The organism is Pseudomonas grandcourensis (assembly GCF_039909015.1).
GTDB classification, from domain to species: Bacteria; Pseudomonadota; Gammaproteobacteria; order Pseudomonadales; family Pseudomonadaceae; genus Aquipseudomonas; species Aquipseudomonas grandcourensis.
Window position 1 is genome coordinate 969,902 of sequence record NZ_CP150919.1, and the last position, 55,302, is coordinate 1,025,203.

Consider the following 55,302-nt stretch of genomic DNA (forward strand, 5'->3'; position numbering starts at 1 on the left):
CATGGAATTCATGTTGAAACGCTCGCCGTTGGCGGTGCGTTTGCCTTGGTGTTTGGCGCCGTAGTACGAAGCCACGCCGGTTTTATCGTAGCCGTGCGGATCGACGGTGTCGGTGCTGGCGCAACCGGCCAGGAGCGAGAGGAGGGAGCAAAGTCCAAGTAGACGCTTCATTTGAAAGCTTCCGAAAACAAATGTGGGAGCGACGGTGCGGTGGTCCGACTTGGTCGCGATTGGCATTCTGACAGTCAACTTTGTGTTGAGTGCCGGACCGCTATCGCGAGCAAGTCGAATCGTCGCACCGTCGCTCCCACAGGAGATGGAGCCAGATTTTAGAGCTGGCTCCATCCTCATCAGCCTTCGAGCTTGCTTTTGAGCAGTTCGTTGACCTGTTGCGGGTTGGCCTTGCCTTTGGAGGCTTTCATGGCCTGACCGACGAAGAAACCGAACATCTTGCCGCGCTTGGCTTCGTCTGCCGCGCGGTATTGTTCGACCTGCTCGGCGTTGGCCGCGAGCATTTCGTCCAGCACCGCCGAGATGGCGCCGGTATCCGTCACTTGCTTGAGGCCGCGCTTGTCGATGATCTCGTCCGCGCTGCCTTCGCCGTTGGCCATCGCTTCAAACACCACCTTGGCGATCTTGCCGGAGATGGTGTTGTCCTTGATGCGCAGCAGCATGCCGCCCAGAAGCTCGGCGGAAACCGGCGACTCTTCGATGTCCAGGCCTTGCTTGTTGAGCAGGCTGCCCAACTCGACCATCACCCAGTTCGCCGCCAGTTTCGCGTCGCCGCCGATGCTCGCGACTTTTTCGAAGTAGTCGGCTTGCTCACGGCTGGTGGCCAGGACGCTGGCGTCGTAGACCGACAGACCGAATTGTTCCTGGAAGCGCTCGCGCTTCTGCGGTGGCAACTCGGGCAGGGTGGCGCGCACGTCGTCGAGGAACGAGTTCTCGATGACCACCGGCAGCAGGTCCGGGTCGGGGAAGTAACGGTAGTCGTTGGCTTCCTCTTTGCTGCGCATCGGACGGGTTTCGTCTTTGTTCGGATCGTACAGGCGGGTCTGCTGGATCACTTTTCCGCCGTCTTCGATCAATTCGATCTGACGCTGGATTTCGCTGTTGATCGCCTTCTCGATGAAGCGGAACGAGTTGACGTTCTTGATCTCGCAGCGGGTGCCGAATTCGACCTGGCCTTTCGGACGGATCGATACGTTGCAGTCGCAACGCAGCGAGCCTTCGGCCATGTTGCCGTCGCAAATCCCCAGGTAACGCACCAGCGCGTGGATCGCCTTGACGTAGGCCACGGCTTCCTTGGCGCTGCGCATGTCCGGTTCGGAGACGATTTCCAGCAGCGGTGTGCCGGCACGGTTCAGGTCGATGCCGCTGGCGCCGCTGAATTCTTCGTGCAGGCTCTTGCCGGCGTCTTCTTCCAGGTGCGCGCGGGTGATGCCGACACGTTTGACCGTGCCGTCTTCGAGGGCGATGTCCAGGTGGCCCTTGCCGACGATCGGCAACTCCATCTGGCTGATCTGGTAGCCCTTCGGCAGGTCCGGATAGAAGTAGTTTTTACGGGCGAACACGTTGTGCTGGCCGATCTCGGCGTCAATCGCCAGACCGAACATCACCGCCATGCGCACCGCTTCCTGGTTCAGCACCGGCAGCACGCCGGGCATGCCCAGGTCTACCAGGCTGGCCTGGGTGTTCGGCTCGGAGCCGAAGGTGGTGGAACTACCGGAAAAGATTTTCGACCGGGTGGTGAGCTGGGTGTGAATCTCCAGCCCGATCACGACTTCCCATTGCATGTGTGTCTCCTCAGAAGCCGGTTGGGGTGCGGGTGTGCCAGTCAGTGTTGAGCTGATACTGGTGGGCAACGTTCAACAGGCGACCTTCCTGGAAATACGGAGCGAGCAGCTGCACGCCAACCGGCAGACCGTCGACAAAACCGGCCGGCATCGACAGGCCTGGCAGGCCCGCGAGGTTGGCCGTGATGGTGTAGACGTCTTCCAGGTACGCAGCGACCGGGTCGCTGTTCTTGGCGCCGAGCTTCCAGGCCGGGTTCGGCGTGGTTGGGCCGAGGATGATGTCGACTTCATTGAAGGCCGCCATGAAGTCGTTCTTGATCAAGCGACGGATCTTCTGCGCCTTCAGGTAGTAGGCATCGTAGTAACCGGCGGACAGCGCGTAGGCGCCGACCATGATCCGGCGCTGTACTTCCGGGCCGAAGCCTTCTCCACGGGAACGCTTGTACAGGTCTTCGAGGTTTTTCGGATCTTCGCAGCGGTACCCGAAACGCACGCCGTCGAAACGCGACAGGTTGGACGAGGCTTCCGCCGGGGCGATCACGTAGTACGCAGGAATCGCGTGCTGCATGTTCGGCAGGCTGATTTCCTTGATCACGGCGCCGAGCTTTTCCAGCTCCTTGACGCTGTTGTGGATCAGCTCGGCGATGCGCGGGTCGAGACCGGCGCTGAAGTATTCCTTCGGCACGCCGATGCGCAGGCCTTGCAGCGAACCGTTGAGACTGGCGCTGTAGTCCGGAACGGGTTCATCGATGCTGGTGGAGTCGTTCGGATCGAAGCCTGCCATACCTTGCAACAAAATCGCGCAGTCTTCGGCGGTGCGTGCCATCGGGCCGCCCTGGTCGAGGCTGGAGGCATAAGCGATCATGCCCCAGCGCGAAACGCGACCGTACGTCGGTTTCAGGCCGGTGAGGTTGGTCAGGGCTGCTGGCTGACGAATGGAGCCGCCAGTGTCGGTACCGGTCGCCGCCGGCAACAGACGAGCAGCAACTGCCGCTGCCGAACCACCCGACGAGCCGCCCGGCACGTGTTCCAGGTTCCACGGGTTTTTCACCGCGCCGTAGTAGCTCGACTCGTTGGCCGAACCCATGGCGAATTCGTCCATGTTGGTCTTACCCAGGGTCACGGCCCCGGCTGCGGCCAGCTTGGCGACGACGGTGGCGTCGTACGGTGCCTTGAAGTTGTCGAGCATCTTCGAGCCGCAGCTGGTGCGAATGCCCTGGGTGCAGAACAGGTCTTTGTGGGCGATCGGCGCGCCGAGCAGGGCGCCGCTCTCACCATTGGCCCGGCGGGCGTCAGCGGCTTTCGCCTGCGTCAGCGCCAGGTCTTCGGTGAGGCTGATGAAACTGTTGAGCTGCGGATCGAGCAGGGCGATGCGCGCCAGCAGGACCTTGGTCAGCTCTTCGGAGGAAAACTTTTTATCGGCGAGTCCGCGGGCGATCTCGGCCAGAGTCAATTGATGCATTGCAGGCTCTTTCCCTATTAGTCGATGACTTTCGGAACCAGGTACAGGCCGTTTTCGACCGCTGGTGCGATGGACTGGTAGGCCTCGCGGTGATTGGTCTCGGTCACGACGTCTGCGCGCAGGCGCTGGTTGGCCTCCAGTGGGTGGGCCAGCGGTTCGATACCGTCGGTATTGACCGCCTGCATTTCGTCGACCAGCCCGAGAATGCTGTTGAGGGCCGAAGTGATGTGTGGAAGATCGGCATCATTGAGGCCAAGGCAGGCCAGATGAGCGATTTTTTCCACGTCGGAGCGTTCAAGCGCCATTGGGATTCTCCAGTGGAAAACAAAACGGACGGCGTCCGTGTGTTAGATTGTCGGAACACTACCGCACTTCTACGGTCATAAGGCCGCGATTGTGGGGCTTGGTGCACAGAAAAGCGGCCAATTTAACATATTGGCGCCTTGCCCAAAATCCCTGTCGTTGTTAGAGTTTGCCGCACTTTTTTACCCACGCGTTGCCTAGGGTCCCTTTCCCATGTTCAAGAAACTGCGTGGCATGTTTTCCAGCGATCTTTCCATTGACCTGGGCACTGCCAACACCCTTATTTACGTGCGCGAGCGCGGTATCGTCCTGAATGAGCCATCGGTTGTGGCCATTCGGACACACGGTAACCAGAAAAGTGTCGTTGCTGTCGGCACCGAAGCCAAGCGCATGCTCGGCCGAACGCCGGGCAACATTGCTGCCATTCGTCCGATGAAGGACGGCGTGATTGCCGACTTCAGCGTTTGCGAAAAAATGCTGCAGTACTTCATCAACAAGGTTCACGAAAACAGCTTCCTGCAGCCTAGCCCTCGCGTGTTGATCTGCGTTCCGTGCAAATCCACCCAGGTTGAGCGTCGTGCCATCCGTGAATCGGCCCTTGGCGCCGGTGCCCGTGAAGTGTTCCTGATCGAAGAGCCAATGGCTGCTGCGATCGGTGCCGGCCTGCCGGTAGAAGAAGCTCGCGGTTCGATGGTCGTGGATATCGGTGGCGGTACCACTGAAATCGCGCTGATCTCCCTGAACGGTGTGGTTTACGCCGAATCCGTCCGCGTTGGCGGCGACCGCTTCGACGAAGCGATCATCACCTACGTGCGTCGCAACTACGGCAGCCTTATCGGTGAATCCACCGCCGAGCGCATCAAGCAGGAAATCGGTACGGCCTACCCGGGCGGCGAAGTTCGCGAAGTCGACGTTCGTGGCCGTAACCTGGCCGAAGGCGTTCCACGGGCATTCACCCTGAACTCCAACGAAGTGCTGGAAGCTCTGCAAGAGTCCCTGGCTACCATCGTTCAGGCCGTGAAAAGCGCCCTGGAGCAATCGCCACCGGAGCTGGCTTCCGACATCGCCGAGCGTGGCCTGGTACTGACCGGTGGTGGCGCCTTGCTGCGTGACCTGGACAAATTGCTGGCCCAGGAGACTGGTCTGCCGGTGATCGTTGCCGAAGACCCGCTGACCTGCGTTGCTCGCGGCGGTGGCCGTGCATTGGAAATGATGGATAAACACACCATGGACCTGCTTTCCAGCGAGTAAGTCGCCGGATTGCCTCTATGCTGTTGAGCGCGCAGGCGGCACTTTGCAGTGCTGCCTGTTCGCGTTTATCTTCTGTCAGTCTGCATCCAGGCCGGATTGCTGCCGTATGAATAAACAGAACATTTGCCTGGGAGGAGCGGCTTATTAAACCGCTTTTCACCAAGGGCCCTTCACTGGGCGTGCGCCTGTTGGTGCTGGTCGTGCTATCGGTCGCGCTGATGGTGGTCGATGCCCGTTTCAGTCTGCTCAAGCCTGCACGCAGCCAGATGTCGCTGGTGCTGATGGACGCCTACTGGATCACCGACCTGCCCGGACGATTGTGGGAAGGCGTAGCCAGTCAGTTTGGCAGCCGGACCGAACTCGTCGCCGAAAACGAAAAACTCAAAAGTGAAAACCTGCTGTTGCAGGGGCGCATGCAGAAGCTTGCCTCCCTGACCGAGCAGAACGTTCGGCTGCGCGAGTTGCTCAACTCTTCGGCACTGGTCAACGAGAAGGTCGAAGTGGCCGAGTTGATCGGCATGGACCCCAATCCGTTCACCCATCGCATCATCATCAATAAAGGTGAGCGCGACGGCGTGGTACTCGGTCAGCCGGTACTCGATGCCCGTGGCCTGATGGGCCAGGTGGTCGAGTTGATGCCCTACACCTCCCGCGTCCTGCTGCTGACCGATACCACCCACAGCATTCCGGTGCAGGTGAATCGTAACGGTTTGCGGGCGATTGCCAGCGGCACCGGCAACCCGGAGCGTCTCGAGTTGCGGCATGTGGCCGATACCGCCGACATCAAGGAGGGCGACTTGCTGGTCAGCTCAGGCCTCGGTCAGCGTTTCCCGGCCGGTTATCCGGTGGCGACGGTCAAGGAAGTGATTCACGATTCCGGCCAGCCGTTTGCCATTGTCCGCGCCGTTCCGACCGCTGCTTTGAACCGTAGCCGCTACCTGCTGCTGGTGTTCAGCGATAACCGGACTGCCGAAGAACGCGTCAACGCTGCCGCCCAAGCCCAGGAAAGCCTTGATGCACAGGGCGGTGGGCCGATCATTCCGCCGACGGTTCCGAAACTGGTCAATCCCGTGGTCCCGACTGCACCGACTGCACCGGCTGCTGCACCGGCGATTCCTGCCACGTCGGCGCCTGCGGCCTCCGCTCCAGCCAAGCCAGCCAAGCCAGTCACCACGCCAGCCAAGCCTGCGGCAGCTAAACCGCCAGCGGCGCAACCCGCTGCCGCGAAGCCTTCCGCCAAACCGCCAGTCTCCGCGCCGGCCACTCCAGTGGGGAGAGAATAATGGGCGGTGTGAAAGCATCTCGAAACGGCTGGATAGTCTGGCTGACGTTCGTCGTCGGTCTGCTGTTGAGCGTTTCGCCTCTGCCGCAATTCATGGAAATCCTGCGCCCGCTCTGGCTGGCCTTGTTGCTGGCATTCTGGGCGTTGAACCTGCCGCAGACCGTCGGGATGGTGACGGCGTTTTGCCTGGGGCTGGCTGAAGACGTGCTCTACGGTACCTTGCTGGGTCAGAATGCCTTGATCCTGACGCTCATCACCTATCTGGTGCTGGCGCTGCAACAACGCCTGCGGATGTTCCCGATGTGGCAGCAGAGCCTGGTGATCCTGGTGATCTTCGGCCTCGCCCAGCTTGTACAACTGTGGCTCAGTGCCTTGACTGGCAATCGTCAGCCGACGCTGGCGCTGGTGCTGCCGGCATTGGTCAGCGCATTGCTCTGGCCCTGGATCAGTTTCGGTTTGCGCGGACTGCGTCGCCGCTACAAAATCAATTAATTCGCTCAGGCATTGGACAGGGAGAGGTCTTGATGAAACGGTTGTACCTCGCCTCTGGTTCACCGCGTCGACGTGAACTGCTCACGCAGATCGGCGTACCGTTCTCCGCCATCAGTGCGGATATCGATGAAACTCCTTTAGCTCAAGAATCCCCATCGGCCTACGTCGAGCGCCTTGCGCGCGGCAAGGCCGAGGCCGGGCGCGGCAGCGTCGTGTCTGACGGACCGTTCTGTGTGCTCGGCGCCGATACCGCCGTGGTGCTCGACGGAAAAATTCTCGGCAAACCGGTTGATCAAGCGGATGCGTGCGCCATGCTGATGATGTTGTCAGGGTGTGAGCATGAAGTCCTGACCGCGATTGCCGTGCTCGATGGCGAACGTTGCGAATCCCGGGTTGTCACCAGTCGCGTGCGTTTTCGGGATATCAGTCGTGAAGAAGCCGTGGCCTACTGGGCCAGCGGTGAACCACGGGACAAGGCGGGCGGTTATGGTATTCAAGGACTGGGTGCGGTGTTTGTCGCCGGGCTCGATGGAAGTTATTCAGCGGTGGTCGGACTGCCGCTTTGCGAAACCGCGGAACTGCTCGGCCATTTCGGCATACCCTGTTGGCAACCCCGGAACGCGCTTTAAGCGTCTTCCTGAACAGATGCAGCCATTATCGTGAACATGCCTGAACGAGACCCTGCCATGAGTGAAGAGATCCTGATCAACATCACGCCGATGGAGTCGCGCGTGGCGGTGGTCGAAAACGGTGTCCTGCAAGAGGTCCATGTCGAGCGTACGCAAAAGCGCGGGATCGTCGGCAACATCTATAAAGGCAAGGTCGTGCGGGTATTGCCGGGAATGCAGGCGGCATTCGTCGATATCGGCCTGGATCGCGCCGCATTCATTCATGCGTCGGAAATTTCCCTGCGCGAAGGCCCGGCGGTCGAGAGCATCAGTGCGCTGGTGCACGAGGGCCAGAGCCTGGTTGTGCAAGTAACCAAGGACCCGATCGGTTCCAAAGGTGCACGCCTGACCACCCAGCTTTCGATTCCTTCGCGTTACCTGGTGTACATGCCGCGCACCGCTCACGTTGGCATTTCCCTGAAGATCGAAGACGAAGCCGAGCGCGAACGCCTCAAGCAAGTGGTCACCGACTGCGTGGCCAAGGAAGGGATCAAGGAGGCCGGCGGTTTCATCCTGCGCACGGCAGCCGAAGGTGCCGGCGCGGATGAAATCCTCATGGACATCCGCTACCTGCGCCGGCTCTGGGATCAGATCAACGCCCAGATCAAAACCATCAGTGCGCCGAGCGTGATCTACGAAGACCTCGGTCTGGCGCTGCGCACCCTGCGTGACCTGGTGAGCCCGAAAATCGAGAAGATCCGCATCGACTCCCGGGAAACCTTCCAGAAAACCACGCAATTCGTCGCCGAACTGATGCCCGAGATTGCCGACCGCCTGGAGCATTACCCGGGTGAGCGGCCGATTTTCGACCTGTATGGCGTCGAAGACGAAATCCAGAAGGCCCTCGAGCGCAAGGTCCCGCTCAAGTCCGGCGGTTATCTGGTGGTTGATCCGGCGGAAGCCATGAGCACCATCGACGTCAACACCGGGGCGTTCGTCGGCCATCGCAACCTCGAAGAGACCATCTTCAAGACCAACCTCGAAGCCGCGACGGCCATCGCCCGTCAATTGCGCCTGCGTAACCTGGGCGGAATCATCATTATCGACTTCATCGACATGGAAGATGAAGAACACCAGCGCCAGGTGTTGCGCACGCTCGAAAAGCAACTGGAACGCGATCACGCCAAGACCAACATCATCGGTATCACCGAGCTGGGCCTGGTGCAGATGACCCGCAAGCGCACCCGCGAAAGCCTTGAACAAGTGCTGTGCGAGCCGTGCAATGCCTGTCAGGGACGGGGCAAGCTCAAGACCCCGGAAACCGTTTGCTACGAAATCTTCCGCGAAATCCTGCGCGAGGCTCGCGCCTATCAGGCGGAAGGCTATCGTGTATTGGCGAACCAGAAAGTGGTGGACCGCCTGCTCGACGAAGAGTCGGGCAACGTCGCCGAGCTCGAAGGGTTTATCGGGCGCACCATCCGTTTTCAGGTCGAAACCATGTATTCCCAGGAACAATACGACGTGGTGCTGCTCTGAAGCATTTTGTTTTGATTGTTCGAGAAGGGCTGGCCTCAGCTTTTTGCAAAACTTTTGCCATGGGAGCCACCTGACATGGACCGTCTGACACGCATTTTGGCCGCACTGACCCGCTGGGGTCTGGGCCTGTGCGCGTTGGTTTTGGTATTGATGGCCCTCTACGTCAGCCTTGGCCGAGAGCTGACGCCGTTAGTCGCCGAGTACCGTGCAGATATCGAAACCAAAGCCAGCGATGCCTTGGGCATGCCGTTGCAGATTGGCGAGCTCGAAGGCAACTGGAGTGGATTCGCCCCCATATTGATGGCCCGCGACGTGACGGTCGGCGAGGGCGCCAATGCCTTGCGCCTGGATCAGGTGCGCGCGGTGCCGGACCTTTGGGCCAGCCTGCTGGCCCGCCAGGTACGCATCGCTCATCTGGAGTTCAGCGGCCTGAAGATCAACCTCAAGCAAGCTGAGGACGGTCAATGGGTGCTGGAAGGTTTGCCGGTGCGGCAGGACCAGCCCGCCGATCCGGAACAACTGCTCAATCGCATGCAGATGCTCCAGCAACTGTCGGTGCTCGACAGCCAGGTGACCTTGCAGCCGTTTGGCCAGTCGCCGCTGACCCTGACGTACGTCGGTCTGAATCTGAAAACCGGGGCGTCACGGCAGCGACTTGACGCACGACTGACCCTGCCTGACGGGCAACCGGTGGCCATGAGCCTGCGTACCCGTATTCGAGCCAGCGAATGGAAGGACGGTGAAGCCGAGGTCTACCTGAGCCTGCCGCAAAGCGACTGGTCGAAGTGGTTGCCCGAGCGAGCGACCCAAGAGTGGACTTTTTCCGAGATCAAGGCCGGCGGCGAGCTGTGGGCGACCTGGGGCAAAGGTACCTTGCAAAGCGCTGCAGTGCGCCTGAACGCGCCACAACTCAAGGGCGCTTACGGCGAGCGCAAGCCGATCCAGATCGATAACCTGGCGCTCAATGGCTACTTCCAGCGCAGTGCTAAAGGCGCGTCGGTGACTCTGGACTCCCTGGCAATGAACCTCGGCGAGACCCGCTGGGAGACGCATTTGCAGCTCACGCAAAGCGCCGCCACTGATAAAACCGAAGAGCTCTGGCACCTGCAAGCCGACCGGGTTGATCTCACTCCGCTGACCCCGCTGCTCAATGCGCTGGCGCCGTTGCCCGAAGGATTTGCCACGGTCGTTGAGCGGCTCAAGGTCACGGGTGGCCTGCGTAACGTGCTGGTCGATTTCCGCCCCAATGCCATCGACGACAGCAAGTTCGGGTTTGCCGCCAACCTCGACCAGGTAGGCTTCGACGCCTATCACGGCGCGCCGGCGGCGCGGAATGTCAGCGGCAGCATCAGCGGTGACCTGGGGCAAGGCGAACTGCGCATGGACAGCAAGGATTTCATGCTGCACCTGGACCCGATTTTCGCCAAGCCGTGGCAGTACATTCAGGCCAATGCGCGGCTGACCTGGAAACTCGATAAAGAAAGTTTCACCCTGATTGCGCCGTATCTGAAAGTGCTGGGCGAGGAAGGCAAGATCGCCGGCGACTTCCTGATTCGCCTGCATTTCGATCACACCCAGGAAGACTACATGGACCTGCGGGTCGGCATGGTGGACGGCGACGGTCGCTACACTGCCAAGTACTTGCCGACGGTCCTCAGCCCGGCGCTGGACGAATGGCTGCGCACGGCGATTCTCAAAGGCGCGGTGGATCAAGGCTTCTTCCAGTATCAAGGTTCGCTCAGCCATGGTGCTGCGGACGTCGATCGCAGCATCAGCCTGTTCTTCAAGGTTCACGATGCCGAACTGGCCTTCCAGCCGGGCTGGCCCCATGTCAGCAAGGTCAGCGGTGATGTGTTTGTCGAAGACAGCGGCGTGCGGATTCTGGCCAGCGCGGGCCAGTTGCTCGATACGCAGGTCAACGATATCTACGTCAACATTCCCCATGTGCCGGCCGGACAGAACGTTCATTTGTTCCTCGATGGCGGATTTGCCGGCGGTTTGGGCGATGGCCTGAAAATCCTCCAGGAAGCGCCGATCGGCACCGGGCCAACCTTTGCCGGTTGGGAAGGCGAGGGTGACCTGCAAGGCAAGTTGAAGCTGGATATTCCTCTGGCAAAAGGCGAGGAACCGAAGATCCTCGTCGATTTCAAGACCGCCAAGGCACGTTTGAAACTGGCCGAACCTGCGCTGGAACTGACCCAGCTCAAAGGTGATTTCCGTTTCGACAGCGGCAAAGGCCTGAGCGGGCAAAACATCAGCGCACGGGCGTTCGACAAACCGGTCACCGCACAGATTTTTGCCGATGGCAGCCCGGGCAAGCTCAATACCCGGGTGGCCGCGTCAGGGCAGGTCGAGGTCAAGAAGCTGACTGACTGGCTGAAGGTGACCCAGCCTCTGCCGGTGAGCGGCGTGATCCCGTATCAACTGCAACTGACCCTGGACGGCGCCGACAGCCAGTTGAGGGTCAATTCCAGCCTCAAGGGCGTGGCCGTCGATTTGCCTGCACCGTTCGGCATGACTTCCGAAGAAGGGCGCGACACGACGTTCCGCATGACCTTGCAGGGCGACGAGCGGCGCTATTGGGCCAGCTACGGGGACCTGGCGAGTTTCACGTTCGCGGCCCCGGCCAGCAATTTCGCCGACGGTCGCGGGGACTTGTTCCTCGGTGGCGGCGAGGCCGTGTTGCCGGGCACCAAAGGCCTGCGGATACGGGGCGTGCTGTCGGAGCTGGACGTTGGCCCGTGGAAGGATCTGGTGGACAGATACGCCGGACAGGACCCCGGAGGCAGCGCCAAGCAATTGCTCAGCGGCGCGGATTTCAAGGTGGGCAAGCTCAGCGGTATCGGCACCACCCTCGATCAGGCTTCGATCCAGGTAGCGCGCAAGCCTTCCGCCTGGGCGCTGCAACTGGACAGCCAGCAGATCAAGGGCAGTGCCAGTCTTCCCGATTCGAAGGCCACGCCAATCGCGATCAATCTGCAAACCGTGCGCCTGCCCGCACCGGACCCGACCGTGCTGGCCGATGAAAACTCGCCGGATCCGCTGGTGTCGGTGGACCCGACGAAAATCCCCGCGATGGATATCACCATCAATCAGCTATTCCAGGGGCAGGATCTGGTGGGGGGCTGGTCGCTGAAAATTCGTCCGACGCCCAAGGGCATCGTGTTCAACTCCCTGGATTTGGGCCTCAAGGGCATGCTGTTGGTGGGCAGCGGCGGCTGGGAAGGCGTGCCGGGTGCCAGCAACAGCTGGTACAAGGGCCGTATCAGCGGCAAGAACCTCGCTGATGTGCTCAAGGGCTGGGGTTTTGCACCGAGCGTCACCAGCCAGGACTTCTATATGGATGTCGATGGCCGCTGGCCCGGCTCACCGGCCTGGGTGGCGACCAAGCGTTTCTCCGGCTCGCTCGATGCGACGCTCAATCAGGGCCAGTTCGTCGAGGTTGAGGGCAGTGCCCAGGCGCTGCGGGTATTTGGCTTGCTCAACTTCAACTCCATCGGCCGACGCCTGCGCCTGGACTTCTCCGACCTGTTCGGTAAAGGCTTGAGCTATGACCGGGTCAAGGGACTGCTGGTTGGGACCAATGGCGTGTATGTCACCCGTGAGCCCATTCGGCTGACAGGCCCGTCGAGCACCATTGAACTCGACGGCACCCTGAACATGGTGGCCGATCAGATCGATGCGAAACTGATGGTGACCTTGCCGGTGACCAATAACCTGCCAATTGCCGCACTGATCGTCGGTGCACCGGCGGTCGGCGGGGCGCTGTTCCTGATCGACAAGCTGATCGGTGACCGCGTCTCCCGTTTCGCCAGTGTGAAGTACACCGTCCAGGGGCCGTGGAAAGAACCGAAAATCACCTTCGACAAGGCTTTTTGAGATCCTTTTGAAAAGGCACTCGGCAAGCCTATGGAGTAGCATGGCCGCATACGATTCCAGGAGTGCGCCATGTCTGTAGCGGTGATTCAAATGGTCAGCCAGAGCGATGTGCCGGCCAATCTGGCCCAGGCCCGTCGGCTGCTCGAGCAAGCGGCCGCCGGTGGCGCGAAGCTCGCGGTATTGCCGGAAAACTTCGCCGCCATGGGCCGGCGCGACATTGCCGACATCGGGCGCGCCGAAGCACTGGGCGAAGGCCCGATCCTGCCCTGGTTGAAACAGACCGCACGCGACCTCAAGTTATGGATTGTGGCCGGCACGTTGCCGTTGCCGCCGGTGGATCAGCCGACGGCGAAAGTGCATGCCTGTTCGTTGCTGGTCGATGACCAGGGCGAAACGGTGGCGCGCTACGACAAGCTGCACCTGTTCGACGTCGACGTGGCCGACAATCGTGGCCGTTATCGTGAATCCGATGACTATGCTTATGGCAGCGGGGTGGTCGTGGCGGACACGCCTGTCGGCCGGGTTGGCCTGACGGTCTGCTATGACCTGCGCTTTCCCGAGCTGTACAGCGAATTGCGTGCGGCCGGCGCCGAACTGATTACCGCCCCTTCGGCCTTTACAGCGGTAACCGGCGCGGCGCATTGGGATGTGCTGATTCGTGCGCGAGCCATAGAGACGCAATGTTACGTGCTCGCGGCTGCCCAGGGTGGTACGCATCCGGGGCCGCGGGAAACTTTCGGTCATGCTGCCATCGTCGACCCGTGGGGGCGTGTGCTGGCACAACAGGATCAAGGCGAGGCCGTGCTGCTGGCCGAACGCGACAGCAGTGAACAGGCGTCCATCCGGGCGCGGATGCCGGTGTCCAGTCACCGGCGCTTTTTCTCGCAGGGCGCCCAGCGACCTGCATCAGAACGACGAATTTAAGGCGTAAAGCATATGAGCGAGTTGTTGTCCTCAGTCAGTGAACACCTGCTGGCGCCCGGTGGCGTCACGATCGAGAGCCTGCAAGGCGTGCTCGGCGATCTGGCCGGGCCGGGCATCGATGCGGCCGACCTGTATTTCCAGGGGCAGATCTCCGAGTCCTGGGCGCTGGAAGACGGCATCGTCAAGGAAGGCAGCTTCAACCTTGACCAAGGCGTGGGCGTGCGTGCGCAATCGGGCGAAAAAACCGGTTTTGCCTACAGCAATGCCATCACCCTGGAAGCGTTGGGTGCCGCCGCCCGTGCTGCCCGTTCGATTTCCCGCGCCGGGCAGAACGGCAAGGTGCAGGCGTTCACTACGCAAGATGTCGCGCAGTTGTACGGGCCGGACAATCCGCTGGAAGTGCTGACCCGCGCCGAGAAAGTCGATTTGCTCAAGCGAGTCGATGCTGCGACCCGTGCCCTCGACCCGCGCATCCAGCAAGTCACCGTGAGCATGGCCGGTGTCTGGGAACGGATTCTGGTGGCTTCCACCGACGGCGGTCTGGCGGCGGATGTGCGGCCGCTGGTGCGTTTCAACGTCAGCGTGATCGTCGAGCAGAACGGCCGCCGCGAGCGCGGCGGTCATGGCGGTGGCGGTCGCACCGATTACCGTTATTTCCTCGGCGAAGACCGCGCCATGGGCTATGCCCGTGAAGCGTTGCGCCAGGCGCTGGTCAACCTCGAAGCCATTCCTGCACCGGCCGGTACCTTGCCGGTAGTGCTCGGTTCCGGCTGGTCGGGCGTGCTGTTGCACGAAGCCGTCGGTCATGGTCTGGAAGGCGACTTCAACCGCAAGGGCAGTTCGGCTTATAGCGGGCGCATGGGCGAGATGGTTGCGTCGAAGCTGTGCACCATTGTCGATGACGGCACCTTGGCCGGTCGTCGTGGCTCGTTGAGCGTCGACGACGAAGGTACGCCGACCGAGTGCACCACGCTGATCGAAAACGGCGTACTCAAAGGCTACATGCAGGACAAGCTCAACGCTCGCCTGATGGGCGTGGCACGCACTGGTAATGGCCGTCGCGAATCCTACGCGCACCTGCCGATGCCGCGCATGACCAACACTTACATGCTCGCCGGCGAAAGCGATCCGGCGGAGATCATCGCCTCGGTGAAACGCGGCATCTATTGCGCCAACCTCGGTGGCGGTCAGGTGGACATCACCAGCGGCAAGTTCGTGTTCTCCACCAGCGAGGCCTACTTGATCGAGGACGGCAAGATCACCGCTCCAGTCAAGGGCGCGACCCTGATCGGCAACGGGCCGGAAGCCATGAGCAAGGTGTCGATGGTCGGTAATGATCTGTCGCTGGACAGCGGCGTGGGCACGTGTGGCAAGGATGGGCAGTCGGTGCCGGTGGGTGTCGGCCAGCCAACGCTGAAGATTGATGCGATCACCGTGGGTGGCACGGGCTCGTAAGAGGTGAGGCTGCGGGTGAGCTGCGAGGCAGCTCACCCGATTCGAGAATTAACGCAGACCGCGTTGAGTCTCGTCCAGCTCACGGATGTACTTGAAGATTTTACGGCTGGAAGCAGGAGGCTTGTTTTGCGCAAGCTCATGCTGGGCCTGACGGATCAGGGAACGCAATTGCTGGCGGTCCGCGTCCGGGTAGTCGACGACGAATTTTTCCAGAACGGCATCGTCGCCGGCGATCAGACGATCGCGCCAGCGCTCCAGGTTATGGAAGCGTTCGTTGTATTGGCGGGTGGAGGCATCGAGTTGATCGAGCAGAACCAGAATGGCGGCAGTGTCCTGATCGCGCATCAGTTTGCCGATGAACTGAAGATGCCGTTTACGCGCGATGTTCGCGGTGTGCTTGGGCGCATCGGCCAGAGCCCGACGCATTCCGTCGGTCAAGGGCAGTTTTGCCAGCAAGTCAGGCTTGAGTGTTGTAAGGCGCTCGCCAAGGTCAACCAGAGCATGCAGCTCGCGTTTGACCTGGGATTTGCTTTTTTCTCCCGTATCGAGGGAGTCGTCGTAAGAATCAACCATGGTGGCCGTCCGCAAAGAAACGCCGCCATGATAACCAGTCGGGGGCCGCTTGTCCGGCCCGGTCGCTCGATGACCGTTACCGAAAGCAGAATTTGAGTGGAGAACAGCATGAGTGCAGTTGAAAGCGTCGGCCCACAAGCGTTGCCGGCACTGCAGGAACAAGTCGAGCAGATCATCGCTGAAGCCAAACGCCAGGGGGCCAGTGCCTGTGAAGTGGCGGTGTCGCTGGAGCAGGGTTTGTCGACTTCGGTGCGCCAGCGTGAGGTCGAAACCGTTGAATTCAACCGCGACCAGGGTTTTGGCATCACCTTGTACGTCGGTCAGCGCAAAGGCTCGGCCAGCACTTCGGCCAGCGGTCCTGATGCGATTCGCGAAACCGTCGCCGCTGCACTGGCCATCGCCAAACACACTTCGGAAGATGAAGCCTCGGGCCTGGCGGATGCCGCGCTGATGGCCAGGGACCTGCAGGATTTCGATCTTTTCCACGAATGGGACATCACCCCGGAACAGGCCATCGAAAAAGCCTTGCTCTGTGAAGCGGCGGCCTTCGATGCCGATACGCGGATCAAAAACGCCGACGGCACGACCCTCAGCACCCACCAAGGCTGCCGCGTTTATGGCAATAGCCACGGGTTCATCGGCGGTTACGCATCGACTCGCCACAGCCTGAGCTGCGTGATGATCGCCGAGGCCGATGGTCAGATGCAGCGCGATTACTGGTACGACGTGAACCGCCAGGGCAACTTGCTGGCCGACCCGGTGAGCATCGGTCAGCGGGCTGCGCAACGGGCGGCGAGCCGTCTGGGCGCGCGTCCGGTGCCGACTTGTGAGGTGCCGGTGTTGTTTTCCGCAGAATTGGCTGGGGGGCTGTTCGGCAGTTTCCTGTCGGCGATTTCCGGCGGCAGCCTGTATCGCAAGTCTTCGTTCCTTGAGGGCACACTCGGGCAGAAGCTGTTTCCGGAGTGGCTGACCATCGACGAGCGTCCGCATCTGATGCGCGCCATGGGCAGCGCAGCGTTCGACGGTGACGGTTTGGCAACCTACGCCAAACCGTTCGTCGAAAAGGGCGAGTTGGTGTCGTACATCCTCGGTACCTATTCCGGGCGCAAGCTCGGCATGCCGAGCACGGCCAACGCCGGCGGCGTGCACAACCTGTTCGTTACCCATGGCGACGAAGACCAGGCTGCCTTGCTGCGGCGCATGGGACGCGGGCTGTTGGTCACCGAGTTGATGGGCCAGGGCCTGAACATGGTGACCGGCGATTACTCCCGTGGCGCAGCGGGTTATTGGGTCGAGAACGGCGAAATCCAGTTTGCAGTCCAGGAAGTGACCATCGCCGGCAACATGCGCGACATGTTCAAACAGATCGTTGCAGTGGGTAATGACCTTGAGCTGCGCAGCAACATTCGCACAGGTTCCGTGCTGATCGAGCGGATGACGGTGGCAGGCAGCTAAGCCTCGGCCGTTGTACAAAAAGGCGCGCCACCCATTGGGTGGCGCGCCTTTTTTTATTGGCTGCACCGCCAATCCCTGTAGGAGCGAGCCTGCTCGCGAAGCGGAGTGTCAGGCAACATTGATGCTGAGAGTGATGATGCGATCGCGAGCAGGCTCACTCCTACAATGGGCTCGGTGTATCTTTCCACGCTTGTTTTGTTTCTCATTATCATTTAATAATAAATCTCATTATCGAATGAGCCCCGGATCATGAGTTCTGCCTTGCACGAGCAGCCTTACCTCGAAAGCTGGCGCTGGATGAGTCGCCAGATCCGTTGCGCGATGTGCCCCGACGAACCGCGTCTGATCGACCACTACCTGGCTGAAGGCCGGTACCTGGCGGCTTGCACGACCATCTCACCCTGGACCGTCGCCGAAACTTCCTTCCGTTTGTTGCTCGACACCGCTGCCGATGTCGCGCTGCCGTGGCACTGGCGCACTTACTGTCTCGACCAGGCCTGGCGCCCGCTGCGCGAACTGGAACGTCTTTCGTTATGCAAATGCCGCCTCAAGCGCTGGCAGAGCTACACCTGGCAACTCGCGACCTGTGAGTTGCAGCCGTCGATTCCTTTAAATGAACTGGTGCAAGGATTTACAGATGACCAAGACACGTATTGAGCGCGACAGCATGGGCGAGCTTCAGGTCCCGGAAGACGCCCTCTACGGCGCACAGACCCAGCGTGCAGTGGATAACTTCCCGATCAGCGGTAAACCGATGCCGGTTCAGTTCATCCGCGCGCTGATCCTGGCCAAGGCAGCGGCCGCCCGCGCCAACGTCGAGCTCAAGCAGATCAGCGAAGCTCAGGGCAAAGCTATCGTCGACGCGGCCCAAGGCTTGCTCGAAGGCGATTTCATGCAGCATTTCCCGGTGGATATCTTTCAGACCGGTTCCGGTACCAGCTCCAACATGAACGCCAACGAAGTGATTGCCACGCTGGCCAGCCGCTTGCTCGGCGAGGTGGTGAACCCCAACGATCACGTCAACTGCGGGCAGAGCAGCAACGACATCATCCCGACCACCATTCACGTCAGCGCAGCACTGGCGCTCCATGAACAACTGCTGCCGGCACTGAAGCATCTGGTGCAGGTCATCGAGCGCAAGGCCGAGCAGGTCCATCATCACGTCAAGACCGGGCGCACGCACCTGATGGACGCCATGCCGGTGCGCATGAGCCAGGTGCTCAACGGTTGGGCGCAGCAACTCAAGGCCAATATCGGCCATTTGCAAAACTTGCAGCCAAGCCTGCGATCCCTGGCCCAGGGCGGTACGGCGGTGGGCACGGGTGTCAACGCCCACCCCGAGTTCGCGGCGCGTTTCAGCCGGCAGCTCAGCAAACTGACCCGGATTGAGTTCCAGCCAGGCAAGGACCTGTTCGCGCTGATCGGCTCCCAGGACACTGCCGTTGCAGTCTCCGGACAGCTAAAGGCCACCGCCGTGTCGCTGATGAAAATCGCCAACGACCTGCGCTGGATGAACTCCGGCCCGCTGGCCGGTCTTGGCGAGATCGAACTGGAAGCCTTGCAGCCGGGTTCTTCGATCATGCCGGGCAAGGTCAATCCGGTCATTCCCGAGGCCACGGCGATGGTCGCGGCTCAGGTCATCGGCAACGACAGCGTGATCACCATCGCCGGTCAGTCGGGCAACTTTGAACTGAACGTGATGCTGCCGATCATCGCCCAGAACCTGCTGAGCAGCATCGAGTTGCTGGCCAATTCCAGCCGTCTGCTGGCAGACAAGGCCATCGCCAGCTTCAAGGTCAACGAAGGCCGGATCAAGGAAGCGCTGTCACGCAATCCGATTCTGGTCACCGCGCTCAACCCGATCATCGGTTACCAGAAAGCTGCCGAGATTGCCAAAAAGGCCTATCAGCAAGGCCTGCCAGTGATTGACGTCGCGTTGGAACACACCGACCTGTCGCGCAGCCAGCTGGAAGAATTGCTCAACCCGGAAAAACTCACTGCGGGCGGCGTGTAAGCCCCGTTACCGCTTTGGAGGCGCACCATGGAGTCCATTGAACATGGCTTTTACCTTGCCTGCCTTGCCGTACGCCTACGACGCCCTGGAACCGCACATCGATGCGCAGACCATGGAGATCCACTACACCCGGCATCACCAGACTTACATCAACAACCTCAACGCGGCCGTTGAGGGCACTGAGTATGCCGACTGGCCCGTGGAGAAGCTGGTGTCTGCAGTACAGCAACTGCCGGAAAAACTGCGGGCGGCGGTGATCAACCAGGGGGGCGGCCACGCCAACCATTCGTTGTTCTGGGAAGTCATGGCGCCCGGTGGTGGTGGCGAGCCCGACGGCGCGCTGGCCAAGGCTATTAAGGAGCAATTGGGCGGTCTCGACAGCTTCAAGGAGGCCTTTACCAAGGCCGCGCTTACCCGTTTCGGCAGTGGCTGGGCCTGGCTGAGCGTGACCCCGCAACAGGCTCTGGTGGTGGAAAGTAGCGGTAACCAGGACAGCCCGTTGATGAACGGGAATACGCCGATTTTGGGCCTCGACGTCTGGGAGCACGCCTATTACCTGCGTTATCAGAACCGCCGTCCGGAATACATCAGCGCGTTCTACAACGTGATCAATTGGCCGCAAGTCGCTGCGCGCTATCAGGTCGCACTGGTTTAAGTCCTCCATAAAAACAATCCAAGGCTGGGCTATGGGCACTGAAACACTGGCGATCGGAAGTGGACGGATGTTTCGTTACGCGTTTGGATCGCTGTTACTGCTGGCGGGGATGAGCCTATTGGTTGCCCACGGACTGGCATGGCTCGACCTTGAGCCGAAGTTGCTACGTGCACTGCAGGGTGGTGCGATCTGCGCCTTGGCTACTGCGCTGGGCGCGGTGCCGGTGTTGGTGATTCGGCGGATGCCGCAGGTGCTCAGCGACACTTTGCTTGGCTTTGGCGCTGGCGTGATGCTCGCGGCGACGGCATTTTCGCTGATCGTCCCGGGCATCTCTGCCGCCGAAGGGCTTGGCCTGTCACCCTGGGCGTCCAGCGGGCTGATCAGCTTCGGCATTCTGCTCGGCGCGTTCGGGTTGTTCCTGGTGGATCGGAAGGTCTCTGGCGTCAGCCCGGACATGCTGGTCGGCACGTTGGAGCGACCGGTCATTCCTCCGCGGATCTGGTTGTTCGTGTTTGCGATCATTGCCCACAACATTCCCGAAGGCATGGCGGTGGGTGTTTCGGCCGGTGGTGGTATGCCTGACGCCGACAGCCTCGCCATGGGCATTGCCTTGCAGGATGTGCCGGAAGGGTTGGTCATCGCTTTGGTACTGGCCGGGGCAGGGATGTCCAGGATCAAGGCGTTCCTGATCGGTGCCGCATCAGGCTTGGTAGAACCGGTGTTCGCACTGCTATGCGCGTGGCTGGTGAGTCTGGCTGAACTGCTGCTGCCCTTGGGATTGGCGCTGGCGGCGGGGGCGATGTTGCTGGTGGTGACCCATGAGGTCATTCCCGAGTCACGCCGCAATGGTCACGACAAGCTTGCCAGCCTGGGGCTGCTGATGGGGTTTTGTTTGATGATGGTGATGGATACAGCCCTCGCTTGATTTGTGGCGAGGGGCTTTTTGGTTTGTATTACTCGCCTTCGTCGAAGAAGTTGTTGATCAACGCTACCAGCGCATCCAGCGCTTCCTGTTCCTGCTCGCCTTCGGTGCTCAAGTGGATCGTGGTGCCTTTGCCGGCGGCCAGCATCATCATCGCCATGATGCTTTTGCCATCGACCATGGACTCTGGTGTACGACCGGCCCGGATCTGGCACGGGAACTGACCCGCGACCCCAACGAATTTTGCAGAAGCGCGAGCGTGCAGGCCCAGTTTATTGATGATTTCGATTTCCAGAGCAGGCATCGCGATGTGAATCCTTTAGCTGAGGTCGCGGTGGCGGACCTGGACGTTCTTCAGGGATTGTTGCAGCGTCTGCCCCAGACGCTCGGTCAGGTAGACGGAGCGGTGATGTCCACCAGTGCAGCCTATGGCAATGGTGACGTAGGCGCGGTTGCTGGCGGCAAAACGAGGCAGCCACTTTAGCAGGTATGTGGAAATGTCCTGGAACATCTCTTCGACATCCGGCTGTGCCGCCAGGTATTCGGCAACCGGTTGGTCGAGCCCGGACTGCTCGCGCAATTCCGGTTTCCAGTAAGGGTTGGGCAGGCAGCGCACATCGAACACCAGGTCGGCGTCCACCGGCATGCCGCGCTTGAAGCCAAAAGACTCCACCAGGAACGCAGTCCCAGGCTCGGGCTGATTCAACAGACGCAGTTTGATGGCGTCGCGCAGTTGGTACAGGTTCAGGTTGGTGGTGTTGATCTTGAGATCGGCAAGGTCGGCAATCGGCCCGAGCAGGACGCTCTCAACGTTGATGGCTTCGGCCAGCGAGCGGTTGGCGTTGCTCAGGGGGTGACGTCGGCGGGTTTCCGAGAAACGCTTGAGCAGGGTTTCTTCGTCGGCGTCCAGGTACAGCACGTCGCACTGGATGTGGCGCGCACGGACTTCTTCGAGCAGGTCGGGGAAGCGTGACAGGTGGCTGGGCAGGTTGCGCGCATCAATGGAAACGGCGACCAGCGGTTGCAACATCTCGGTATGAACCAGGGCGCGTTCGGCCAGCTCCGGCAGCAGGCCGGCAGGCAGATTGTCGATGCAGTAGTAGCCGTTGTCCTCAAGAACGTTGAGGGCGGTACTTTTACCTGAGCCGGAACGGCCACTGACGATGATCAAGCGCATGATTACTGACCGTTTTGCTCGTCCAGGACAACCTGATACAGGGCTTCGTTGCTTGCAGCACTACGCAGCTTTTCGCGCACTTCCTTGCGGTCGAGCATGCTGGCGATCTGTCGCAGCAGCTCAAGGTGCGCATCGGTGGCGGCTTCCGGGACCAGCAGCACGAACAGCAGGTCAACCGGCGCGCCATCGATGGCGTCGAAATCGATAGGGGCGTCCAGGTGCATCAATGCACTGATGGGCGAAACACAGCCCTTGAGGCGGCAATGTGGAATGGCGATGCCATTGCCAAACCCGGTGGAGCCGAGTTTTTCACGGGCAATCAGTGCCTCGAAGACATCTTGCATCTCCAGGGCCGGCACTTCGCGGGCGATCAGATTGGCAATTTGTTCGAGGGCTTTCTTTTTACTGCCTCCCGGCACGTTCACCAGGGAACGGCCGGGGGTCAGGATACTTTCAAGTCGGATCATGGGTAGGGAGTGTTAACGACCGGTTGCGCCCTGAAGGAGGCTCTGGGTCTTTTCCTTATGCTTTTTGAGTTGTTTATCCAGCTTGTCGGTGAGTGCGTCGATCGCGGCATACATATCGGTATGTTCCGCGTTGGCGACCACTTCATTCCCGGGAATATGTAGCGTGGCTTCGATTTTCTGCTTCAGTTTTTCGACGGTCATCGTGACCTGCACATTAGTGATCTTGTCGAAATGTCGCTCCAATCGCTCGAGTTTTTCGCCGATGTAGGTGCGAAGAGGTTCGGTCACTTCCAGTTGGTGTCCACTGATGTTGACTTGCATACAGCTTCTCCTTCGTTGCCAGTGCATAAAGCGGTAGATCAGATGATCTACCACTGGAACGCTGTGGCGTGGCCCTACATCAACCGCTTGCGTTCGCTCGAAGGCGCGATCCCGAGGGATTCGCGGTACTTGGCGACGGTGCGGCGAGCCACCTGAATGCCTTGTGCCTCCAGTAAACCAGCGATCTTGCTGTCACTCAACGGCTTTTTCTGATTTTCCGCTGCAACCAGTTTTTTGATGATCGCCCGGATCGCCGTGGACGAGCATTCGCCGCCTTCGGAGGTGCTTACGTGACTGGAAAAAAAGTACTTCAGTTCATAAATGCCCCGGGGGGTGTGCATGAACTTCTGGGTGGTCACCCGTGAAATCGTCGACTCATGCATGCCCACCGCTTCGGCGATGTCATGCAGGACCAGCGGCTTCATAGCTTCGTCGCCGTACTCCAGAAAGCCGCGCTGATGCTCGACGATCTGGGTGGCAACCTTCATCAGGGTTTCATTGCGGCTTTGCAGGCTCTTGATGAACCAGCGGGCCTCCTGCAACTGATTGCGCATGAAGGTATTGTCGGCGCTGGTGTCGGCGCGGCGCACGAAACCAGCGTACTGGGCGTTGACCCGCAGCCGTGGCACTGACTCCTGATTGAGCTCCACCAGCCAGCGCTCGTTGTCCTTGCGCACGATGACGTCAGGAACGACGTACTCGGCTTCGGTGGACTCGATCTGCGAGCCCGGACGAGGGTTGAGGCTCTGGACCAGCTCGATGACCTGGCGCAGTTCGTCTTCCTTGAGCTTCATGCGACGCATCAACTGGCTGTAGTCGCGGCTGCCAAGCAGGTCGATGTAATCGGTGACCAGGCGCTTGGCCTCGGCCAGCCAAGGGGTCTTGGCAGGCAGCTGGCGCAATTGCAGCAGCAGGCATTCGCCCAGGTTGCGGGCGCCGATGCCGGCGGGCTCGAATTGCTGGATGCGGTGCAGGACGGCTTCGATTTCGTCCAGTTCGATGTCCAGTTCCGGGTCGAAGGCTTCGAGGATTTCCTCGAGGGTTTCGTCCAGGTAGCCCTGATTGTTGATGCAGTCGATCAGGGTCACGGCGATCAGGCGATCGGTGTCGGACATCGGGGCCAGGTTCAGTTGCCACAGCAAGTGGCTCTGCAGGCTTTCGCCGGCCGAGGTGCGGGTGGTGAAGTCCCACTCGTCATCGTCGTTGCTTGGCAGGCTGCTGGCGCTGGTCTGGTATACGTCTTCCCAGGCAGTATCGACGGGAAGTTCGTTGGGAATGCGTTCGTTCCAGTCGCCTTCCTCAAGGTTATCAACCGTAGGGGCGCTTTCCTGGTAGGAGGGCTCCTGGATGTCAGTGTTGGGCTTTTGTTCGGCGTTGTCGGCCAAGGGGTCGGAATTGTCGAAGTCGTCGCCTTCTTCCTGGCGTTCGAGCATCGGATTGGACTCCAGGGCCTCCTGGATTTCCTGTTGCAGGTCCAGGGTCGACAATTGGAGCAGGCGGATGGCCTGTTGCAGCTGCGGTGTCATCGTCAGCTGCTGGCCCATTCTCAAGACTAGCGATGGTTTCATGGCAGGGGCTTAACACCTTATTCGCCGGCGCACATGCGCCATCCACTACAGGGCGCCGGGGCGCCAAACTTAAGCAAATTATATGCCTGAAACTAAAGGGTTTGCCTAGAGCGCTGTAACAATAAAAACTATAAAGCTGTGTTGCTGCGCTGCCCTTGTTGAGGGCTGACCACGCTTGTCGGCACGAGGCGCTGGTGAGTGGGCCGGTCAGGTGCCCGGGCAACTGCCTGGGCACGGCTCAGCGCTTACAGGCGGAACTCATGGCCCAGGTACACTTCCTTGACCAGGTCGTTGGCCAGGATGGTCTCTGCGTCGCCTTCGGCGATCAGTTGGCCGTCATTGACGATATAGGCGGTTTCACAGATATCCAGGGTTTCACGAACGTTGTGGTCCGTGATCAGCACGCCAATGCCTTTGGCCTTGAGGTGGTGAATGATCTGCTTGATGTCGCCGACCGAAATCGGGTCCACGCCGGCGAAGGGTTCGTCGAGGAGGATGAATTTCGGGTTGGTGGCCAGGGCGCGGGCGATTTCCACGCGGCGGCGCTCACCACCGGACAGGCTCATGCCCAGGTTGTCGCGGATGTGGCTGATGTGGAACTCCTGCAGCAGGCTTTCCAGCTCCTTGCGACGGCCGGCCTTGTCGAGTTCCTTGCGGGTCTCGAGGATGGCCATGATGTTGTCGGCCACCGACAGTTTGCGGAAGATCGATGCTTCTTGCGGCAGGTAGCCGATACCGGCCTTTGCGCGGCCGTGCATCGGCTGGTGGCTGACGTCCAGATCATCGATCAGGACGCGGCCCTGGTCGGCCTGCACCAGGCCGACGATCATGTAGAAGCAGGTGGTCTTGCCGGCGCCGTTCGGGCCAAGCAGGCCGACGATCTGGCCGCTGTCGATGGACAGGCTGACGTCACGCACGACCTGGCGGCTCTTGTAGCTCTTGGCCAGATGCTGAGCTTTCAGAGTTGCCATTACTGGGCCTTTTTCTCGTCGGTTTTCTTCTTCGGCTGGATCACCATGTCGATACGCGGGCGCGACTCGGTGACCTTGCTGCCTGTGGCGCGACCGGCGCTGGCGAGTTTCTTGTCCGTGTCGTAGACAATTTTCTCGCCTTGGGTGACGTTGTTGTCCTTGTCGACAACTTTGGCCTTGTCGATCAGTACGACGCGATTTTGCGTGGCGTGATACTGGATCGTCACGCCCCAGCCCTGAACAGGCTTGGTATCGCCGGCCGTTTGCAATTGCTCGAAGTACGCAAGGTTGCCCACCGAGGTCACTACGTCAATGTCGCCAGTCGGGGTGCGGGTGATGGTAACGGTGTTGCCTGTCACCTTCATCGAGCCTTGGGTGATGATCACGTCACCCTTATAGGTAGCAATACCTTGCTTGTCGTCCAGTTGGGCATCGTCGGCCTGAATGCGGATAGGCTGCTGTTGATCTTCCGGCAGAGCCCAGGCGCTCACGCTTCCCAGTGCTGCGCCCAGACTGAGCAAAATCGGGAGGGTTTTAACGAGCCTCATACTGTCCTCTTACGTTCGATAGCAGGTGTATCCTGCTTTCTTTCAAATACGCTTTCATTCCCTTGCCAGTCGATACACCGCCAGCGCCGTCGATTCTAACGTCTTGCTCGGTCTGCGCATATTGCTGCTGCGGGAACACGGTCATGCGGGTGCTGGTGATCAGGGTCTTGCGGTTTTTCTCGTCGAAGCGCGTGATTCGCACGTCATCGATCAGTTCGACCTGTGTGCCATCTGGGTTGACCTCGCCGCGCAGGCTCTGGACGTGCCACGGGAATTCAGTGCCGCGGAACACATTCAGGTCGGGGTTGGTCAGCAATGTCACCTCGGTCGCCTTCAGGTGCTCGACCTTGTCGGACACCAGATCATATTGCAGCTTGCCGTCCGGCAGGTACTGCACGCTGTGGGCGTTGATGGCGTAATAGTCGATCGCGCTTTCATCGACCGGCGTTACCGGCTTGTCGAGGAAGCGTTCCGGGCTGATGTTCCAGTAGCCAACCGCGGCGAATATCGCCGCGATGCAAGTGAACATCAGCATGTTGCGAAACTTTTTGCTCAGCATAATGGGCTCACAGGTACGCCGCATTGGCCGCATCGAGGCGGTCCTGGGCGCGCAGGATCAATTCGCAGAATTCGCGAGCGGCACCTTCGCCGCCACGGGCGAGGGTGATGCCGTGAGCGTGTTCACGCACGAAACCGGCGGCATTGGCCACGGCCATGCCCAGGCCGACGCGACGAATCACCGGCAGGTCAGGCAGGTCATCGCCGAGGTAGGCCACCTGTTCATAGCTCAGGTTGAGTTGGGCCAGCAGTTCGTCGAGCACCACCAGTTTATCTTCGCGACCCTGATAGAGATGCGGGATGCCGAGGTTTTTGGCTCGTCGCTCGACCACCGGGGTCTTGCGGCCACTGATGATGGCGGTCTGTACGCCAGCGGCCATCAGCATCTTGATGCCCTGGCCGTCGAGGGTGTTGAACGTCTTGAATTCGCTGCCGTCTTCGAGGAAGTACAGGCGCCCGTCGGTCAGCACGCCATCGACATCGAACACCGCCAGCTTGATCTGTTTGCCGCGTTGCAGCAGGTCTGCACTCATTACATTACTCCTGCACGCAGCAAGTCGTGCATGTTCAAGGCGCCGACCGGGCGGTCTTCACGGTCGACCACGACCAGCGCGTTGATTTTATGGTCTTCCATGATTTTCAGCGCTTCGGCGGCGAGCATCTCGGCGCGGGCAGTCTTGCCGTGTGCAGTCATGACCTGGTCGATTGTAGCGCTATGGATGTCGATGCTGCGGTCCAGCGTGCGACGCAAGTCACCGTCGGTGAAGATCCCGGCCAGTTTTCCATCGGCTTCCAGGATCACGGTCATTCCCAGGCCTTTGCGGGTCATTTCCATCAGCGCGTCCTTCAACAGAGTGCCGCGCTGTACTTGCGGCAACTCTTGCCCGGCATGCATGACATTTTCCACTTTAAGCAGCAAGCGTCGGCCCAGGGCGCCGCCGGGATGGGAAAAGGCGAAGTCTTCGGCGGTAAAACCACGGGCTTCCAGCAGCGCGACGGCCAGGGCATCGCCCATGACCAGGGCGGCGGTGGTCGACGAGGTGGGGGCCAGGTTCAACGGACAGGCTTCGTGCTCGACGTGAACATTCAGGTTGACCTCGGCGGCCTTGGACAGCGGCGAGTCAGGGTTGCCGGTCATGCTGATCAACTGGATGCCCAGGCGCTTGATCAGTGGCAGCAGGGTCACGATTTCATTGGTGGAGCCGGAATTCGAGAGCGCCAGAATGATGTCGTCGCGGGTAATCATGCCCATGTCGCCGTGGCTGGCCTCAGCCGGGTGCACAAAAAACGCCGTGGTGCCGGTACTGGCCAGGGTCGCGGCAATCTTGTTGCCGATGTGCCCTGACTTGCCCATGCCGACCACGACCACGCGGCCTTTGCTGGCCAGAATCATCTCGCAAGCGCGTACGAAATCTGCGTCGATGTGGGGTAGCAGGCCTTGCACGGCTTCTACCTCGAGGCGGATGGTGCGTTGTGCTGATTGAATCAGGTCGCTGGATTGGCTCATGTCAGAAATCGTATAGCCTGATGAAAAGGCGGCGATTATAGCGGTTATGAACGAATCCCTCACGCTAGTTCGTCGCGCATTGTCATCCTTGCTGCCGGAAACCTTCTAAACGGGGCTTTCAACCGGTCATGCAGTTGAACATGTCCTGGCTTTGGCCTTGGGCGCACAGCCTTTGCAGTGATATAGTTCGCCGCCAGTTCGGCCTGCCCGGGAGGTATGTGCTTTCGTGAGAAAGTCAGGCGTCCGAGTGAGAGGCTGCATCGCAAGGAGTTTAGATGAGTGCCGATAACGCCTACGCGGTCGAGCTGAAGGGACTGTCCTTCAAGCGCGGTGCGCGCAGCATTTTCAATAATGTCGATATCCGTATCCCGCGTGGCAAGGTCACCGGCATCATGGGGCCTTCCGGGTGTGGCAAGACCACGCTCTTGCGTCTGATGGGCGCCCAGCTGCGGCCCACCAAGGGCGAAGTCTGGGTCAACGGTCAGAACCTGCCGAAACTGTCGCGCAGCGACCTGTTCGATGCACGCAAGCATATGGGCGTGCTGTTTCAGAGCGGCGCGCTGTTTACCGACCTCGATGTCTTCGAGAACGTCGCTTTTCCGCTGCGGGTTCACACGCAACTGCCGGAAGAAATGATCCGCGACATCGTCCTGCTCAAGCTGCAGGCCGTGGGCTTGCGCGGTGCCATCGAACTGATGCCCGACGAGCTTTCCGGCGGCATGAAGCGCCGTGTTGCGCTGGCCCGGGCGATTGCGCTCGACCCGCAGATCCTCATGTATGACGAGCCGTTTGTCGGCCAGGACCCCATCGCAATGGGCGTTCTGGTGCGCCTGATTCGTTTGCTCAACGATGCGCTGGGCATCACCAGCATCGTGGTATCCCACGACCTGGCCGAGACTGCGAGCATTGCCGATTACATTTATGTGGTGGGCGATGGTCAGGTGTTGGGGCAGGGTACGCCGGACGAGCTGATGAACTCGGATGAACCGCGCATTCGCCAGTTCATGACCGGCGAACCCGATGGCCCGGTTCCGTACCACTTTCCAGCGACGGATTACCGCGCAGATCTTCTGGGGAAGCGCTGATGCGCAGAATTTCATTGATAGAACGCGTTCGCCGCTTCGGCCAGGCCGGCATCGATGTGCTGGCGGTGTTCGGGCGTTCGAGCTTGTTCCTGTTCCATGCCTTGCTGGGCCGGGGCGGTATCGGTGGCGGCTTCGGGCTGCTGGTCAAGCAGTTGCATTCGGTGGGCGTGATGTCCCTGGTGATCATCGTGGTCTCCGGGGTGTTCATCGGCATGGTGCTGGCGCTGCAGGGCTTCAACATTCTTTCCAGCTATGGTTCAGAGCAGGCTGTCGGGCAGATGGTTGCCCTGACGTTGCTGCGTGAACTGGGGCCGGTGGTGACCGCCTTGCTGTTCGCCGGGCGCGCAGGTTCGGCGTTGACCGCCGAAATCGGCAACATGAAGTCCACCGAGCAGTTGTCCAGCCTGGAAATGATCGGGGTGGACCCGCTCAAGTACATCATCGCGCCACGCTTGTGGGCCGGTTTCATTTCCCTGCCGGTGCTGGCGATGATTTTCAGCGTGGTGGGTATCTGGGGCGGTTCGTGGGTGGCGGTCGACTGGCTGGGAGTCTATGAAGGTTCCTACTGGTCGAACATGCAGAACAGCGTGACGTTCACCGACGACGTGCTCAACGGGATCGTCAAAAGCATCGTCTTTGCCTTTGTGGTGACCTGGATCGCCGTATTCCAAGGCTATGACTGCGAACCCACTTCCGAGGGGATCAGTCGTGCCACTACCAAGACCGTTGTGTATGCCTCGTTGGCAGTACTCGGCCTGGACTTTATTCTGACCGCCTTGATGTTTGGAGATTTCTGATGCAAAACCGCACCCTGGAAATCGGTGTCGGCCTTTTCTTGCTGGCTGGCATCCTGGCTTTGCTCTTGTTGGCGTTGCGGGTCAGTGGCCTGTCCCCGACTCCGAGCACCGACACATATAAACTTTACGCCTACTTCGACAATATCGCCGGTTTGACGGTCAGAGCTAAGGTGACCATGGCCGGTGTGACCATCGGCAAGGTCACGGCCATCGATCTGGATCGCGACAGTTTTACCGGTCGGGTGACTATGCAGCTGGAAAAACGCATCGATAATCTGCCGGCGGACTCCACTGCATCTATCCTGACCGCTGGCCTGTTGGGCGAGAAGTACATCGGTATCAGCGTGGGCGGGGAAGACACCCTGCTCAAGGATGGTGGAACCATCCATGACACGCAGTCATCGCTGGTGCTCGAAGACCTGATCGGTAAATTCCTGCTCAATACCGTTAGCAAAGAAGCTAAATGAGGAACAGTTAAATGATCTCTACCTTGCGACGTGGCCTGTTGGTAATGCTCGCGGTGTTTCCGTTGGTGTCCCATGCCGTAGCGGCGCCTTCGGCGCACGAACTGGTGCAGGACACAACCAACCGTATGCTCGCGGACCTGGCGGCAAACAAAGAGAAGTACAAGCAGGACCCGCAGGACTTCTATACGGCGCTGGACAATATCGTCGGGCCGGTTGTGGATGCCGAGGGTATTTCCAAGAGCATCATGACGGTCAAGTACTCGCGTAAAGCTACGCCTGCGCAGATGAAGACCTTCGAAGAAAACTTCAAGAAGGGCCTGTTCCAGTTCTATGGCAATGCCTTGCTGGAGTACAACAACCAGGGCATCACCGTTGATCCGGCCAAAGACGAGTCGGGCGACCGTACCAGCGTCGGCATGACCGTCAAGGGCAGCAGTGGCGCGATCTATCCGGTGTCCTACACGCTGGAAAAGATCAACGGCGAGTGGAAACTGCGTAACGTCATCATCAACGGCATCAACATCGGCAAGCTGTTCCGCGATCAGTTCGCCGATGCGATGCAGCGCAATGGCAACGACCTGGACAAGACCATCAACGGTTGGGCCGGGGAAGTCGCCAAGGCCAAGGAAGCCACCGACAAGAAACCGGAGCAGTCAGCCCAATGAGTGAGTCGGCAGTCCAGATGGACGAAGCGGGCGAGCTGCGACTCAGTGGCGTGCTGGATTACCGCACTGGCCCTGGCCTGCGCGAGCAGGGCAAGGCGCTGATCAAGGCCAGCAAGGCTGCGGCGCTGGTGGTCGATTGCTCGGCGGTGACCAAGTCCAGCAGCGTCGGTTTGTCGTTGCTGTTGTGCTTTATCCGCGATGCGCAGGCGGCCGGCAAGGCCCTGAGTATCCACGGGATGCCGGAAGACATGCGTGAAATCGCTCAGGTCAGTGAGCTGACCGAGCTGTTGGCGCATCCCTAACCCGCATCTATGAACAAGCCCCCCGTCCGAGTCCTGCTTGGCGGGGTTCGCAGGCGCGGGGCTTTTTTGTATGATGTCCGACCCGCGCGCACAGGGCGCCGATTGAGGTTGAGCATGCAGGCCAACGAAGTTAAGAGCTTTCTTGAAGGAAAGCTGCCCGGAACGAAAGTAGAAGTCGAGGGCGAAGGCTGCAATTTCCAGCTGAACGTGATTAGCGATGAACTGGCGGCATTGAGCCCGGTCAAGCGTCAGCAGCAGGTCTATGCCCATTTGAACCCGTGGATCGTCGATGGCAGCATCCATGCGGTCACTATGAAATTTTTCAGCAGCGCGGCCTGGGCCGAGCGCACCTGAGCCCAAGGGCGTCGAGATTCTTATGGATAAATTAATTATTACCGGTGGCGCTCGTCTTGATGGCGAGATCCGCATCTCCGGGGCAAAGAACTCTGCCCTGCCGATCCTGGCTGCCACTTTGCTGTGCGATGGCCCGGTGACCGTGGCCAACCTGCCGCACCTGCACGACATCACCACCATGATCGAGCTGTTCGGGCGCATGGGCATTGAGCCTGTGATCGACGAGAAACTCTCCGTCGAAATCGACCCGCGCACCATCAAAACCCTGATCGCACCGTACGAGCTGGTTAAAACCATGCGTGCGTCGATTCTGGTACTGGGCCCGATGGTTGCCCGTTTCGGTGAAGCCGAAGTCGCCTTGCCTGGCGGTTGCGCCATCGGTTCGCGTCCGGTTGACCTGCACATCCGTGGCCTGGAAGCCATGGGCGCAGTCATCGACGTCGAAGGCGGCTACATCAAGGCCAAGGCGCCTGAAGGCGGCCTGCGCGGTGCGCACTTCTTCTTCGATACCGTCAGCGTAACCGGTACCGAAAACATCATGATGGCTGCCGCTCTGGCCAAGGGCCGCAGCGTCCTGGCTAACGCCGCGCGCGAGCCGGAAGTGGTCGACCTGGCGAACTTCCTGAACGCCATGGGCGCCAAGGTTTCCGGCGCCGGCACCGACACCATCACCATCGATGGCGTCGAGCGTCTGCACACCACCACGTATAAAGTGATGCCAGACCGTATCGAAACCGGTACCTACCTGGTTGCCGCTGCCGTAACCGGCGGTCGCGTGAAGGTCAAGGACACCGATCCGACCATCCTCGAAGCCGTTCTGGAAAAACTCCGCGAGTCCGGTGCCGAAATCACCTGCGGCGAAGACTGGATCGAGCTGAACATGCACGGCAAGCGTCCGAAAGCCGTCAATGTGCGGACCGCTCCGTACCCGGCGTTCCCGACCGACATGCAGGCGCAGTTCATCTCCCTCAACGCCATTGCCGAAGGCACTGGTGCCGTGATCGAGACGATCTTCGAAAACCGCTTCATGCACGTTTACGAACTGCACCGCATGGGCGCTCACATCCAGGTCGAAGGCAACACCGCGATCGTTACCGGGATCGAAAAGCTCAAGGGCGCGCCAGTGATGGCGACTGACCTGCGTGCTTCGGCCAGCCTGGTGATCTCGGCGCTGATCGCCGAAGGCGATACCCTGATCGATCGCATCTACCACATAGACCGTGGTTACGAGTGCATCGAAGAGAAACTGCAGATGCTCGGCGCCAAGATCCGCCGCGTACCGGGCTAGTTTCTGCTACATGGGCACAAGGATGTGCCCGTTGAATTGTTGTAAAGTCGAGCCGGTTTCCGGCTCGATGTGTGTCCGGCGCCATTTGCGACCGGGCATGAGTACCTTGATAAGGACTGACGTTTCCCATGTTGACCATCGCACTGTCCAAGGGCCGCATCCTTGACGACACCCTGCCGCTTCTGGCTGAAGCGGGCATCGTGCCGACCGAGAATCCGGACAAGAGCCGCAAGCTGATCATTCCCACGACCCAGGAAGACGTACGCCTGCTGATCGTGCGAGCCACCGACGTGCCGACTTACGTCGAGCATGGTGCTGCCGACCTCGGTGTCGCCGGTAAAGATGTGCTGATGGAATATGGCGGCCAGGGCCTGTACGAGCCACTGGACCTGCAAATTGCCCAGTGCAAGTTGATGACGGCCGGCAAGGTCGGCGCGGTCGAGCCCAAAGGGCGCCTGCGCATCGCCACCAAGTTCGTCAACGTTGCCAAGCGTTATTACGCTGAGCAGGGTCGTCAGGTCGACATCATCAAGCTGTACGGCTCGATGGAGCTGGCACCGCTGATCGGCCTTGCCGACAAGATCATCGACGTGGTCGACACCGGTAACACGCTGCGGGCCAACGGCCTGGAGCCACAGGATTTCATTGCCGCCATCAGCTCCCGGCTGATCGTCAACAAAGCCTCGATGAAGATGCAGCACGCCCGTATCCAGGCGTTGATCGACACCCTGCGCAAGGCAGTGGAGTCTCGACACCGCGGCTGATTCACCTGCGCGACGTTAAGTCGCGCCCGTCTATCCGCCTCATAGCCAGAATTCTCAGGTGCCCAAGCGGATGGAGTGCTAGCTTCGGGTGCCTGAGTTTTTGCCATTCCTATGAGGCTCTCGCTATGACCGCACCGACTGCAATTCGCCGACTCAACGCTGCTGACCCGGATTTCGCGCATCATCTGGATCATCTGCTGAGCTGGGAAAGTGTGTCTGACGACTCGGTCAATCAGCGGGTGCTGGACATCATCAAAGCCGTGCGTGAGCGTGGCGACGCGGCACTGGTGGACTTTACCCGCCAGTTCGACGGCCTGGACGTGAAGTCCATGGCCGACCTGATCCTGCCGCGCGAGCGTCTGGAACTGGCGCTCACCCGCATCTCCGTGCCTCAGCGTGAAGCCCTGGAAGTCGCTGCGGCTCGTGTGCGCAGCTACCACGAAAAACAGAAGCAGGACTCCTGGAGCTACACCGAGGCCGATGGCACCGTGCTGGGCCAGAAAGTCACGCCGCTGGACCGTGCCGGCCTGTATGTACCGGGCGGCAAGGCGTCGTACCCGTCGTCGGTGTTGATGAACGCGATTCCGGCCAAGGTTGCCGGGGTGACCGAAGTGGTCATGGTCGTGCCGACCCCGCGCGGTGAAATCAATGAACTGGTATTGGCCGCGGCCTGCATAGCCGGTGTCGACCGGGTGTTCACCATCGGCGGCGCCCAAGCGGTAGCGGCGTTGGCTTACGGTACTGAAAGCGTGCCGAAGGTCGACAAGGTGGTCGGCCCGGGCAACATCTATGTCGCCACCGCCAAGCGCCACGTGTTTGGCCAGGTCGGTATCGACATGATTGCCGGTCCCTCCGAGATCCTTGTGGTGTGCGACGGTCAGACCGATCCGGACTGGATCGCCATGGACCTGTTCTCCCAGGCCGAGCACGACGAAGACGCCCAGGCGATTCTGGTCAGCCCCGACGCCGAGTTCCTCGACAAGGTCGCCGCCAGCATCGCCAAGCTGATGCCGACCATGGAGCGCGCCGCGATCATCGAAACCTCGATCAATGGCCGTGGTGCACTGATCAAGGTTCGCGACATGGAGCAAGCCATCGAAGTGGCTAACCGCATCGCGCCGGAGCACCTGGAATTGTCGGTTGCCGATCCACAGGCCTGGCTGCCGCAAATCCGCCACGCCGGTGCGATCTTCATGGGGCGTCACACCTCTGAAGCACTGGGCGATTACTGCGCAGGTCCGAACCATGTGTTGCCGACCTCGGGCACCGCGCGCTTCTCGTCGCCGCTGGGTGTGTATGACTTCCAGAAACGCTCGTCGATCATCTTCTGCTCCGAGCAGGGTGCCTCCGAACTGGGCAAGACCGCTTCCGTGCTGGCCCGTGGCGAGTCGCTGACCGCCCACGCTCGCAGTGCCGAATACCGCATCGTTGACGATAAGAAGGTTGACTGATCATGAGTAAATTCTGGAGCCCCTTCGTCAAGAGTCTGGTGCCTTACGTGCCGGGCGAGCAGCCGAAACTGGCGAAACTGGTGAAGCTCAACACCAATGAAAACCCCTATGGCCCATCGCCTAAAGCCTTGGCGGCGATGCAGACCGAGCTGAACGACAACCTGCGCCTGTACCCGGACCCGAACAGCGATCTGCTGAAGAATGCGGTGGCCAAGTACTACGGCGTGCAGAGCAATCAAGTTTTCCTCGGCAATGGTTCCGACGAAGTCCTGGCGCACATCTTTCACGGCTTGCTGCAGCATGACAATCCAGTGCTGTTCCCGGACATCAGCTACAGCTTCTACCCGGTCTACTGCGGGTTGTACGGCATCAAGTTCGACGCGGTGCCGCTGGACGAGCAGTTCCAGATCAACCCGGCGGACTACGCCAGGCCGAACGGCGGGATCATCTTCCCCAACCCGAACGCACCGACCGGTTGCCTGTTGGCGCTGGAGGCGGTGGAGCGGATTCTCAAGGCCAGCCCGGATTCGGTGGTGGTGGTCGACGAGGCTTACATCGACTTCGGCGGCGAGACGGCAATCACCCTGGTGGACCGTTATCCAAACCTGCTGGTGACCCAGACCCTGTCCAAGTCCCGTTCCCTGGCCGGCCTGCGGGTGGGGCTGGCGGTGGGGCATCCAGACCTGATCGAGGCGCTGGAGCGGATCAAGAACAGCTTCAACTCCTATCCGCTGGATCGCATGGCGAATGTCGGCGCTGCCGCCGCGTTCGACGATCGCGAGTATTTCGACAAGACTTGCCGGTTGGTGATCGAGAATCGCGAGAAGGTCGTTGCACAGCTAGAGGAGAAGGGTTTTGAAGTGCTGCCATCGGCGGCGAACTTCATATTCGCCCGTCACCCTCGGCACGATGCGGCGGGGCTTGCGGCGAAGCTGCGCGAGCAAGGCGTGATCGTGCGGCACTTCAAGCAGGAGCGGATTGCCCAGTTCCTGCGGATTTCCATCGGCACGCCAGAGCAGAATCAGGCGTTGATCGACGGCCTCGGCGACCTCTAAACCACCGCTGCCCCTTGTAGGAGCGAGCTTGCTCGCTCCTACAAGGGTTTGTATTAGCCGCTTACTCTTCTTCTTTATCCTTGGCCGGAGCCGGCGGTGGACGCAGGCCGACTTCCGCCGTCAGCTTGAGCTCCTTGCCGTTGCGCATCACCTCGATCGCGACCTTGTCGGTCGGCTTGATCCGCGCCACCTGATTCATCGAGCGACGGCCATCACCGGCCGGTTCGCCATCGATGGCAAGAATCACATCACCCAGTTGCAGGCCGGCCTTCTGTGCCGGACCGTCGCGGAAAATCCCCGCAACGACAATGCCTGGACGCCCGGACAAACCGAACGACTCGGCCAGTTCCTGGGTCAGCGGCTGTACTTCGATACCCAGCCAGCCACGAATCACCTGGCCGTGCTCGATGATCGACTTCATCACTTCCATGGCCAGCTTCACCGGGATCGCGAAACCAATGCCCTGGGAGCCCCCGGACTTGGAAAAGATCGCCGTGTTGATGCCGGTCAGGTTGCCGATGGCATCCACCAGCGCACCGCCCGAGTTGCCCGGGTTGATCGCCGCATCGGTCTGGATGAAGTCTTCGTAGTTGTTCAGGCCCAGTTGGTTGCGCCCGGTGGCGCTGATGATGCCCATGGTCACGGTCTGGCCGACGCCGAACGGGTTGCCGATTGCCAGCGCGACGTCGCCGATGCGGATGTTGTCGGAACGCCCCACGGTGATCGACGGCAGGTTTTTCAGGTCGATTTTCAGAACCGCGAGGTCAGTCTCCGGGTCGCTGCCGATCACCCGCGCCAGGGTTTCCCGGCCGTCCTTGAGCGCCACCACGATCTGGTCGGCGCCGCTGGTCACGTGGTTGTTGGTCAGGATGTAGCCTTCCGGGCTCATGATCACGCCAGAACCGAGGCTCGACTCCATGCGCTTCTGCTTGGGCGAGTTGTCGCCGAAGAAACGACGGAACTGCGGGTCTTCGAACAACGGATGGTTGGGTTTGTTGATGACTTTGGTGGTGTACAGGTTCACCACCGACGGCGCCGCGGTGGATACCGCTTCGGCATAAGACACTGGGCCCTGCTGCATGCTGGTGGTTTGCGGCGCTTGTTGCAGGTTGACGTCGAGGCTCGGGAGCCCCACCCACTGCGGGTAACGCTGGATTATCAAGAGAGCGACAAGCACGCCGGCCAACAGCGGCCAGCCGGAAAAACGCAGCGCCTTGAGCATTAAGCAGTTCCTGAGAGAGTTGCAGGCGGTATGAGACCGCTCATAATGACGCGCATTATACGAGGCCGCACGCGCCTCTGAACGGGATATTTAGGAGTCTTTTATGGCCGTCGCCCTGAGCACCCTGGTCGAAGAAGCCGACCGCTACCTCAACAGCGCCAAAATCGCCGATTACTGCCCCAACGGTCTGCAGGTCGAGGGACGGCCGCAAGTGATGCGCATTGTCAGTGGCGTCACCGCCAGCCAGGCCTTGCTCGATGCGGCCGTGGAAGCCAACGCCGACCTGGTGCTGGTGCATCACGGCTACTTCTGGAAAGGCGAGAACCCGTGCATCACCGGCATGAAACAGCGCCGCCTGAAGACCCTGCTCAAGCACGACATCAGCCTGTTGTCCTATCACCTGCCGCTGGACCTGCACCCGGACGTCGGCAATAACGTGCAGCTTGCGCGGCAGCTCGACATCACCGTCGAAGGTCCGCTGGACCCGGACAACCTGAAGATTGTCGGCCTGGTAGGCTCCTTGAATGAGCCGATGATGCCCCGGGATTTCGCCCGCCGCGTCCAGGAAGTGATGGGGCGTGAGCCGCTGTTGATCGAAGGCAGCGCCATGATCCGCCGCGTCGGCTGGTGCACCGGTGGTGGCCAGGGTTACATCGATCAGGCCATTCTGGCCGGTGTCGATCTGTACCTCAGCGGCGAGGCTTCCGAGCAAACCTTCCACAGCGCCCGGGAAAACGACATCAGCTTCATTGCCGCCGGTCACCATGCGACTGAGCGCTACGGCGTTCAGGCGCTGGGGGATTATCTGGCCCGCCGGTTTGCGCTGGAGCACATCTTCATCGATTGCCCGAATCCGATCTGAGGTACACCATCGATCAAAAAAGGGCTGCAGTGCCCAAACGGGCAGGCATATTCATATGCTCTTTCGATCTAGTTGGCGTCCTGATTAGAAGTGGTCGCTGTGCTAGGATCCCCGCTCGAACACGGCCCGCTGGCCGTTCATAAGAAAGTTTTCGTGAGTAGCCATGGTCGACAAACTGACGCATCTGAAACAGCTGGAGGCGGAAAGCATCCACATCATCCGCGAGGTGGCCGCCGAGTTCGATAACCCGGTGATGCTGTACTCCATCGGTAAAGACTCCGCCGTGATGCTGCATCTGGCACGCAAGGCGTTCTTCCCGGGCAAGCTGCCGTTTCCGGTGATGCACGTCGACACTCGCTGGAAGTTCAAGGAGATGTACAGCTTCCGCGACAAGATGGTCGCCGAGCTGGGCCTCGACCTGATCACCCACGTCAACCCGGACGGCGTGGCGCAGGACATCAACCCGTTCACCCACGGCAGCGCCAAGCACACCGACATCATGAAGACCGAGGGCCTCAAGCAGGCACTCGACAAGTATGGTTTCGACGCAGCATTCGGCGGCGCCCGTCGCGATGAAGAAAAGTCCCGCGCCAAAGAGCGTGTGTACTCGTTCCGCGACAGCAAGCACCGCTGGGACCCGAAGAACCAGCGTCCCGAGCTGTGGAACGTCTACAACGGCAAGGTCAACAAGGGCGAGTCGATCCGCGTCTTCCCGCTGTCGAACTGGACCGAGCTGGACATCTGGCAGTACATCTACCTTGAAGGCATCCCGATCGTTCCGCTGTACTTCGCCGCCGAGCGTGAAGTCATCGAGAAGAACGGCACGCTGATCATGATCGACGACGAGCGCATCCTCGAGCACCTGAGCGATGAAGACAAAGCGCGCATCGTCAAAAAGAAAGTGCGTTTCCGTACCCTTGGTTGCTACCCGTTGACGGGCGCGGTGGAGTCCGAGGCCGAAAGCCTCACGGACATCATTCAGGAAATGCTCCTGACGCGAACTTCCGAGCGCCAGGGCCGTGTCATCGACCACGATGGCGCAGGCTCGATGGAAGACAAAAAACGTCAGGGTTATTTCTAAGGGGTTGTCATGTCGCACGTATCTGATTTGATCAGCGAGGACATCCTCGCCTACCTGGGCCAGCACGAACGTAAAGAGCTGCTGCGCTTTCTGACCTGCGGTAACGTCGACGACGGCAAGAGCACCCTGATCGGGCGCCTGCTGCACGACTCCAAGATGATCTACGAAGATCACCTGGAAGCCATTACCCGCGACTCGAAAAAAGTCGGCACCACCGGCGAAGACATCGACCTGGCGCTGCTGGTTGACGGCCTGCAGGCCGAGCGCGAACAAGGCATCACCATCGATGTCGCGTACCGCTATTTCTCCACCGCCAAGCGCAAATTCATCATCGCCGACACCCCGGGCCATGAGCAGTACACCCGCAACATGGCCACCGGTGCGTCCACCTGTGACCTGGCGATCATCCTGGTCGACGCCCGTTACGGCGTGCAGACCCAGACCCGTCGCCACAGCTTCATCGCCTCGTTGCTGGGCATCAAGCACATAGTCGTGGCCATCAACAAGATGGACCTCAAGGACTTCGACCAAGGCGTGTTCGAGTCGATCAAGGCCGACTACCTGCAGTTCGCCGAGGGCTTGAAGCTCAAGCCGACCAGCATGCACTTCGTGCCGATGTCGGCACTGAAGGGCGACAACGTGGTGAACAAGTCCGAGCGTTCGCCGTGGTACACCGGCCAGTCGCTGATGGAAATCCTCGAGACCGTGGAAGTGGCGGGCGATCGCAACTTCACCGACCTGCGTTTCCCGGTGCAGTACGTCAACCGTCCAAACCTGAACTTCCGTGGCTTCGCCGGTACGCTGGCCAGCGGCATCGTCAAGAAAGGCGACGAAGTCGTGGTGCTGCCGTCGGGCAAGAGCAGCCGCGTGAAGTCTATCGTTACCTTCGAAGGTGAGCTGGAGCACGCAGGTCCTGGTCAGGCAGTCACGCTGACCATGGAAGACGAAATCGACATCTCCCGTGGCGACCTGTTGGTTCACGCCGACAACGTGCCACCGGTGACCGACAGCTTCGAAGCCATGCTGGTGTGGATGGCTGAAGAGCCGATGCTGCCGGGCAAGAAATACGACATCAAACGCGCCACCAGTTACGTGCCGGGCTCCATCGCCAGCATCGTCAACAAGGTCGACGTGAACACCCTGGAAGAAGGCCCGGCCAGCGCATTGCAACTGAACGAAATCGGCAAGGTCAGGATTGCGCTCGATGCGCCGATTGCCCTCGACGGTTACGACAGCAACCGCACCACCGGCGCCTTCATCATCATCGACCGCTTGACCAACGGCACCGTTGGCGCAGGCATGATCGTCGCCCAGCCTTTGGCCCATGGCACCAGCACGCACCACGGCAAACTGGCTCACGTCGCCACCGAAGAGCGCGCACAGCGCTTCGGCCAGCAACCGGCCACCGTGTTGTTCAGCGGCTTGTCGGGCGCGGGCAAAAGCACCCTGGCGTATGCGGTTGAACGCAAGTTGTTCGACCTGGGTCGCGCGGTGTTCGTACTCGATGGCCAGAACCTGCGTCACGACCTGAACAAAGGTCTGCCACAGGATCGCGCCGGGCGTACCGAGAACTGGCGTCGTGCCGCGCACGTTGCGCGTCAGTTCAACGAGGCTGGCCTGCTGACCCTCGCTGCGTTCGTTGCCCCGAGTGCCGAAGGTCGTGAACAGGCCCGGGAATTGATCGGCAAGGAGCGTCTGCTGACGGTCTACGTCCAGGCTTCGCCGACGGTCTGCGCCGAGCGTGATCCGCAAGGTTTGTACGCAGCGGCCGGGGATAACATCCCAGGCGATTCTTTCCCGTACGACGTGCCGCTGGATGCCGATCTGGTGATCGACACCCAGTCCGTGTCGCTGGAAGAAGGCGTCAAGCAAGTGCTGGGTCTGCTGCGTGAGCGTGGTGCGATCTAAGCCTTAGCTGCAAAATGAAAAACCCGCAGACAAGTGATTGTCTGCGGGTTTTTTTGTGTCCTGGAAATGGCTATCGCGGGCAAGCCCGCTCCCACAGTTTTGAGGGCGTTCGCAAAATTTGTGAACGACACGGTCCCTGTGGGAGCGGGCTTGCCCGCGAAGAGGCCGGTACAGGCACCTCAAGACTTCGCTGGATACTCGCGGTGCATCTGTTCCAGCAACGCATCCTTGTCCTGCCACAACTGGTTGATCCAGCCCTGGAACTGCAGGCGGTATTCGCCGTCCTGGTCATAGTTCTTGCCAATGAATTGCGGCGGAATCTTCAGCTCTTCAAAGTGCACCACCACATCCGCAACGTTCCCGCACAGCAAGTCCCAGAAACCCGGGCGCCCGGCGGGGTAGTGGATGGTCACATTGACCAGGGATTCAAGCTGCTCGCCCATCGCATCCAGCACAAAGGCAATGCCGCCGGCCTTGGCCTTGAGCAGGTACTTGAAGGGGGACTGCTGTTGCTTGTGCTTGCCTTCGGTGAAGCGCGTGCCTTCGACGAAGTTGAAAATGCCCACCGGGTTGTTGCGGAATTTCGCACAGGTCTTGCGGGTGGTTTCCAGGTCCTTGCCTTTCTTCTCCGGGTGCTTCTCCAGATAGGCCTTGGAGTAGCGCTTCATGAACGGAAAGCCCAGCGCCCACCAGGCCAGCCCGATCACCGGGACCCAGATCAGCTCCTGCTTGAGAAAGAACTTGAGCGGCTGAATGCGCCGGTTGAGCACGTATTGCAGCACCAGGATGTCGACCCAGCTCTGGTGGTTGCTGGTGATCAGGTACGAGTGCTGATAGTCGAGGCCTTGCAGGCCGCTGATGTGCCAGCGCGTGCGGCGCACCAGGTTCATCCAGCCTTTGTTGAGGCTGATCCAGGCTTCGTGGGTATGGCTCATCAGCCAGCCCGCGAGGCGCTGGGTGAGGGCGAACGGCAATACCTTGACGAGCGCCACGCAGAACAGGAACGAGCAGAGCAGAATCGTGTTCAGTGCCAGCAGCAGCGAGGCGATCACGCCCCGCAGCGGAGCAGGTAGGAAGTCCAGCATTTACACATCCATAGGTCGGTTGGCGGCTTGAATCGCGGTCAGGGCGATGGTGTAGACGATGTCATCGACCTGCGCGCCGCGTGGCAAATCGTTCACCGGTTTGCGCAGGCCTTGGAGCATTGGCCCAAGGCTGACGCAGTCGGCGCTGCGCTGTACGGCCTTGTGCGTGGTGTTGCCGGTGTTGAGGTCGGGGAACACGTACACCGTGGCACGACCGGCCACCTGACTGTTCGGCGCCAGTTGCCGGGCCACGCTTTCGTTGGCGGCGGTGTCGTACTGCAAGGGGCCGTCGATCAGCAGCGAGTGCTGTTGTTCGTGGGCGAGCAGGGTTGCTTCGCGTACCTTCTCGACTTCTTCGCCGCTGGCGGATTCACCACTGGAGTAGCTGATCATCGCCACCCGTGGCGTGATGCCGAAGGCGGCGGCAGAGTCAGCGCTTTGCAGGGCGATCTCGGCCAGTTCGCTGGCACTCGGGTGCGGGTTCATCACGCAGTCGCCGTAGACCAGCACCTCTTCCGGGAACAGCATGAAGAACACCGACGACACCAGGGTGCAGCCCGGCGCGGTTTTGATCAGCTGCAGGGCCGGGCGGATGGTGTTGGCGGTGGTGTTGATCACGCCCGACACGAGGCCGTCGACTTCATCCAGGGCCAGCATCATGGTGCCGATCACCACGGTGTCTTCCAGTTGTTGCTCGGCCATCGGCGCGTTGAGGCTTTTGCTTTTGCGCAGCGCGACCATCGGCTCGACATAGCGCTCGCGGATCGAGTCCGGATCGATGATTTCCAGTCCTGGCGGCAGTTCGATGCCCTGGGCGCGGGCGACGGCCTGCACGTCCTCGGGCTTGGCCAGCAACACACAGCGAGCGATTCCGCGGGCCTGGCAGATCGCGGCGGCCTGCACGGTCAGTGGCTCGCTGCCTTCGGGCAGCACGATGCGCTTGTTGGCCGCCTGGGCGCGCTGGATCAATTGATAGCGGAAAACCGCTGGCGACAGGCGCATTTCCCGGGGCGTACCGCAGCGCTGGTGCAGCCAGTTGGCATCGAGATGGCCGGCGATGAAATCGGTGATGATTTCGGCGCGCTCGCGGTCATCGATGGGGATTTCCTTGTTCAGGCCATTGAGCAGGTTGGCGGTGTCATAGGAGCCGGTGCTCACCGACAGCACCGGCAATCCGGCCTGCAGGGCGCCGCGGCACAGGTCCATGATGCGCGGGTCGGGCAGGGTGTCGCTGGTCAGCAGCAGGCCGGCCAGCGGCACGCCGTTCAAGGCCGCGAGGCTGACGGCGAGGATGATGTCGTCGCGGTCGCCGGGGGTCACCACCAGCACGCCGGGCTTGAGCAACTCCACGGTGTTGCGCATGGTGCGGGCGCAAATGATGATCTTGGTCATGCGCCGGGTTTCGTAATCACCGGCGTTGAGCACTTGCGCGCCCATCAGGTCGGCGACGTCGCGGGTGCGCGGGGCGTTCAGTTCCGGCTGGAACGGAATGCAGCCGAGCAAGCGGAAATCACCACTGCGCAGCAATGGCGAATGCTCCTTCAGGCGCGTGGCGAAGGCCTCCATGCTTTCCTCGGTCTTGACCTTGTTGAGGATCACACCGAGGACTTTCGGGTCTTTCGGCCCGCCGAACAATTGCGCCTGCAACTCGACGCGACCGGAGAGCTCGGTCAGCACTTCGTTTTCCGGTGCCGAGACCAGGATCACCTCGGCGTCGAGGCTCTTGGCCAGGTGCAGGTTGACCCGCGCGGCGTAACTGGCGCTGCGGGTCGGCACCATGCCTTCGACGATCAGCACGTCCTTGCCGATGGCAGCCTGCTGATAAAGGGCGATGATTTCTTCGAGCAACTCATCAAGCTGACCATCGCCGAGCATACGCTCGACATGGGCCAGGCCCAGGGGCTTGGGCGGTTTCAAACCGTGGGTACGCGCCACCAGTTCGGTGGAACGTTCCGGGCCCGTGTCGCCCGGATGCGGCTGGGCAATCGGCTTGAAAAAACCGACCTTGAGCCCGGCACGCTCAAGGGTACGCACCAGCCCGAGGCTGATGGAGGTCAGACCCACACCAAAATCGGTGGGCGCGATAAAAAAAGTTTGCATGCGGATTCTCTGGAGGTGCATGGCAAAGGTGAACGCCTATAGCTGGCGAACTACCGAAATTCAGTCGCCAAGGTTATCGCTAACCGAGCCTTGTGCGCACCAACCACAATCAAAGGGTTGGCCTATTTTTTCCTGGCGCAGCGCTGGGTCTATGACCCAGGCGCGCGATTGCCAGGGCGGCTGGTGCCGCAGGTGCTGGGTGTGGCCGCAGGAAAGCTCGGCCACCCAGTGTCCGTCCTCGTCCTGATGGAAGCCTGTGATCGTCGAATCCCGTCTGTCCGGGTTGTGTTCGCTTTCGGACGATTGCTTCGCTAAACTTGGCCTTTCAATTTTCCTATGCAAAAGGTCTCGCCCCATGCTGATCGCCGCCAATAAGGCTGTCTCCATCGACTATACCCTGACCAACGACGCTGGTGAGGTCATCGACAGCTCCGCCGGCGGCGCGCCGCTGGTCTACCTGCAAGGCGCAGGCAACATCATCCCGGGCCTGGAAAAGGCTCTGGAAGGCAAGGCTGTCGGCGACGAGCTGACCGTAGCCGTTGAACCGGAAGACGCTTACGGCGAATACGCTGCCGAACTGGTCAGCACCCTGAGCCGCAGCATGTTCGAAGGCGTCGACGAGCTGGAAGTGGGCATGCAGTTCCACGCCTCCGCTCCGGACGGCCAGATGCAGATCGTGACCATCCGTGATCTGGACGGCGACGACGTCACCGTTGACGGCAACCACCCGTTGGCCGGTCAGCGCCTGAATTTCCAGGTCAAGATCATCGACATCCGTGACGCCAGCCAGGAAGAAATCGCGCATGGCCACGTCCATGGCGAAGGTGGCCATCACCACTGATTTCTGCGCTAAGCTCAGATAACTGGAGAGGCGCCCTGTGGGCGCCTTTTTAGTCTGCGGCCGTCCCTGACGACACCGCCAAGTGGCTGTTTCGAGAAGAACACGGGAATCTGGAGTACGCCATGAGTGCTTTTCACGACCTTAAATTGACAGCCCTGGATGGACAGGAGCTACCTCTGGCGCCTTTCAAAGGCCAAGTCGTACTGGTGGTCAACGTCGCCTCCAAATGCGGCTTGACCCCGCAGTACGCGGCGCTGGAAAACCTCTACCAGCAATACAAGGGCAAAGGCTTCAGCGTGCTGGGCTTGCCGTGCAACCAGTTTGCCGGGCAGGAACCGGGTACCGAACAAGAGATCAAGGATTTCTGCAGCCTCAACTATGGCGTGACCTTTCCGTTGTCCAGCAAGCTGGAAGTCAACGGGCATGAACGTCATCAGTTGTACCGCTTGCTGGCGGGCGAGGGCGCGGAATTTCCCGGCGACATCACCTGGAACTTCGAGAAGTTCCTGCTGGGCAAGGACGGCCGTGTGCTGGCTCGGTTCTCGCCGCGTACGGCGCCGGATGATCCGACCATCGTTCACGCGATTGAAAAAGCGCTGAGTTAAGCCATAGATCAAGATCAAAAGATCGCAGCCTTCGGCAGCTCCTACGATCCTGTGTAGGAGCTGCCGAAGGCTGCGATCTTTTGCTTTCTGTCTTTTGACTCTTAATCACCGAAATCAATAATGCTGTTCAAGACTTTGGACTCTCCATATTATCGTCGTCATAAAGTCATTCTTCCGTGGAGCGTCCCATGCCCGTCAAAGCCCTGTTCAAACCGTTCCACCTCGGCACCCTCGAACTACCGACCCGCGTCGTCATGGCGCCGATGACCCGCTCCTTTTCCCCGGGCGGCGTGCCAAATTCCAAAGTGATCGAATACTACCGTCGTCGCGCCGCTGCGGGAGTCGGCCTGATCATCACCGAAGGCACCACCGTCGGTCACAAGGCTTCCAACGGCTACCCGAACGTTCCGCATTTCTACGGTGAAGCGGCCCTGGCCGGCTGGAAGAAAGTCGTCGACGCCGTTCACGCCGAAGGCGGCAAGATCGTTCCGCAGCTGTGGCATGTGGGCAGCGTGCGCCGGATCGGCACCGAGCCGGACGCCAGCGTGCCGGGTTATGGCCCGTCGGAAAAAGTGAAGGAAGGTCAGGTCGTGGTGCACGGCATGACCAGACAAGACATCCAGGACGTGATCGCCGCGTTCGCCCAGGCCGCCAAGGATGCCCAGAGCATCGGCATGGATGGCGTGGAAATCCACGGTGCCCACGGTTATCTGGTGGACCAGTTCTTCTGGGAAGGCAGCAACCAGCGTACCGACGAGTACGGCGGCAGCCTGGCCAACCGTTCGCGCTTCGCCATTGAATTGATTCAGGCCGTGCGTGCCGCGGTCGGTGAAGGTTTCCCGATCATCTTCCGTTTCTCCCAGTGGAAGCAGCAGGACTACACCGCACGTCTGGTGCAAACCCCGGAAGCCTTGGGCGAGTTCCTCAAGCCGTTGGCCGACGCGGGCGTGGATATTTTCCACTGTTCGACCCGCCGCTTCTGGGAGCCGGAGTTCGACGGTTCCGAGCTGAACCTGGCCGGCTGGACCCGCCAACTCACCGGCAAGCCAACCATCACCGTGGGCAGTGTCGGCCTGGACGGCGAGTTCCTGCAGTTCATGGTCAATACCGACAAGGTCGCGCAGCCGGCCAGTCTGGAGAAACTGCTGGAGCGTTTGAACAACGATGAGTTCGACCTGGTGGCGGTCGGTCGTGCGTTGCTGGTGGACCCGGACTGGGCGCAGAAAGTGCGCGACGGTCGTGAGGAAGACATTCTGCCGTTCAGCCGTGAGGCGTTGATGACGCTGGTTTAAGCTGCAATCGGGAAGGCCTCATCGCGAGCAAGCTCGCTCCCACCGGGGATTTGTGTACGACACAGAACCAAAGTGGGAGCGAGCCTGCTCGCGAAGACTGACTCAAGAACACTGCAAAATCAGGGAACAGTCGGTGCATTCGGCACCACCATCTCCCCGGCACACGCCCCGCGCAACTGTCCCTCGAACTGCTCGATGATCGTCGCCCAACCCTGGCGACTGGCGTGCTGGCGCGCATTGAGGCGCACATTGCGCAAGGCTTCCCTTTCCTCCAGCAGCCATGCCGCTGCATCGCAGAACGCTTCTTCATCTCCCGGCATCGCCAGCACGCCGTTGTAGCCATGACGAATATGCTGGGCGGCCGCCGCCTGGTCGTAGGCCACCACGCCAAGCCCCGAGGCAAGTGCTTCAAGTACCACGTTACCGAAGGTTTCGGTCAGGCTCGGAAACAGAAACACGTCGCCCGACGCGTAGTGACACGCCAGGGCTTCACCCCGTTGCGTGCCGCAAAAAATCGCCTCGGGTATTTCGTTTTCCAGTTCCTGGCGCTGCGGGCCATCGCCGACCACGATCAGTTTCAGCGTGCGCTGGGGATAACTCGCCTTGAGGGTATTGAAGGTGCGCTTGAGCAGGCCAAGGTTTTTTTCCTGGGCCAGGCGTCCGACGTGAATCACGGCGATGTCTGCCTCGGCCAGCCCCCATTGCTCGCGCAGGGCATTCAAGCGTTTGACCGGGTGAAACAATTCGCTGTCGACCCCACGGGACAGCAACGCCAGTCGCTCGAACTGACGTCGCTCCAGTTCCAGGCGCTGGCTGACGCTGGGCACCAGGGTCATGGTCGAGCGATTGTGGAACCAGCGCAGGTAGTGAGTCAGCAGGCGCGTGAGCAAACCAAGCCCGTACTGGTTGGAGTACTGCTGGAAATTGGTGTGGAAACCGCTGACCACTGAAATCCCCAGTCGCCTTGCCGCACGCAACGCTGACAAACCTAGCGGACCCTCGGTGGCGATGTAGAGCACATCCGGGCGGTGACGCGTCCAGCGTCGCAGCAGTTTGTGCATCGACGATTGGCCCCATTGCAAACCGGGGTAACCCGGAAGCGGCCAGCCCCGGCACAACAGCAACTCATCATCGCTGCTCAATTGCTGGTCGCAGCCCTGACGCGGCCGCACCAGCTCCACTTGATGCCCGCGCGCGCGCAAACCGTCGCACAAGCGACCCAGGGTATTGGCCACGCCGTTGATTTCCGGTGGGAAGGTTTCGGTGATCAGGGTGATATGCAGAGCTGTCGTCATGACCCCAGTGTCGACCGGGGCCATGTCGTCAGTGTGACGTCGGGATGATGGATTTGTGACTGCGCTACCGGCGCTGATGGCTCAGCGCTGCGTCACCAGGTTTTCCGCGCCGCGTTCACGCACCCAAAACAACGTCGCCCCGGCCACGGCCGCCGGCATCATCAGGATGTTGACCACCGGAATCAGCAGCACCAGGTACACGCTGCCGCCAAAACTCATGCTCTGCCAGCGCTTCTGCCGCAGCCAGGCGAGCATTTCGTTCCAGCCCAGCTTGTGGTTGTCCGCCGGGTAGTCGATGTACTGGATCGCCATCATCCACACCCCGAACAACAGCCACAGCGGTGCGGCGATGATGTTCACCACCGGGATGAACGAGAGGATGAACAGCCCGATGGCCCGGGGCAGAAAGTAGCCGAGCTTGCGCATCTCCCGGGCCAGGGTGCGCGGGATCATGGCGATCAGCTCGCCCCAGCTGAAGGCCGGGAAGTCATCGGTGCCGCGCACCACCACTTCGACTTTCTCCGCGAGGAAGCCATTGAACGGCGCGGCAATCACGTTGGCGAGCATGGTGAAGGTGAAGAACACCATAAACACCACCAGCATCACGAACAATGGCCAGAGGATGTAGCTGAGAAAACTCAGCCAGTCGGGCAGGGACGGCATCAAGGTGTCGACCCACAGGCTGAATTGATGACTGGCCAGGTAGATCAATCCGACGAACAGTACCAGGTTGATTGCAAGCGGCAACAACACAAACAAACGCAGGCTGGGGCTCAGCACCAGCTTGAGGCCTTCGCGCAGGTATTGCGGGCCGGACAGAACAGGGGCGGGCATAAGAGGCTCCAGACAGAGGGAAAACGCGCCGACCTTACCGGCTTTGCTTCACAGGCGAAAGCGCGATGGTGGTATCGACATTCACTGTAACAAAGACGTCGATATAGTCGTGCCGATGGCATAGAGACCACCTATGAGCTGGATTGTTAAACCGTATTTCCTTAATCTTCGCCCACTCGATACGCTGCACCCAATCTTTTACAGGACGGTCGGGTTCAAGCCTTCCCCAAGTGCTTTCAACCGTTCTTTTTTATTCCAGCCGGCAATCCGGCGTTCCGCGCCAGGTATTCCGGGCCGGTCAACAGGAGCAGGTCATGTCTGAAGTCCGTCATTCGCGAGTGATTATTCTCGGTTCCGGCCCTGCCGGTTACAGCGCTGCGGTCTATGCCGCCCGTGCCAACCTCAAGCCACTGCTGATCACCGGCATGCAGGCCGGCGGTCAACTGACCACCACCACCGAAGTCGACAACTGGCCGGGCGACGTCCACGGCCTGACCGGCCCGGCGCTGATGGAGCGGATGCGCGAGCACGCCGAGCGCTTTGAAACCGAGATCGTGTTCGATCACATCAATGCCGTCGACTTCGCTGCCAAGCCGTACACCCTGACCGGCGACAGCGCGACTTACACCTGCGATGCCCTGATCATTGCCACCGGTGCCAGCGCTCGCTACCTGGGCCTGCCGTCCGAAGAAACCTTCATGGGCAAAGGCGTTTCGGCCTGCGCGACCTGCGACGGTTTCTTCTACCGCAACAAGCCTGTGGCTGTGGTCGGCGGCGGCAACACCGCTGTCGAAGAAGCCCTGTACCTGGCCAACATCGCCAGCAAGGTGACCCTGATCCACCGTCGCGAGACCTTCCGCGCCGAGAAGATCCTGATCGACAAGCTGAACGCCCGTGTTGCCGAAGGCAAGATCGAGCTGAAGCTGAACGCGACCCTGGACGAAGTGCTGGGCGACAACATGGGCGTGACCGGTGCCCGCCTGAAGAACAACGACGGCAGCTTCGACGAAGTGAAAGTCGACGGCGTGTTCATCGCCATCGGCCACACACCGAACACTTCGCTGTTCGAAGGCCAGTTGACCCTGAAAGACGGCTACCTGGTTGTGCAGGGCGGCCGCGACGGCAACGCCACTGCCACCAACCTCGAAGGTATCTTCGCCGCCGGTGACGTGGCTGACCACGTGTACCGTCAGGCCATCACCTCCGCTGGCGCCGGTTGCATGGCGGCACTGGATGCCGAGCGTTACCTGGACGATCTGCAGAACGCTTGATTCTGCTTTCGTTGAAATGAAAGAACCGGCTTCGGCCGGTTTTTTTGTGCCCGCGATTTACAACCCGATCACATTCCAATGTGGGAGTGGGCTTGCTCCGGGCGGCGATCCGACGAAGTCGGTGTGTCAGTCAATATTGATGTCGGCTGACACTCCCTCTTCGCGAGCAAGCCCGCTCCCACAGGGATGGTGTTCAGGTCAGTTTTGCCAGGCACGCTTCAAGGATATCCAGCCCTTCCTCCAATACCGTCGCCTCGACGGTCAACGGCACCAGCAAGCGAATGATGTGCCGCGACTTGCCGCTGGGCATCAGCAGCAAACCTGCATCCCGCGCCAGCGCCAGCAGTTGGGTCAATTGTGCCGGGGCGGGCGAGCCATCGGCGTTGATCAACTCGATACCACGCATGGCGCCGACACCGGTCAGGCGTCCCAGGTACGGCGTCAGGTTGTTCGCGCGCCAGGTTGCATGGCGGCCGACAATCGCTTCTTCCTGTTGGGCGCCCCAGGCATGCAGGTTGGCATCGGTCATTTCGTCCAGGGTTGCCAGGGCAGCTGCGCAGGCGATGGGATTGCCGGAGTAAGTGCCACCGAGTCCGCCCTTGGGCAAGTTGTCGAGCAGTGACTTGCGCCCGACCACCGCACCCAGCGGCACACCGCCGGCGATACTTTTGCCGAGCAGGATCAGGTCCGGCTCGATCCCGAGTCGCGAGAACGCAAAGCGCTGGCCGGTTCGGCCGAAACCGGACTGGATTTCATCGGCGATCAACACGATGCCCTTGTCGTCGCAGAACTTGCGCAGCACCTGGGCGAACTCGACGTCCAAGGCCAGGAAACCCGCTTCGCCCTGCACCGGCTCGACGATAAAGCAGGCGACGTCTTCGACATCAATCTCGACGCTGAACAGGCGCTCCATGGCTTTGAGGGCCTCGGCACAGGTGACGCCGTTGTCATGGCTGGGGAAGGGCAGGTGAAACACCGGCCCCGGCAGCACGCCGACCTTCTGTTTGTACGGCGCGACTTTGCCATTGAGGTTGAGGGTGGCCAGTGTGCGGCCGTGGAAAGCGCCGTCGAAGGCGATGACCGCGCTGCGGCCGGTGGCGCCACGGACGATCTTCAGGGCGTTTTCCGCCGCTTCCGCGCCGCTGTTGGTGAGCATGCCGCTGACCGGGTAACCCACTGGCATGAACGCACTGAGACGATCCATCAGTTCGAGGTAAGGCACATGGGGGGCTGCGTTGAACGCGTAGTGGGTCAGCCGGGTGGCCTGTTCGCGAATGGCCTCGACGATGCGCGGATGGCAATGGCCGAGGTTCAGCACGCCGATGCCGCCGACAAAGTCGATGTAGCGTTTGCCATCGGTGTCCCAGACCTCGGCGTTTTTGCCGTGGCTGAGCGTGACGGGGTGAACGATGTTGATCGACTGGCTGATGGTTTCGCTGCGCATGAATGACCGGCTCGGAAGAAGGAGGGCTTCTTTTTATCTAAGCCGTGAGCGGTGGTGCGGGGCAAACGAAATAAAGTTGCCGGGTCAATCTTAAAAGTCGGGTTGTACTGTCGATCATCTGTAGGAGCGAGCCTGCTCGCGATGGTGGTGAACGATTACCCGTAAACCAGAGGCCCGGCAGTGCTCTTGGGTTTTTCGCGAGCAGGCTCGCTCCTACAATTTGAATCAGCGGCGGGTCAGCGGCTGCTGAGTGAATTTCACACCAGCCAGTCCATGGGCAATCAACGCGCGGATGTTGCCGTGATCGCTGCCTTCAGGTGTGGCAACAACCGAACGGTAATGCTCGCCGAAAGCCAGCAGTGCTTCTTCATCGCTCAAGCCTTCGAGCAGCGCCAGACCCAGGGTCTTGCACGAGCCTTCGTTCTGCCCGGCCGCGTTTTCCACGCCACCGTTGTTGAAGGCCTGAGGCTGGTAGTCGTAACCGGCGGCAATGAACGCCAGGGTGTCGGCGAAGGCGTGTTCGCCGGTCTTGAGGCTGGCGCGCAGGGTGTTCAAATCACTCATTGGGTTTTCCTTTGGCGAACGCCGCTTGCTGGTCGGCGCTGGCTTCTTGCTGATATTGGGCTTTCCATTCGGCGTACGGCATGCCGTAAACCACTTCGCGGGCTTCATCGAGGCTGACCTCGATCTGACGGTCGTCGGCCGCCGCCTTGTACCACTTGGACAGGCAGTTGCGGCAAAAACCCGAGAGGTTCATCAGGTCGATGTTCTGTACATCCTTGCGGCTGTCCAGATGGGCCACCAGCCGGCGAAAGGCGGCGGCTTCGAGTTCCAGGCGTTGTTGATCGGTCATGGCGGTCTCTGCGAGACAGCTTCAAGCGGCAGGCTTGAAGCTGCAAGTTGGATGGCGGTGGCTGCAAGTTTACAGCCTGGCGCTTGTGGCTTGAAGCTAGCGGCTCGCTGCAAGCGTAATCGACACCGACTCGGCGAATCGCAGCGCGTGGGGCTTGTCGACCTCGACCTCGGCGTACAGCACCGATGCGTTGGCCATCACCAGATCGAGAATTTCCTGGGTCAGGCGTTCGAGCAGGGCAAAGCGGTTGCCTTCCACATGGGCGATGATTGCTTTGGTAATGGTCCGGTAGTTCAACGCGTGATCGATGTCGTTGTCCCGTACCGCTTCCTGGGCTGCGTACAGAATGGTGAGGTTGATCAGCACATCCTGCTTGTTGAGGATTTCATCCTCGTTGATGCCGATGAAGGTACGCAGGCACAGGTCTTTGACCCGGATGCGTGCCATGCCTGGCTGAAGTTGTGGCATTGCTACTTGCTCCGTCCAATCAATTGCAGGAACTCCTGGCGGGTATTGCTCGACTCGCGGAAGGCGCCGAGCATTACCGAGGTGTTCATGGTCGAATTCTGTTTCTCGACGCCGCGCATCATCATGCACATGTGCTGCGCTTCGATGACCACCGCGACGCCGGCCGCGCCGGTCACTTGCTGCACCGCGTCGGCGATTTGCCGGGTGAGGTTTTCCTGGATTTGCAGGCGCCGGGCGAACATGTCCACCAGCCGTGCAATCTTCGACAGGCCAAGCACCTTGCCGGTTGGAATATAAGCCACATGCGCCTTGCCGATGAAGGGCAGCAAGTGGTGTTCGCACAGCGAGTACAGCTCGATGTTGTCGACGATCACCATTTCATCATTGTCGGAGGCGAACAGCGCGCCATTGACGATCTCTTCGACACTTTGCTCATAACCATGGCAAAGGTACTGCATGGCCTTGGCTGCGCGCTTCGGCGTGTCGAGCAAACCCTCGCGATCGGGGTTTTCACCGAGGCCGATGAGGATCTCTCGATAATTCTGGGGCAGGGATAACGTCATGGAAAATCCTCGCGGGACACTATTTGATGTGCCTTCCGCCATTGACGGTCAGGGTGGTGCCGGTGACATAAGGGTTGTCGAGCAGATAACGCAGGCTCTGGTAGATAACTTCGCAGCCGGGTTCGATGCCCAGCGCGGACTTGGCCAGCGCCTTGGCACGGTAGGCCACATCGTCTTCAGGGTTGAACAGTAGCAGGGCCGGCGCGATCCCGTTGACCTTGATGGCCGGCGCGTACCTGGCGGCGAAGGACAGGGTCAGGCTGTCGAGCCCGGCTTTACTGGCGCAATAGCCGATGTGTTTGCTGCTGCCCCTGCGGGTCACGTCATCGCTGATGTGCACGATGTCGGCAGGGCTCGAGCGTTGCAGCAGGTCGGCGCAATGCAGGTTGATCAGGTAGGGCGCCAGCATGTGCACGCTGAACATGCGGGTGAATGCCGCAGCGTCGGTGTCCGGCGTTTCAGCCAGCCATTCGGAGGCGTTGTGGACAATCGCCCGCAAACAGTCGGTGTGGGTTTTCAGTTCGCTGATGAAGGCGAGGATCCCGGTTTCGCTGGCGAAGTCCGCGAACACCGCGGTGGCCCCCAGGTCGCGCAGGGCTTGTACGCCGGGGCGTTCGCTGCGGTAGCTGAAAATCACCCGATGGCCATCTTCCAGCAATCGCCGGGCGCAATGCAGGCCGACACGCTGGCCGGCGCCGGTAATGAGGACAGGGGCTGCGGAATAAGTCATGAACGGCTCGCGTCGCGGTGAGAACAAAACTATACCAGCGACGGGAGCGCTCTACCTATTGCGGGGGAAACAACTGTGGGATCAATGATTCTGAGTGGAGGGTTCGGCACGCAATGGGCGTACCGGCGTGCTGTTCAGCCAGCCGGCCAGCAAACGGGTCGACAACGGAATGAACAGGTAGACCATTAGCGGCGTCAGGCAAAGGGTGCTGATGAACACCCGTGGCAGCAGGCTCATGTCACTCAACAGCGGCCCCAGCACAAAGTTGAACAGCAGCGAGACCGGAAAGAACGCCAGCCAGATCGCCACGGCCTGTTTCCAGCGCGGCGGGCGTTGACCGACGGCACCAAACCAACCCTCGATGCCGCTGACCCGATGTTCGGTCGGGTGGGCGAACAGGTCGCTGCCACGTGCCAGCCAGGCAGTGCGCGACGCCGAATGCTCCCATACGTGCAGGGTCTGTTCGTCGGCGAAGCGGAAAATGATCTGGAATTCGTCGTCCTCGGGCGGCGGAGCGAGCACACCGGAGCCGAGATAGCCGGGAAAATCCGTGGCCAGTTGTTCGCCTTCGCGCAACCAGGCAATCAGGTCCTGGTAACGTCCATTGGCAACGCGGCGCGCAACCATCAGCGTGACGGGGGGGGTAGACATTGTGTATCTCCGTAAGGCATTTGCGTCGCTCCGGATAGGAACTTCGCCAGGCACAGCGCCGGGGTGGTGGGCTGCGACTTGAAACAAGCAAGGATTATTCCTGATTCCGTCCATGGCGTCTGTGACGTTTTTCCGCTCATTCGCAGTATCGATTTTTTACGGAAACTTTACGGGGCATGGGCGTTAGAATAAGGCTCGGACGATACAGGGATGTTTCAACAGGATGCCCATGCTTACAGACGTCG

59 protein-coding genes (2 of these 59 only partly in view) are annotated in these 55,302 nt (G+C 60.5%); 31 read left to right on the forward strand and 28 right to left on the reverse strand.

Annotated features, from left to right (window positions below; all coding sequences use genetic code 11):
- The 4 genes from AABM52_RS04150 to gatC form a co-directional block, all read right to left on the reverse strand.
- Positions 1-171: the 5' end (the start) of a septal ring lytic transglycosylase RlpA family protein gene (locus AABM52_RS04150; protein WP_347910606.1), read on the reverse strand. The gene continues 204 nt to the left of window position 1, outside the view; 171 of the gene's 375 nt are visible here — the first part of the coding sequence; its start codon is at positions 169-171; its stop codon lies off the left edge, out of view.
- Between the two features lie 179 nt (positions 172-350).
- Positions 351-1,796: an Asp-tRNA(Asn)/Glu-tRNA(Gln) amidotransferase subunit GatB gene (gatB, locus tag AABM52_RS04155; RefSeq protein ID WP_347910607.1), complete on the reverse strand. Its 1,446-nt coding sequence runs from the start codon at positions 1,794-1,796 to the stop codon at positions 351-353.
- A 10-nt stretch (positions 1,797-1,806) separates the two neighbouring features.
- Positions 1,807-3,258: an Asp-tRNA(Asn)/Glu-tRNA(Gln) amidotransferase subunit GatA gene (gene gatA, locus AABM52_RS04160; RefSeq protein WP_347910609.1), complete on the reverse strand. Its 1,452-nt coding sequence runs from the start codon at positions 3,256-3,258 to the stop codon at positions 1,807-1,809.
- Positions 3,259-3,275: 17 nt separating this feature from the next.
- On the reverse strand, positions 3,276-3,563 hold the full coding sequence (gene gatC / locus AABM52_RS04165; RefSeq protein ID WP_046040026.1) for an Asp-tRNA(Asn)/Glu-tRNA(Gln) amidotransferase subunit GatC: 288 nt from the start codon (positions 3,561-3,563) through the stop codon (positions 3,276-3,278).
- A gap of 211 nt (positions 3,564-3,774) precedes the next feature.
- Between gatC and mreB the strand changes: the two genes are divergently transcribed.
- The 8 genes from mreB to tldD all read left to right on the forward strand — a co-directional run bounded on the left by mreB (position 3,775) and on the right by tldD (position 14,988).
- Entirely contained in the window at positions 3,775-4,812 is a 1,038-nt protein-coding gene (gene mreB, locus AABM52_RS04170; protein WP_002555108.1) for a rod shape-determining protein MreB, read from the forward strand.
- Positions 4,813-4,955: 143 nt separating this feature from the next.
- A complete protein-coding gene (gene mreC, locus AABM52_RS04175; RefSeq protein ID WP_347912581.1) occupies positions 4,956-6,095 on the forward strand; it encodes a rod shape-determining protein MreC in 1,140 nt (379 codons plus the stop codon).
- A complete protein-coding gene (mreD, locus tag AABM52_RS04180) occupies positions 6,095-6,586 on the forward strand; it encodes a rod shape-determining protein MreD (RefSeq protein WP_057398874.1) in 492 nt (163 codons plus the stop codon). Before mreC ends, mreD begins: the two co-directional genes overlap by 1 nt.
- 32 nt (positions 6,587-6,618) lie before the next feature.
- Positions 6,619-7,215 carry a Maf family protein gene (locus tag AABM52_RS04185; protein WP_347910612.1) on the forward strand — a complete coding sequence of 199 codons (597 nt, stop codon included), beginning with the start codon at positions 6,619-6,621 and terminating at the stop codon, positions 7,213-7,215.
- Positions 7,216-7,272: 57 nt separating this feature from the next.
- Positions 7,273-8,730 carry a ribonuclease G gene (gene rng / locus AABM52_RS04190; protein ID WP_008018726.1) on the forward strand — a complete coding sequence of 486 codons (1,458 nt, stop codon included), beginning with the start codon at positions 7,273-7,275 and terminating at the stop codon, positions 8,728-8,730.
- A gap of 75 nt (positions 8,731-8,805) precedes the next feature.
- The gene (locus AABM52_RS04195; protein ID WP_347910613.1) at positions 8,806-12,609 is read left to right on the forward strand and encodes a YhdP family protein; all 3,804 of its coding nucleotides are present in this window, start codon (positions 8,806-8,808) and stop codon (positions 12,607-12,609) included.
- A gap of 69 nt (positions 12,610-12,678) precedes the next feature.
- Entirely contained in the window at positions 12,679-13,533 is an 855-nt protein-coding gene (locus AABM52_RS04200) for a carbon-nitrogen hydrolase family protein (RefSeq protein ID WP_347910615.1), read from the forward strand.
- Between the two features lie 12 nt (positions 13,534-13,545).
- A complete protein-coding gene (gene tldD, locus AABM52_RS04205) occupies positions 13,546-14,988 on the forward strand; it encodes a metalloprotease TldD (protein ID WP_347910616.1) in 1,443 nt (480 codons plus the stop codon).
- Positions 14,989-15,036: 48 nt separating this feature from the next.
- Here tldD and yjgA read toward each other — a convergent pair whose 3' ends face one another.
- Positions 15,037-15,561 (reverse strand): ribosome biogenesis factor YjgA, encoded by a 525-nt coding sequence (gene yjgA / locus AABM52_RS04210; RefSeq protein WP_008046139.1) that lies wholly within the window; start codon positions 15,559-15,561, stop codon positions 15,037-15,039.
- A 108-nt stretch (positions 15,562-15,669) separates the two neighbouring features.
- Between yjgA and pmbA the strand changes: the two genes are divergently transcribed.
- The 5 genes from pmbA (at position 15,670) to AABM52_RS04235 (ending at position 20,610) form a co-directional block, all read left to right on the forward strand.
- Positions 15,670-17,016 (forward strand): metalloprotease PmbA, encoded by a 1,347-nt coding sequence (gene pmbA / locus AABM52_RS04215; protein ID WP_347910618.1) that lies wholly within the window; start codon positions 15,670-15,672, stop codon positions 17,014-17,016.
- A gap of 249 nt (positions 17,017-17,265) precedes the next feature.
- Positions 17,266-17,673 (forward strand): FagA protein, encoded by a 408-nt coding sequence (locus tag AABM52_RS04220; RefSeq protein WP_347910619.1) that lies wholly within the window; start codon positions 17,266-17,268, stop codon positions 17,671-17,673.
- A complete protein-coding gene (locus tag AABM52_RS04225; protein ID WP_347910621.1) occupies positions 17,654-19,030 on the forward strand; it encodes a class II fumarate hydratase in 1,377 nt (458 codons plus the stop codon). The genes AABM52_RS04220 and AABM52_RS04225 overlap by 20 nt, the downstream gene beginning before the upstream one ends.
- Positions 19,031-19,073: 43 nt before the next feature.
- On the forward strand, positions 19,074-19,685 hold the full coding sequence (locus AABM52_RS04230) for a superoxide dismutase (RefSeq protein WP_347910622.1): 612 nt from the start codon (positions 19,074-19,076) through the stop codon (positions 19,683-19,685).
- 31 nt (positions 19,686-19,716) lie between these two features.
- Positions 19,717-20,610 (forward strand): ZIP family metal transporter, encoded by an 894-nt coding sequence (locus AABM52_RS04235; RefSeq protein WP_347910624.1) that lies wholly within the window; start codon positions 19,717-19,719, stop codon positions 20,608-20,610.
- A gap of 28 nt (positions 20,611-20,638) precedes the next feature.
- Here the strand turns inward: AABM52_RS04235 and AABM52_RS04240 are convergent, their stop codons facing one another.
- From AABM52_RS04240 to AABM52_RS04285, 10 genes are all read right to left on the reverse strand, one after another.
- Positions 20,639-20,911: an HPr family phosphocarrier protein gene (locus AABM52_RS04240; protein WP_007970256.1), complete on the reverse strand. Its 273-nt coding sequence runs from the start codon at positions 20,909-20,911 to the stop codon at positions 20,639-20,641.
- 15 nt (positions 20,912-20,926) lie between these two features.
- Entirely contained in the window at positions 20,927-21,784 is an 858-nt protein-coding gene (gene rapZ, locus AABM52_RS04245) for an RNase adapter RapZ (RefSeq protein WP_347910626.1), read from the reverse strand.
- A 2-nt stretch (positions 21,785-21,786) separates the two neighbouring features.
- Positions 21,787-22,251 (reverse strand): PTS IIA-like nitrogen regulatory protein PtsN, encoded by a 465-nt coding sequence (gene ptsN, locus AABM52_RS04250; RefSeq protein WP_008046148.1) that lies wholly within the window; start codon positions 22,249-22,251, stop codon positions 21,787-21,789.
- 12 nt (positions 22,252-22,263) lie between these two features.
- Positions 22,264-22,572 (reverse strand): ribosome-associated translation inhibitor RaiA, encoded by a 309-nt coding sequence (raiA, locus tag AABM52_RS04255; protein WP_007941242.1) that lies wholly within the window; start codon positions 22,570-22,572, stop codon positions 22,264-22,266.
- Between the two features lie 74 nt (positions 22,573-22,646).
- Positions 22,647-24,140: an RNA polymerase factor sigma-54 gene (locus AABM52_RS04260; protein WP_095944267.1), complete on the reverse strand. Its 1,494-nt coding sequence runs from the start codon at positions 24,138-24,140 to the stop codon at positions 22,647-22,649.
- A gap of 245 nt (positions 24,141-24,385) precedes the next feature.
- A complete protein-coding gene (lptB, locus tag AABM52_RS04265) occupies positions 24,386-25,111 on the reverse strand; it encodes an LPS export ABC transporter ATP-binding protein (protein ID WP_008054366.1) in 726 nt (241 codons plus the stop codon).
- On the reverse strand, positions 25,111-25,659 hold the full coding sequence (gene lptA / locus AABM52_RS04270; protein ID WP_347910629.1) for a lipopolysaccharide transport periplasmic protein LptA: 549 nt from the start codon (positions 25,657-25,659) through the stop codon (positions 25,111-25,113). The genes lptB and lptA overlap by 1 nt, the downstream gene beginning before the upstream one ends.
- Positions 25,646-26,218 carry an LPS export ABC transporter periplasmic protein LptC gene (lptC, locus tag AABM52_RS04275; protein ID WP_347910631.1) on the reverse strand — a complete coding sequence of 191 codons (573 nt, stop codon included), beginning with the start codon at positions 26,216-26,218 and terminating at the stop codon, positions 25,646-25,648. The genes lptA and lptC overlap by 14 nt, the downstream gene beginning before the upstream one ends.
- A 7-nt stretch (positions 26,219-26,225) precedes the next feature.
- Positions 26,226-26,750, reverse strand: a complete 525-nt coding sequence (locus AABM52_RS04280; RefSeq protein ID WP_008046159.1) for an HAD family hydrolase — start codon at positions 26,748-26,750, stop codon at positions 26,226-26,228.
- Positions 26,750-27,724, reverse strand: coding sequence for a KpsF/GutQ family sugar-phosphate isomerase (locus AABM52_RS04285; RefSeq protein ID WP_347910632.1), 975 nt, complete (start codon positions 27,722-27,724; stop codon positions 26,750-26,752). Before AABM52_RS04285 ends, AABM52_RS04280 begins: the two co-directional genes overlap by 1 nt.
- 275 nt (positions 27,725-27,999) lie before the next feature.
- On the opposite strand from AABM52_RS04285, the gene AABM52_RS04290 reads away from it, so the two are divergent.
- From AABM52_RS04290 to hisC, 10 genes are all read left to right on the forward strand, one after another.
- On the forward strand, positions 28,000-28,809 hold the full coding sequence (locus tag AABM52_RS04290) for an ATP-binding cassette domain-containing protein (RefSeq protein ID WP_008001295.1): 810 nt from the start codon (positions 28,000-28,002) through the stop codon (positions 28,807-28,809).
- The gene (gene mlaE / locus AABM52_RS04295; protein WP_046040051.1) at positions 28,809-29,606 is read left to right on the forward strand and encodes a lipid asymmetry maintenance ABC transporter permease subunit MlaE; all 798 of its coding nucleotides are present in this window, start codon (positions 28,809-28,811) and stop codon (positions 29,604-29,606) included. The genes AABM52_RS04290 and mlaE overlap by 1 nt, the downstream gene beginning before the upstream one ends.
- On the forward strand, positions 29,606-30,073 hold the full coding sequence (gene mlaD / locus AABM52_RS04300; RefSeq protein WP_007970271.1) for an outer membrane lipid asymmetry maintenance protein MlaD: 468 nt from the start codon (positions 29,606-29,608) through the stop codon (positions 30,071-30,073). The genes mlaE and mlaD overlap by 1 nt, the downstream gene beginning before the upstream one ends.
- An 11-nt stretch (positions 30,074-30,084) precedes the next feature.
- On the forward strand, positions 30,085-30,738 hold the full coding sequence (locus AABM52_RS04305) for an ABC transporter substrate-binding protein (RefSeq protein ID WP_347910635.1): 654 nt from the start codon (positions 30,085-30,087) through the stop codon (positions 30,736-30,738).
- Complete coding sequence (locus tag AABM52_RS04310; RefSeq protein WP_046040055.1) at positions 30,735-31,040, forward strand: lipid asymmetry maintenance protein MlaB; 306 nt, start codon at positions 30,735-30,737, stop codon at positions 31,038-31,040. Before AABM52_RS04305 ends, AABM52_RS04310 begins: the two co-directional genes overlap by 4 nt.
- 114 nt (positions 31,041-31,154) lie before the next feature.
- Positions 31,155-31,394, forward strand: a complete 240-nt coding sequence (locus tag AABM52_RS04315; protein WP_008046181.1) for a BolA family protein — start codon at positions 31,155-31,157, stop codon at positions 31,392-31,394.
- A 22-nt stretch (positions 31,395-31,416) separates the two neighbouring features.
- A complete protein-coding gene (gene murA, locus AABM52_RS04320; RefSeq protein WP_008070575.1) occupies positions 31,417-32,682 on the forward strand; it encodes a UDP-N-acetylglucosamine 1-carboxyvinyltransferase in 1,266 nt (421 codons plus the stop codon).
- Positions 32,683-32,810: 128 nt separating this feature from the next.
- Positions 32,811-33,446 (forward strand): ATP phosphoribosyltransferase, encoded by a 636-nt coding sequence (hisG, locus tag AABM52_RS04325; RefSeq protein WP_008018703.1) that lies wholly within the window; start codon positions 32,811-32,813, stop codon positions 33,444-33,446.
- Positions 33,447-33,571: 125 nt separating this feature from the next.
- Positions 33,572-34,897, forward strand: a complete 1,326-nt coding sequence (hisD, locus tag AABM52_RS04330) for a histidinol dehydrogenase (protein ID WP_347910639.1) — start codon at positions 33,572-33,574, stop codon at positions 34,895-34,897.
- Positions 34,898-34,899: 2 nt separating this feature from the next.
- A complete protein-coding gene (gene hisC, locus AABM52_RS04335) occupies positions 34,900-35,952 on the forward strand; it encodes a histidinol-phosphate transaminase (protein WP_347910640.1) in 1,053 nt (350 codons plus the stop codon).
- Between the two features lie 61 nt (positions 35,953-36,013).
- Here hisC and algW read toward each other — a convergent pair whose 3' ends face one another.
- Positions 36,014-37,174 carry a Do family serine endopeptidase AlgW gene (algW, locus tag AABM52_RS04340; protein ID WP_347910642.1) on the reverse strand — a complete coding sequence of 387 codons (1,161 nt, stop codon included), beginning with the start codon at positions 37,172-37,174 and terminating at the stop codon, positions 36,014-36,016.
- A gap of 103 nt (positions 37,175-37,277) precedes the next feature.
- On the opposite strand from algW, the gene AABM52_RS04345 reads away from it, so the two are divergent.
- From AABM52_RS04345 to cysN, 3 genes are all read left to right on the forward strand, one after another.
- The gene (locus AABM52_RS04345; RefSeq protein ID WP_008046198.1) at positions 37,278-38,036 is read left to right on the forward strand and encodes a Nif3-like dinuclear metal center hexameric protein; all 759 of its coding nucleotides are present in this window, start codon (positions 37,278-37,280) and stop codon (positions 38,034-38,036) included.
- A gap of 163 nt (positions 38,037-38,199) precedes the next feature.
- Positions 38,200-39,117, forward strand: a complete 918-nt coding sequence (gene cysD / locus AABM52_RS04350; RefSeq protein WP_008046199.1) for a sulfate adenylyltransferase subunit CysD — start codon at positions 38,200-38,202, stop codon at positions 39,115-39,117.
- 9 nt (positions 39,118-39,126) lie between these two features.
- A complete protein-coding gene (cysN, locus tag AABM52_RS04355; RefSeq protein ID WP_347910645.1) occupies positions 39,127-41,025 on the forward strand; it encodes a sulfate adenylyltransferase subunit CysN in 1,899 nt (632 codons plus the stop codon).
- 179 nt (positions 41,026-41,204) lie between these two features.
- Here cysN and AABM52_RS04360 read toward each other — a convergent pair whose 3' ends face one another.
- The 3 genes from AABM52_RS04360 to AABM52_RS04370 are packed head-to-tail and all read right to left on the reverse strand — an operon-like array spanning position 41,205 to position 44,597.
- Positions 41,205-42,110 carry an acyltransferase gene (locus AABM52_RS04360; RefSeq protein WP_347910647.1) on the reverse strand — a complete coding sequence of 302 codons (906 nt, stop codon included), beginning with the start codon at positions 42,108-42,110 and terminating at the stop codon, positions 41,205-41,207.
- Positions 42,111-44,210 (reverse strand): phosphate acetyltransferase, encoded by a 2,100-nt coding sequence (pta, locus tag AABM52_RS04365; RefSeq protein WP_347910648.1) that lies wholly within the window; start codon positions 44,208-44,210, stop codon positions 42,111-42,113. It abuts the gene before it with no gap.
- 60 nt (positions 44,211-44,270) lie between these two features.
- A complete protein-coding gene (locus tag AABM52_RS04370; protein WP_347910650.1) occupies positions 44,271-44,597 on the reverse strand; it encodes a DUF3565 domain-containing protein in 327 nt (108 codons plus the stop codon).
- Here AABM52_RS04370 and AABM52_RS04375 point away from each other — a divergent pair.
- From AABM52_RS04375 to AABM52_RS04385, 3 genes are all read left to right on the forward strand, one after another.
- Positions 44,566-45,051 carry a peptidylprolyl isomerase gene (locus AABM52_RS04375; RefSeq protein ID WP_007901600.1) on the forward strand — a complete coding sequence of 162 codons (486 nt, stop codon included), beginning with the start codon at positions 44,566-44,568 and terminating at the stop codon, positions 45,049-45,051. The two genes, AABM52_RS04370 and AABM52_RS04375, sit on opposite strands and share 32 nt — an antisense overlap.
- A gap of 122 nt (positions 45,052-45,173) precedes the next feature.
- On the forward strand, positions 45,174-45,656 hold the full coding sequence (locus AABM52_RS04380) for a glutathione peroxidase (RefSeq protein WP_103394180.1): 483 nt from the start codon (positions 45,174-45,176) through the stop codon (positions 45,654-45,656).
- Between the two features lie 188 nt (positions 45,657-45,844).
- Complete coding sequence (locus AABM52_RS04385; protein WP_347910653.1) at positions 45,845-46,948, forward strand: NADH:flavin oxidoreductase; 1,104 nt, start codon at positions 45,845-45,847, stop codon at positions 46,946-46,948.
- A gap of 119 nt (positions 46,949-47,067) precedes the next feature.
- Here AABM52_RS04385 and AABM52_RS04390 read toward each other — a convergent pair whose 3' ends face one another.
- Entirely contained in the window at positions 47,068-48,267 is a 1,200-nt protein-coding gene (locus AABM52_RS04390; RefSeq protein ID WP_347910655.1) for a glycosyltransferase family 1 protein, read from the reverse strand.
- Between the two features lie 57 nt (positions 48,268-48,324).
- The gene (gene cysZ, locus AABM52_RS04395; protein ID WP_347910657.1) at positions 48,325-49,077 is read right to left on the reverse strand and encodes a sulfate transporter CysZ; all 753 of its coding nucleotides are present in this window, start codon (positions 49,075-49,077) and stop codon (positions 48,325-48,327) included.
- A gap of 314 nt (positions 49,078-49,391) precedes the next feature.
- Between cysZ and trxB the strand changes: the two genes are divergently transcribed.
- Entirely contained in the window at positions 49,392-50,348 is a 957-nt protein-coding gene (gene trxB, locus AABM52_RS04400) for a thioredoxin-disulfide reductase (protein WP_218429324.1), read from the forward strand.
- Positions 50,349-50,541: 193 nt separating this feature from the next.
- On the opposite strand, the gene AABM52_RS04405 is transcribed toward trxB, so the two are convergent.
- The 7 genes from AABM52_RS04405 to AABM52_RS04435 form a co-directional block, all read right to left on the reverse strand.
- Positions 50,542-51,792, reverse strand: coding sequence for an aspartate aminotransferase family protein (locus AABM52_RS04405; protein WP_347910659.1), 1,251 nt, complete (start codon positions 51,790-51,792; stop codon positions 50,542-50,544).
- Between the two features lie 225 nt (positions 51,793-52,017).
- Positions 52,018-52,356, reverse strand: a complete 339-nt coding sequence (locus tag AABM52_RS04410) for a HopJ type III effector protein (protein WP_347910661.1) — start codon at positions 52,354-52,356, stop codon at positions 52,018-52,020.
- Positions 52,349-52,645 (reverse strand): DUF1244 domain-containing protein, encoded by a 297-nt coding sequence (locus AABM52_RS04415; protein ID WP_046040093.1) that lies wholly within the window; start codon positions 52,643-52,645, stop codon positions 52,349-52,351. Before AABM52_RS04415 ends, AABM52_RS04410 begins: the two co-directional genes overlap by 8 nt.
- Positions 52,646-52,741: 96 nt before the next feature.
- Positions 52,742-53,113, reverse strand: a complete 372-nt coding sequence (gene folX, locus AABM52_RS04420; protein WP_007970304.1) for a dihydroneopterin triphosphate 2'-epimerase — start codon at positions 53,111-53,113, stop codon at positions 52,742-52,744.
- 2 nt (positions 53,114-53,115) lie between these two features.
- The gene (gene folE, locus AABM52_RS04425) at positions 53,116-53,676 is read right to left on the reverse strand and encodes a GTP cyclohydrolase I FolE (RefSeq protein WP_347910663.1); all 561 of its coding nucleotides are present in this window, start codon (positions 53,674-53,676) and stop codon (positions 53,116-53,118) included.
- Between the two features lie 19 nt (positions 53,677-53,695).
- Positions 53,696-54,406: a dihydromonapterin reductase gene (folM, locus tag AABM52_RS04430; protein ID WP_347910665.1), complete on the reverse strand. Its 711-nt coding sequence runs from the start codon at positions 54,404-54,406 to the stop codon at positions 53,696-53,698.
- An 81-nt stretch (positions 54,407-54,487) separates the two neighbouring features.
- Positions 54,488-55,057, reverse strand: a complete 570-nt coding sequence (locus AABM52_RS04435; RefSeq protein WP_347910666.1) for an antibiotic biosynthesis monooxygenase — start codon at positions 55,055-55,057, stop codon at positions 54,488-54,490.
- Positions 55,058-55,280: 223 nt separating this feature from the next.
- Here AABM52_RS04435 and AABM52_RS04440 point away from each other — a divergent pair, with 223 nt between their 5' ends.
- Positions 55,281-55,302 carry the 5' end (the start) of a MerR family transcriptional regulator gene (locus AABM52_RS04440; RefSeq protein WP_347910668.1) on the forward strand. It continues 938 nt past the right edge of the window, so 22 of the gene's 960 nt are visible here — the first part of the coding sequence; it begins with the start codon at positions 55,281-55,283; its stop codon lies beyond the right edge, outside the window.

Bases quoted from the DNA above. Each gene is read 5' to 3' on its own strand.
- gatB (WP_347910607.1), bottom strand. From the start codon at position 1,796: ATGCAATGGGAAGTCGTGATCGGGCTGGAGATTCACACCCAGCTCACC.
- gatA (WP_347910609.1), bottom strand. From the start codon at position 3,258: ATGCATCAATTGACTCTGGCCGAGATCGCCCGCGGACTCGCCGATAAA.
- gatC (WP_046040026.1), bottom strand. From the start codon at position 3,563: ATGGCGCTTGAACGCTCCGACGTGGAAAAAATCGCTCATCTGGCCTGC.
- mreB (WP_002555108.1), top strand. From the start codon at position 3,775: ATGTTCAAGAAACTGCGTGGCATGTTTTCCAGCGATCTTTCCATTGAC.
- mreD (WP_057398874.1), top strand. From the start codon at position 6,095: ATGGGCGGTGTGAAAGCATCTCGAAACGGCTGGATAGTCTGGCTGACG.
- AABM52_RS04185 (WP_347910612.1), top strand. From the start codon at position 6,619: ATGAAACGGTTGTACCTCGCCTCTGGTTCACCGCGTCGACGTGAACTG.
- rng (WP_008018726.1), top strand. From the start codon at position 7,273: ATGAGTGAAGAGATCCTGATCAACATCACGCCGATGGAGTCGCGCGTG.
- AABM52_RS04195 (WP_347910613.1), top strand. From the start codon at position 8,806: ATGGACCGTCTGACACGCATTTTGGCCGCACTGACCCGCTGGGGTCTG.
- AABM52_RS04200 (WP_347910615.1), top strand. From the start codon at position 12,679: ATGTCTGTAGCGGTGATTCAAATGGTCAGCCAGAGCGATGTGCCGGCC.
- tldD (WP_347910616.1), top strand. From the start codon at position 13,546: ATGAGCGAGTTGTTGTCCTCAGTCAGTGAACACCTGCTGGCGCCCGGT.
- yjgA (WP_008046139.1), bottom strand. From the start codon at position 15,561: ATGGTTGATTCTTACGACGACTCCCTCGATACGGGAGAAAAAAGCAAA.
- pmbA (WP_347910618.1), top strand. From the start codon at position 15,670: ATGAGTGCAGTTGAAAGCGTCGGCCCACAAGCGTTGCCGGCACTGCAG.
- AABM52_RS04220 (WP_347910619.1), top strand. From the start codon at position 17,266: ATGAGTTCTGCCTTGCACGAGCAGCCTTACCTCGAAAGCTGGCGCTGG.
- AABM52_RS04225 (WP_347910621.1), top strand. From the start codon at position 17,654: ATGACCAAGACACGTATTGAGCGCGACAGCATGGGCGAGCTTCAGGTC.
- AABM52_RS04230 (WP_347910622.1), top strand. From the start codon at position 19,074: ATGGCTTTTACCTTGCCTGCCTTGCCGTACGCCTACGACGCCCTGGAA.
- AABM52_RS04235 (WP_347910624.1), top strand. From the start codon at position 19,717: ATGGGCACTGAAACACTGGCGATCGGAAGTGGACGGATGTTTCGTTAC.
- AABM52_RS04240 (WP_007970256.1), bottom strand. From the start codon at position 20,911: ATGCCTGCTCTGGAAATCGAAATCATCAATAAACTGGGCCTGCACGCT.
- rapZ (WP_347910626.1), bottom strand. From the start codon at position 21,784: ATGCGCTTGATCATCGTCAGTGGCCGTTCCGGCTCAGGTAAAAGTACC.
- ptsN (WP_008046148.1), bottom strand. From the start codon at position 22,251: ATGATCCGACTTGAAAGTATCCTGACCCCCGGCCGTTCCCTGGTGAAC.
- raiA (WP_007941242.1), bottom strand. From the start codon at position 22,572: ATGCAAGTCAACATCAGTGGACACCAACTGGAAGTGACCGAACCTCTT.
- AABM52_RS04260 (WP_095944267.1), bottom strand. From the start codon at position 24,140: ATGAAACCATCGCTAGTCTTGAGAATGGGCCAGCAGCTGACGATGACA.
- lptB (WP_008054366.1), bottom strand. From the start codon at position 25,111: ATGGCAACTCTGAAAGCTCAGCATCTGGCCAAGAGCTACAAGAGCCGC.
- lptA (WP_347910629.1), bottom strand. From the start codon at position 25,659: ATGAGGCTCGTTAAAACCCTCCCGATTTTGCTCAGTCTGGGCGCAGCA.
- lptC (WP_347910631.1), bottom strand. From the start codon at position 26,218: ATGCTGAGCAAAAAGTTTCGCAACATGCTGATGTTCACTTGCATCGCG.
- AABM52_RS04280 (WP_008046159.1), bottom strand. From the start codon at position 26,750: ATGAGTGCAGACCTGCTGCAACGCGGCAAACAGATCAAGCTGGCGGTG.
- AABM52_RS04285 (WP_347910632.1), bottom strand. From the start codon at position 27,724: ATGAGCCAATCCAGCGACCTGATTCAATCAGCACAACGCACCATCCGC.
- AABM52_RS04290 (WP_008001295.1), top strand. From the start codon at position 28,000: ATGAGTGCCGATAACGCCTACGCGGTCGAGCTGAAGGGACTGTCCTTC.
- mlaE (WP_046040051.1), top strand. From the start codon at position 28,809: ATGCGCAGAATTTCATTGATAGAACGCGTTCGCCGCTTCGGCCAGGCC.
- mlaD (WP_007970271.1), top strand. From the start codon at position 29,606: ATGCAAAACCGCACCCTGGAAATCGGTGTCGGCCTTTTCTTGCTGGCT.
- AABM52_RS04305 (WP_347910635.1), top strand. From the start codon at position 30,085: ATGATCTCTACCTTGCGACGTGGCCTGTTGGTAATGCTCGCGGTGTTT.
- AABM52_RS04310 (WP_046040055.1), top strand. From the start codon at position 30,735: ATGAGTGAGTCGGCAGTCCAGATGGACGAAGCGGGCGAGCTGCGACTC.
- AABM52_RS04315 (WP_008046181.1), top strand. From the start codon at position 31,155: ATGCAGGCCAACGAAGTTAAGAGCTTTCTTGAAGGAAAGCTGCCCGGA.
- murA (WP_008070575.1), top strand. From the start codon at position 31,417: ATGGATAAATTAATTATTACCGGTGGCGCTCGTCTTGATGGCGAGATC.
- hisG (WP_008018703.1), top strand. From the start codon at position 32,811: ATGTTGACCATCGCACTGTCCAAGGGCCGCATCCTTGACGACACCCTG.
- hisD (WP_347910639.1), top strand. From the start codon at position 33,572: ATGACCGCACCGACTGCAATTCGCCGACTCAACGCTGCTGACCCGGAT.
- hisC (WP_347910640.1), top strand. From the start codon at position 34,900: ATGAGTAAATTCTGGAGCCCCTTCGTCAAGAGTCTGGTGCCTTACGTG.
- algW (WP_347910642.1), bottom strand. From the start codon at position 37,174: ATGCTCAAGGCGCTGCGTTTTTCCGGCTGGCCGCTGTTGGCCGGCGTG.
- AABM52_RS04345 (WP_008046198.1), top strand. From the start codon at position 37,278: ATGGCCGTCGCCCTGAGCACCCTGGTCGAAGAAGCCGACCGCTACCTC.
- cysD (WP_008046199.1), top strand. From the start codon at position 38,200: ATGGTCGACAAACTGACGCATCTGAAACAGCTGGAGGCGGAAAGCATC.
- cysN (WP_347910645.1), top strand. From the start codon at position 39,127: ATGTCGCACGTATCTGATTTGATCAGCGAGGACATCCTCGCCTACCTG.
- AABM52_RS04360 (WP_347910647.1), bottom strand. From the start codon at position 42,110: ATGCTGGACTTCCTACCTGCTCCGCTGCGGGGCGTGATCGCCTCGCTG.
- pta (WP_347910648.1), bottom strand. From the start codon at position 44,210: ATGCAAACTTTTTTTATCGCGCCCACCGATTTTGGTGTGGGTCTGACC.
- AABM52_RS04375 (WP_007901600.1), top strand. From the start codon at position 44,566: ATGCTGATCGCCGCCAATAAGGCTGTCTCCATCGACTATACCCTGACC.
- AABM52_RS04370 (WP_347910650.1), bottom strand. From the start codon at position 44,597: ATGGAGACAGCCTTATTGGCGGCGATCAGCATGGGGCGAGACCTTTTG.
- AABM52_RS04380 (WP_103394180.1), top strand. From the start codon at position 45,174: ATGAGTGCTTTTCACGACCTTAAATTGACAGCCCTGGATGGACAGGAG.
- AABM52_RS04385 (WP_347910653.1), top strand. From the start codon at position 45,845: ATGCCCGTCAAAGCCCTGTTCAAACCGTTCCACCTCGGCACCCTCGAA.
- AABM52_RS04390 (WP_347910655.1), bottom strand. From the start codon at position 48,267: ATGGCCCCGGTCGACACTGGGGTCATGACGACAGCTCTGCATATCACC.
- cysZ (WP_347910657.1), bottom strand. From the start codon at position 49,077: ATGCCCGCCCCTGTTCTGTCCGGCCCGCAATACCTGCGCGAAGGCCTC.
- trxB (WP_218429324.1), top strand. From the start codon at position 49,392: ATGTCTGAAGTCCGTCATTCGCGAGTGATTATTCTCGGTTCCGGCCCT.
- AABM52_RS04405 (WP_347910659.1), bottom strand. From the start codon at position 51,792: ATGCGCAGCGAAACCATCAGCCAGTCGATCAACATCGTTCACCCCGTC.
- AABM52_RS04410 (WP_347910661.1), bottom strand. From the start codon at position 52,356: ATGAGTGATTTGAACACCCTGCGCGCCAGCCTCAAGACCGGCGAACAC.
- AABM52_RS04415 (WP_046040093.1), bottom strand. From the start codon at position 52,645: ATGACCGATCAACAACGCCTGGAACTCGAAGCCGCCGCCTTTCGCCGG.
- folX (WP_007970304.1), bottom strand. From the start codon at position 53,113: ATGCCACAACTTCAGCCAGGCATGGCACGCATCCGGGTCAAAGACCTG.
- folE (WP_347910663.1), bottom strand. From the start codon at position 53,676: ATGACGTTATCCCTGCCCCAGAATTATCGAGAGATCCTCATCGGCCTC.
- folM (WP_347910665.1), bottom strand. From the start codon at position 54,406: ATGACTTATTCCGCAGCCCCTGTCCTCATTACCGGCGCCGGCCAGCGT.
- AABM52_RS04435 (WP_347910666.1), bottom strand. From the start codon at position 55,057: ATGTCTACCCCCCCCGTCACGCTGATGGTTGCGCGCCGCGTTGCCAAT.